This window comes from Halodesulfovibrio spirochaetisodalis, assembly GCF_001672295.1.
Lineage (GTDB): Bacteria > Desulfobacterota > Desulfovibrionia > Desulfovibrionales > Desulfovibrionaceae > Halodesulfovibrio > Halodesulfovibrio spirochaetisodalis.
The window spans coordinates 228,409-272,370 of sequence record NZ_JXMS01000001.1; the positions used below are offsets into that span (position 1 = coordinate 228,409).

Sequence of the window (43,962 nt, forward strand, 5' to 3'; positions counted from 1 at the left end):
GCAGGGTTACTGGTTCCCGACGTTATACAGTAATATCTACATGTAAGTGTAGAAGCCGTTATACATCTGCTTTTGACTGGCGGCTTGTACCTGCTGGGAAGCGGGCTACTTTTTATAAGTAAAAGAAAGGGTGGAGTTACGTAACTCCACCCTTTTTTATGCTTTATAGCGAGGTGTTGCGTTTTGTGGTCGGCCTGTATGCTGCAACTAGCATTGATTCGTGAAAGACATGACAGTCAGGCTAAAAGCCGTTGTGCAGGTCTGTTACCGTAAGATGAAAAAGATCAACAGGCCGATATTTATTAGGTTTTGCAGGTGCTATGCGTCCTGCTCAAATTGTGCTGAGAGTGTGCGGTATTTCTTATATAACCGTACACCCAGAGCGGAAGAAAGAATAAACAATACGGCACTTACACTTGTGCGGAGTACTGGCTCTACTGTTACGCCGCTCCCCAACAGGGAAAATATGAGCGTTTGCGGCATGTAGCCCAATGAAGAACCGGCTACAAACGGTAGTGGGCGAATGCTGCTTACTCCCGCAACAACATTGGTAGCGAGGTTACTGCCTACCGGAAGCAGGCGGACAATAATAGCTGTCTGGAACGGGGCGTTTTGTAAAAAGCTGTTGATACCGTTCAGATGGTGTGGAAATCTTCGGTTAATTGTCTCCCGCCCGAGAAATCGTGCAATCCAGAAGCAACAGATGCAGCCGAGTGTAACAGCAGTAATGGCGGCTAAAAAGCCGTGTACGGCACCAAAGGCGTAGCCTGCACAAAACGCAGAAAGTTGCCTTGGGATTCCCATTCCTGTGAGCATAGCTGCAAGCCCGATGAATAACAGTACGCCCTGAATTCCGGTATTTCGGATATGTGTATCGACCCACTCAGGTTCAAGAACCTCAGCAATGCCGAGCTTACGCAGTGTAAGTACAATAGCAACCAGCAGCCCGATGAGCGCAAGGTTGATAAAAAGTTTTTTTTGATTTGAAGGCATAGTTTTCCCTGCATTGATGAAGCCAATCATCAAGCAGTTGGTCTTGGAATATATCGTTTAAGCGCAACCTTAAGTGACTGCGCGTGAATACATACGTTATACGTTACGGTCTTTAATAGAGTAGCGGAAATGACGGCTCTGCATCCAGCGGATTGCAAGCAGGTCGAGGATAGTCGCTTTAGCTCTGTCGAGAATGCCGTACTTGGACTCACCATGCTGGCGATGTCTGTGGTTTACCGGTACTTCAGATACAGTAGCGCCCTGCATTTTCATGAGAGTAGGGAGAAAGCGGTGCATACCGGTGAGCATTGGGATTTGCTGAACCATTTCTGTATTCATGACTTTCAGCGAGCAACCAGTATCTTTTACGGTTTCGCGGCTCAATTTGTTACGAATTGCGTTTCCGATTTTGGATGCAACTTTTTTCTGCAATGTGTCCTGACGCTTATGACGCCAGCCGATAACCATTGTGTATCCCTGCTCGTACTCACGAAGAAGTGCCGGAATGTCGGCCGGATCATTTTGCAGGTCAGCATCAATGGTGATGACTACGTCTGTTTCAGCAGCATCAAAGCCTGCTTTGAAGGCTGCGGACTGTCCGCAGTTGTGTTCAAAAGCAAGGTATTTTGCTTCAGGGTGTTCTTCGCATAATGTGTGAATTACCTTAAGGCTGTTGTCAGAACTTCCGTCATCAACAAAAATTACTTGCCATTCTTTGTCGATCGGAGAGAGCGCTTTTTTTATTTCACCGAAGAGTAACGGGATGTTATCTTCTTCGTTGAACACTGGTACAACTATAGATAAGGAATTAATATTTGTCATGGGCATGGTATAAGGCCATTGGTGCTGCTTGTAAATACGCAGATAACATATTCCGCATGGCAGTTTGATGGTATTGTTTAATTGCGTAAAAAATAAAATTAATTGCAAACGCAGGTTGACAGTGGGAGCGAATAGGCATAGAAGCTCTCTCACGATGACGCGGGGTGGAGCAGCTCGGTAGCTCGTCGGGCTCATAACCCGAAGGCCGCAGGTTCAAATCCTGTCCCCGCTACCAATAAAATCGATACAGGGGTATAGTTCCAACGGCTAGAACGCCGGTCTCCAAAACCGGATGTTGGGAGTTCGAATCTCTCTACCCCTGCCATTTCTTTTTTCAGTATAGACTCTTTATTTTGTACCATACTGAGGCTGGTGTAAATGGCACACTGAAATATATAGATTCAGGTAGGTTCTGAATCTTTTTTTATGGCTTCAAAATATGACTGCTCGCCAGAACAGACATATCAGAAGAACATAAACGATGACGCGGGGTGGAGCAGCTCGGTAGCTCGTCGGGCTCATAACCCGAAGGTCGCAGGTTCAAATCCTGTCCCCGCTACCAATATTATCGATGCAGGGGTATAGTTCCAACGGCTAGAACGCCGGTCTCCAAAACCGGATGTTGGGAGTTCGAATCTCTCTACCCCTGCCATTATCCTACCGTGCAACATTGTTTGCTGATGGTGGATAACCAGAACATATACGATACGTCTTTAGTGTATTCTGGAGAGTATCTTGGTATAGACCAGTCCCCGAGACTGGCAGATATCTACGATGGCGCGGGGTGGAGCAGCTCGGTAGCTCGTCGGGCTCATAACCCGAAGGCCGCAGGTTCAAATCCTGTCCCCGCTACCAAGAAAGTTCGAGGTTCAGTAGTAATTCTGAGCCTCTTTTTTTGTATCGTATGAAAAGGTAAAAATAATTTTTATTCTTGTTGACGGATGTCCAAGAAGGGCATAGATACTTTCTCACGATGACGCGGGGTGGAGCAGCTCGGTAGCTCGTCGGGCTCATAACCCGAAGGCCGCAGGTTCAAATCCTGTCCCCGCTACCAAGACGATTAAAAGGTTCAGAAGTAATTCTGAACCTTTTTTTGTGTCTAATGAAAATGACTAGGTATTGTTTGACTGCTCAACATCCTTAATTTGCTGAATAAAATCTATACGTGTTGACAGTAGAAAAGGATGGGCGTATCACCACTATTAACAAGTTTGTAAAACTATAGAGAGCAATATGTACAACGCAACTTCGACAATTTCTGTAATCGTGGCTGGCAGCGCACTGCTAGTCTCTATTATTATTGTCGTCGTCAACGTCGTGAGAAACGTCGTAGCGTTGTAACGGGTTTTACATACTTACTGAAAAGACTCCGCTAGCGCTTCGGCCCGGCGGATTTTTTTATGATCCAGAACTATCCGCCGGTAATGTAACTATGGATCAGAGCAGGCAAAAAAATGCAAAAAATGACCGGCGCTGAATGTACCGTTCGTCTTTTGGAACGGCAGGGGATTACCACAATAGCAGGTATTCCGGGTGGAACAAACCTGCCGTTGTATGATGCGTTATCTCGTAGTGAAACCATAACGCATATCCTTGCACGGCATGAGCAAGGGGCAGGCTTTATTGCGCAAGGTATGGCGCGAACTACCGGAAAGCCTGCCGTGTGTCTGGCGACATCAGGCCCCGGTGCTACCAATCTGGTAACAGCAATTGCAGATGCAAAGCTGGACTCTGTACCACTGGTATGTATTACAGGGCAGGTGCCGACTCCACTTATCGGTACAGACGCTTTTCAGGAAGTAGACACCTACGGTATGTCTATCCCCATTACAAAGCATAACTTTCTTGTCCGCTCCGCACAGGATTTACTTACGGTAATTCCTGAAGCGTTCAGGATTGCCATGTCTTGCAGACCGGGGCCGGTGCTCGTAGACATTCCACGGGATGTACAGGTTGAAGAAATTGCAGTTGACGCGTTTCCGTTACCTGCAAGTGCTGATGCACCTCCGGTTGTGGCGCAAAGTGACATAGAAAAAGCTGCACAGATGATCAACAGCGCATCCCGCCCTGTTCTGTGGGTCGGTGGCGGTGTTGTAGCTGCACAGGCAGATGCACTTTGTAAAGAAATGGCAGAAACTGCTTCTATGCCTGTAACCATGACGTTAATGGGATTGAGTGTTATTCCCCGTGATCATGAGTTGAATATCGGTATGCTGGGTATGCATGCTGAGCGCTACACAAACATGGCAATGGAAGGTTGTGATTTGATTGTTGCTGCCGGAGTTCGGTTCGATGATCGGGCAACCGGAAAAGTGAATGAGTTTTGTCCTAATGCAAAAGTCATCCATATCGATATTGATCATTGCGAATTGGACAAGTTGCGTTCTGCAAGTCTTGGTATTCTGGGAGATATTAAGGACGTTTTTTCAAAATTGCTTCCAAAAATTGATTCTAAGCCACGAAAAGAGTGGAATGAATATCTTGGCGCGCTTAAAGCGGCTTTTCCTCAACATGCCCCTATGGAGAGCGGTTTTGAGTCTCCGCAAAAATTCATCCGTCTTGTGGGTGAGATTGCAGATGACTCAGCAATCGTAACAACTGATGTTGGAAAGCATCAGATGTGGACAGCGCAGAGCTACCCGTTTACAGGCGGCCGCCAGTGGCTGACTTCAGGCGGATTAGGCACAATGGGGTTTGGTTTACCTGTTGCCATCGGGGCAGCACTTGCTGCACCGGATAAAAAGGTGCTGTGTTTTAGCGGTGACGGTAGTTTGCTTATGAATATTCAAGAGCTTGCAACAGCCGTTGAGCATAATGTGAACATTACTGTTATCCTGTTCAATAACCAGTGCCTTGGGCTTGTGCACCAGCAGCAGGAACTGTTCTTCGAAGGTAATATCTTCTCCTGTGAATATCCAGTTGCATTGGATTACGTTACAATACTTCGCGGGTTCGGCTGGCACGTGTGTGACCTTGCTGAAGACTGCAGCGAAGAGATTGTACGGCAGGCGCTGGCAACAGAAGGCCCTTGTCTTATCCATATGCCGGTAAGCAGAGACGAAAAGGTTTTGCCTATGGTTCCTCCGGGAGCAGCAAACCGCGTAATGATTGGAGGAGACAGCAATGGCTAAGCGTACTGTGCTGGATATTCTGGTAAAAAACCATGCAGGCGTGATGGCTCATATTACAGGGTTGTTTTCACGCCGTGCGTTTAACGTTGAAGCAATCTTATGTCTTCCTGTGGCAGACGGCGCTACAAGCCGTATTTGGCTGCTGGTAAACGAAGACGGACGATTGGAGCAAATGATGCGTCAGATGCGTAAGCTTCAGGATGTGTACGAAGTGGCTGCATGCTCTGAATACACGAGTGTCTTTTCAGATTTGACTTCTGTTATGAATACAGAAATGGAAACCGTAGAATAAATGTAACAAGATAATAGTCTTATTGTTCGAATGCTGCACCCAAAAGCATGCGAGCATTAAAATCCCGTGTATGAGAACCATCATATGCGGGATTTTGTGTTGAGAAGCCTGAAATCCTCTGGAACCTTCTATTTGCCGAAGTTAGAGAACTTGGGTACAAATCTCTCGATGCATTTTTATCTTCGGAGTTTTTTATGCGAATAGGTTTTAAGCTTGTTACCGGCTATGTATTTTTATTAGGCTTCATGGGAGCCCTTGTTTTTTTTGCCATAGACGGTGAACAGCGACTATCCAGACACTATGATGCGCTTGTCCGGCTCTCACGACTGGAAAGCAGCATTGCAATGATACATAAAACTGCACTCTCCGGTGCAGATCATAATGTTCTGCTTTCTCTGAGCACAGAACTTTCCAAAGAGCTTGGAAAGATCAGACCTGCAAAGGGAACAAACGAAGCAGCCGTAATTCGTCGCGCCCAGCTTGCCACCGTGGCATATAAAGAAAAAATGGAAGCAATGAATACGTTGCAATCTGGAATTGATCGTTATCTTGAACTCTCAAAAGAGAACGTGGATAATATTGCATCGGATATTGAGCGGATAGCTGCAATTTTGTCAGACCAACCATCAGCGCTGCTGAGTGCATCGGCACAGACTGCTCATGAAAAACGTGCTGAACGTCTTAAGGCTATGCAGCAAAACGTGCAGAATTTACAGGTGGCGTTGCGCTTGATGGAGGCCACCAGTCATAAAGATGATTACGACACTGCAAAGGAAAATGCCGGGCGTCTTCTGAGGAATGGAGGCGCATTGCGCAAAGGTCTGAGCACTGCGGATAAACCTGTGTTGGATCGGGTTATTGTTGCTGCAAAGAATTTGAATGCCGACTTTATCCAGTTGGGGCAGCTGTATAACAGGGGACGCGAACTTACTGCTGATACTTCATCTGGGCTCAGTAATGTAAACGTTGCGATCAGGCAGCTTTCAGAGGCACAGAGTGAGTCGCTGGCATTTGTTCGTGAATCGTCCATTCTTCCCGGAGTGGTCATCATTGCGGGTGCTGTGATTGTGGCATTGTTATTTTACGTGCTCATTCTGCGTTCAGCAGGTGGTTTTGTTTCTCGAATTAGTCAGATTGTTTCAGGCTTAGCAGCCGGTGAGGAACCACCGTCGTCAGATAATTTGCGGGGTGCATCTCAAATAGAGCTTACGTTGCACGAAGTCTGGAGCAGAGAATTTGAGCAGCGAAAAGCGCTTAAGCAAATTGCCGAAGGCAAAATGGTCGATGACTCTCAAAACCGTCTTGGGCTGGCGGCTTTGAGTCGCGCAGTTAATGAAGCTGAAATTACTCGCAGCAAGATGGAACAAACTCTCAGGGAGAGTCTGCAGGCAGTTAATCTTCCTGCCACAGGAACTGCCTCGGATATGCTGCAGGCATTAAAGACTGGCGTGTATGATGCGTCAACCTCTCTTGCGTCTGTTGCAGAGAAAGTGATGTTGCTTTCGCAATCTGGCAGCAAACTGGAAAACGGATTGTCACAGGCTGCATCACAAAGTGAACAGGCTTTTGCAGGGCTTCATGGCAGTAATACTTTTAACGAAATGGCAACAGCTGTATCTTCCATGCTGAACGGCAACGCACGATCCGGCAGTTCTTTTGAAGAGATACGAGCAAGTTTTGCTGAAATAGAACGTGCCTCCAAGATCATGGGCTGGCAGGTACGCAGCTATGAAGATGTAGCCCGCCATCTCGAGACGCTGGCCATTAATGTCAATGTGGAAGCCGCAAGAGTTGGGGCAGACACAACTGCCATGGGAACCATCGTAGAGGAAATACGGAGTCTTTCTGCTAAGTGTCGCACAGCTGCGGAAGCGAGTGATAACGGGAAGACTCTCAGCTCCAGAGCATTGGATAAGGTTTTCAATGCACTTAATATTCTTGAAACCCAGAGTGATTCTTCTGTTGCCACAGCGGACAAAGATACTGTAAAGCGTGCAGCACAGGTATTGAGCCAGTTGGAAAATATTGAATTGGCGCTTACTTCCATTTTTACCAAAGCAGGCACAGCGTGTTCTGAGTTTGTTACAGAGGTAGAAACTCTCGTCGCAGCTGTGGAGAATGCCTCTGCAACCTCTGCAAAGCTGTCTGAAGAGTTTTCAGAAGAGAGTATGCCTGAAGATACAACTGACGTAACTCAGGCACCGATTGATTTGACTGATCAAGTTATTGAGTTTGATGAAGACGTGGTAACGTTACCTAAACTTGATTTATAATATAGCGTTATCGGAACGCGTTCCGGTAAAGATATTTTATCCAGAGTATATATATGATTGTACCGAATAATTGGTTGGTCATGAGGTTGAGTGCACTTGGCGATGTAGTGCTCACAACCGGAGTGTTGAGCTATCTGCATAAAAAGTATGGATGGCGATTCACGTTTCTTACCTTGGAGCCGTGGGCACCTGTACTGGAGGGACATCCAGCCATTGACCGTATCATATCCATACGGAAAGAAGCGTTGCGTTCCAGTAATGAATATACTTTTTTCAAGCAACTTGCTGAAGAGCATGAAGGAATGGGTCTGCTGGATTTGCATGGTACCATGCGTTCAAGATTTCTTGCATTGTGCTGGAAAGGGGCAGTTCGCAGGTACCCTAAGTTTTCGTTGCAGCGAAGACTGTTCCTTCAGACAGAGGGTAAACTCGGAGGCGAAAAGCTTCTTCGATACAATGTGCCGCAGCGTTATGCGCTTGCAGTAGAAGAAGAGGCACCTTCACGGCTTGAATTGTTGCCGCAAATATTCCTGACTCAGGAAGAGCTTCAGCAGGGGAGATCTGTTTGTGAACGGGTTGCAGCAGACAAACCAGTCGTTGCACTGCATCCGTTTTCAACACACCCTAATAAGGCGTGGGTCAATGACTATTGGCAAGTGCTTGCAGACAAGCTGGTTGAAGCTGGATTACATGTTGCCATTATCGGTGTTGGGGATTCCCCAGTCCCTGAAGGGGACGGGGTAACTGATTTGACCGGAAAAACAACTATCCGCGAAACCTGTGCAGTGCTTCATGCCTCGCGTGCGCTTGTAACAGGTGACTCTGGGCCTATGCACCTTGCAGGTGGCGTGCAGACACCAGTTGTTGCGTTATTCGGACCTACCCACAGGGCTTGGGGGTTTTATCCTGAAGGGTTGTCCGATATTGTGCTTGAAGCAGATGAAGAATGCAGACCTTGCTCTCTTCACGGTAAAAAAGTATGTGATAAAGAACAGATATGCATGCGTTCCATTGATCCTGACAGAGTGCTGCAAAGCGTGCTGTCGCTGTTTTCTTGATTTTGTAAAAAGCTTATTGAGCAATGTATGCGATGTGCATTGCAAAATAGTAATGCTATGCATAGTTAGGCCGATGAGGTCTGTACAGCTCATAACTGAGCTGTTTTTTTCGTAGTCGTTTCAATCGGCTGCTGGGTGGGGGTGCTTTTGTGAGAGTAATGAATAATGGGGAATGTTTCATGGCAGTCACAGGCAGTACAAAAAAAAGTCTTTTGATTCTTGAGCATGATACAGAGGCTGTGCTGGGCAGCATGCAGTATCTCGCCAAAGAAGAATATCAAATTGTTTCGTGTGGGGCATCAGAAGAAGAGTTGCGGTTGGCGTGTAAGGAAAATCCGCACTCTGTTTTTGTTGTAAATGCAGATAATGCCGACACGGTTACCTTTTTATCCAAAATTTTGCATGGGACAGTGCCATTAACTGTTCCAGTCATTTGTTGTGCAGCTAAGCTTGATGATATCGTCTGTGCTCACTTTGAGTCTGCAAAAATTTTTGCATGGATTTCTTTTTCTAGTTCTTCAAAGGTGTTTGAGTGCTCAGTGAATTCTGCACTGGAGTTTAGTTCCGTGCAGGCAAAGCACACCTGTGCCATTGAGAAGTATAAGCTCATTGCTCAGAATATTCCTGAGAGCGTTGTTATGCTTAATGAGGAATGGTGTATTGACTTTGCGAATGAGCACTTGGGTCAGTTGGCAGGAGCTGCGGATCCCTTAGAGGGCAGGCATATTAAGACGTTGCTTGATTCCGAGACATTGATGCGCCTGCAAGCAGTAAGTAGTAGACTGGACGTCAGTGAAAAGCAGAATTTTCAAGGATATGTCGTTACAGTTCATGAAGAGATGGTCCCTGTCTGGTTTTCTGTGAGCAGGATTGCCGAAGGGAATAATCTGCTGTGTGTAATGACGAATCTGGAGGAAAATTTGCAGGCTGAGGCAGCATTGCGTGAAGCTGAAGCAAAATATCGTGCGCTGTATCTCAATGCTGCAGAAGGCATGTTCCGCATTGAAGAGTCCGGACGGATTATTGAGGCAAATCCAGCGTTTAATAGAATTTTCGGATTTGAGGTGCTGGATTGGTCGGCATCGTCACTTTCAAATAATTTTTTAGACCGTTTTGTAAGCGTTGCCGATTTTAGAAACCTCATGGGTGAGGTTCAGACTGTGGGGCGTCAATCCAAGTTTACAGCGCAGTTGTTGCGCAGAGATGGAACACCTATCTGGGGTGAAATTTCTGCCCATTGGAGCGTTGATCCTAAGAATCAGGTTCCGTACGTGGAGGGGATTCTGTCTGATGTGACAGAACGCAGAAGGGCTGAATTAGATTTACAGCACAAGGCTACCCGGGATTGTTTAACCGGTGTGTACAGCCGTGGCTATTTTTATGAAAAGCTGAATTCTATTCTTGCTTGTGCCCGTTATGAAGGAACTAACTTTGCGGTGTTGTATCTGGACTTTAATGACTTTAAGAATGTGAACGATACACATGGACACCATTGCGGTGATATTGTCATTAAAGAGCTCGTTAAGCGGATAGGCACCCATATTCGGGAGCGGGATGTGTTCGGCCGTATTGGCGGTGATGAATTTTGTATTGTTCTCGAGAACGTTCGATCAGTCTCAGATGTGGGAGTGGTTGTAGAGAAGATACATGCCGCAGCAGATGCTCCGATTCAAATTAGTCCGCAGCACGCTGTTAGTGTGGGCTTGAGTGTTGGAGTGGCGTTGTATCCGGAAGACGGGGATACTCCGGATGTTTTATTGCAACGTGCAGATCAGGCAATGTATCTGGAAAAACGCAGCTAATTGCCTGATCCGTTTACTGCCTCTGTTATGAACAGATTCTCTTTTCTCCCCAGCATTCAGTAATGATATCTGCATAGTCGTGCATGATCTTATGGACACTGTCCGGCACAAGATAGGAAATGTCCCGATCTTGCATCCAGCGTTCCCGTATCAGTGTTGCTGATACGTCAATGCGTGGTTGCGGCAGGAAGTATATAGAATTGCTTCCCATAGAGTAGGCTGCTGTAACATTTTCAGCTGGCGGCAACAGTTCCAGTTCCGGCCAGTACTGTGGGCATAATGTATTAAATTCCTCTACATCTGCATCTGAACGGGCAAGGACAATAATATTTGTGTGCTCGATAAGCTCCAGACCTTTGTGCCAGTCTGGAAGGGTCGGCAGATCAATCGAACCCATAATAAAGAAGAGCTCACACTCTCCCTCGTTTTTTTTGTAATGCTGCAGGGTATCGTATGTGTATGACGGCCCTGAGCGTTCTGCTTCAAGCTCATTTACCGAAAAATTCGGGTATCGATTGATTGCTGCGCGAATCATACGGTTGCGCAATTCAAAAGACAAAAGACCCGCTTCCGTTTTGTGCGGTGGTGTCGCACACGGAACAAAATCTACACGATCAAGATTGAAGGTTTCTTCTACCTCAACCGCAGGCCGAATATGCATGATGTGGGTGGGGTTAAACGTACCACCGAGAATTCCAATGCGTTTCATAATCAGCTTGTTTTGTTAGAAGTTGTTTGGAATGTGTTACCAGTTGTCTGCTGTATACCACGCTATAACATAGCGCGCCAAAGAAAAAAAATGCAAATTCACAGTAGTTGCAAATAGTTGGTGAGTATTTGCATGACAGTGTGGTAGTGGATGTTGCTGGTCGATTATACATCATATAACGTATTGTTTCGGAATATCAAAAAAAATATTTCTAAAACTGTTCAGTATGAGTCTGTAGTGCGTCAGGGCGACTCGACAGTACATTGCTACAAGGAGTTGTAGGCACACTGATATTGTAAACACGGTGAGATGTACTGTTTTGTTTGCAACATGATGCTACCTAAGCATTTCATTATGAAATAGTAAAAAAGCCAAACTCGCGCATATTGATAACCATGCTCCGAGTTTGGCTTTTGTGTTTTGTATACTGAGTTTGTCTCAGGTTGCCTACTGGCGAACTTGTCCCTGACCAAAGATAACAAATTTGGTGGTGGTCAGTTCTTTTACGCCCATAGGGCCATAGGAATGCAGTTTAGAAGTACTGATACCGATTTCTGCGCCCAGTCCAAGTTGCCCACCGTCATTGAAGCGGGTGGATGCATTAACTGCGACGCAAGACGCATCAACTTCACGCATAAATGCAAGTGCACGGTTGTAGTCCTGAGTACAAATGATTTCAGTATGGTTGGAACCATATGCGGCAATGTAGTCTTGTGCTTCCTGCATGGAATCAACAATCTTAACCAGCAGGATCAAGTCGTGGTACTCGGTACCAGGATCTGAGTCGGTCATTGCAACAGCATGTTTTCCCAGTAAAGGGAAAGAGGTTGGGCATGCCCGAAACTCAACCTGACGCTTTTCTCCGAGTTCTGCTGTGACCATCGGTAAAAATTCTTCTGCGACGTCTTTATGGACAAGCAAGCCTTCCAGCGCATTACACACACCTGGACGCTGTGTTTTTGCGTTAGCAACGATATCCAACGCTTCAGCAAGATTTGCACTTTTGTCGATAAATGCATGACAGACACCTTCATAGTGCTTGAGCACTGGCATTGTTGCCATTTCAACAACTTTACGGATGAGAGTTTCACCACCGCGCGGAATAATTACATCAATATGTTGTTCAAGTTTGCACATGGCGGCAATTGCTTCGCGGTCTGTTGTTGGTACAACCTGTACACTTTCTTTTGGCAGACCAGCATGCACAAGTGCTTCATGAAGTAATTTCGCAAGCGCAAGGTTGGAATTAATTGCCTCTGAGCCACCGCGCAGGATAATTGCGTTACCGGCTTTCAGGCAAAGAATGCCGGAATCAATGGTAACGTTAGGGCGGGATTCGTAGATCATGGCAATCACGCCAAGAGGAATGCGCATTTTTCCTACAAGCAATCCATTTGGACGCTGCCACTGTGTTTCGATGGCACCAACGGGGTCATCCATCTGGGCAATAAATTTACAAGCTTCAGCCATCTCGGCAATGGTTTGCGGAGTGAGGCGTAACCGGTTGAGACGGGGGGCATCAAGGCCTTTTTCTTCTGCCTTTGCAATATCGATAGCATTGGCAGCCTCAATGTCGGCCTGCTTTTCGAGAATAAGTTCAGAAAGACGCATGAGTGCGTTTGCTTTCATTTCCGGACTTGCTGCTGTGAGCTTTCTGGCAGCTGCAGAAGCTTTTTGTCCCATGTCTTCCAACAGTTGATACGTATCCATATGTCCTCCGGCTGAATATCGGGAAAAGCCTGTTTAACGGGGCCTACCGAGTGGTATGTGATTTCTGTACTGCGGGAGTACAGGGATTGTCAGAATCTGGTCATCCTATGCTTATGTAAGCATACTATATTGTACAATTGCTACAAATACCTCTTTGATACGCAAACTGCAAGGTACTCAACGCTGACAGGCAAAGCGCATAATATCGCAGAAAATAATGAACAACATACATTGAGAAGTTATAGCATAGAATTGGTTTTGACAATTTCGTCATATGGGATTACAAAATAGGCGTTTTTTCAAATAGATACTGAGAACAGTTCAGGAGTGAATATGGTTAAGCAAAATGACTCGCATTCCCCGTTACTGGTAGACTCTCTGCAGCAGAATATTTCAAAGGAAGCTGCACCGTTACTTAATTTTGTTCTTAGGCATAGCAAAGCTATTGCCCTTGGACTGGTTGTTTTGGTTGGAGCCATGGCAGGTTTCGGTATCTATAATTATATGCATGAACAGAAAATTGCTCATGCGCAGGAACGGTTGGGTGAGCTGGCAGTAAGTGCATCTACAGAGTCCCAGTTGAAGGCATTGAAGACGTTTGTTGCAACTGTACCTGCACAGGTTCAACCTGCAGGTTTGCTGGCATTGGCCAAAGCCTCTTTGCGTGTCAAAGACTATGCTTCAGCTGTTGATGCATGGGGTAAGCTGCAGTCTTTGAATGTGGAAGGAATGCATGATCTGGCAGGACTGGGTAAGGCTGACGCGTATGCCCGCATGGGCGATTACAAGAAGGCACAAGAAGTGCTCACGGCAATGCTTCCAGATGCCTCAGAAGCCTATGTGCTTCCTGCCAAACATCAACTAGCACTTATGGCAGAGCAAAGCGGAGATATGAAAACGTCTTTAATGTTATACAAGGAGCTTGAGGAAGCTGTTCCTGAAGCTAATAAAGCCTTTTATACTCGAAAAGTTGCTTTGTTGACTGGCAAGTTGAAAGATTAGCAATAATTGCCAGTGGTAAGTGAACTAAAAGAGTATTACTAGCATACGTTAGTGTTTTGAACTGGTTGCTATAATAGCAGATGGTGTTCACAAATATATTTTTGTTTTTACGGAAACATTGGTGTTGTTGGTGTCAGCCATCGAAGCGGGGTTGACCTTGTGTTGGCTGCTGAGTAAGAGATGCAAACGCTTATGATGTAGTTGCCTGCTTTGGGCGTGAGTAAATGTTTATTACAGGCTTGCGGTTAAAGTGTGGCATGTCAGCCAAGCGATACATGATACAAAATTTTCGGCAGCATTCCTTGGGGCTGACATAACTATGAGTACATCATTTTTACGTGTAAAAAATACCGTGTCTTCTTTCTTTCAATTGATATGATAGACTTGCGGTGTAGCGAATATGTAAAACTGACATACAGTAGTTAGGTCTTGTCCCGGGAGTGTACCGGTAACTATATGCGCGAACGAAGCATGCCACCATGCATGTTTTGTATGAAGCAGATATAACCTTTGTCTGCCTAGCTATATGATAATTGTTGAACCCGTTCCGGAGTGCTGTTCTACACACGACAGCTGGGCATAACCGGAACTTAGGAATCAAATTACATGAGTGTTACTACGTTACAGGACGACAAACTGCAGCCTTATATGGGAACCCTACAGAGCATTGTTTCTGAGCTTGGTTCTCAAAAGCCATTTCAGTCAACGCTGAAATCTCTATTGCAGACTTTGTCTGAAAACCACAATTTCAGAAGACCACATATCGTGATCTTCGATCCGGAAACCCGCACCCTTAAGCTGACTCTTGCACATGGTCTTGAGTCCGAAGATTCTATTGAATACGAGCCGGGGGTAGGTGTAACCGGACAGGTATTTACTACCGGTACTCCGGTGATTGTTCCTCGCATGAAGGAACATCCTGCATTCTTGAACAAAGCATTCGGGCGTACTGATGAAGAGCTGGCTGAGCTGGCATTTATTTGTGTACCTATCGCCATTCCGGGCAGGGAAGGTGATGCTGGCGAAGTTATCGGTACATTAAGTGTTGATTTGCCAAGTGACACCGCTGAAAGCCTTGAAGGGCAGACTCGTTTTCTTGAAGTTGTTGCAGGTATGGTTGCAAACCATGCCACATACTTGCAGGAAGAAATTGCACGTCAAAACCACATGATGGCTCAAGGCATCAATGGTGGGGAACTTTCAGATGCGGATGCAGCATCTGCCAATATTATTGTAGCGTCCAAGTCTATGAAGCTTGTGCTGAATCAGGTTTCACAGGTCGGACCAAGCCGTGCTACTGCATTGCTCCGTGGTGAATCAGGTACCGGTAAGGAACTCCTTGCAGAGGCTATTCATCAGGCAAGTCCTCGTCGTGATAATCCGCTTATTAAACTGAATTGTGCTGCGTTGCCGTCTGAACTCGTTGAAAGCGAATTGTTTGGTTACCAGAAAGGCGCATTTACAGGCGCTGTTCAGGATAAGAAAGGTCTGTTTGAGCTTGCAAATAACGGAACACTTTTCCTTGATGAAGTAGGCGAGTTAAGCCCAACTGCGCAGGCAAAAGTTCTGCGCGCTATTCAGGAACAGGAAATTCAGCGGTTGGGCAGTGAAAAAACACTGTCTGTAGACGTACGACTTATCTGCGCAACGCATCGTCCGCTAGAAGAGCTTGTAGAAAAAGGCGAGTTTCGCGAAGACCTTTACTACCGTATTAATGTTTTCCCTGTATTTATTCCGCCGCTTCGCGAGCGCCGTGAAGATATTCTGCCGTTGTCTGAACATTTCTTGTCAACATATGCAGAAGAGTATGAACGAAACATTAAGCGTATTTCTACTCCGGCTATCGATCTGTTGATGCAGTACCACTGGCCGGGAAACATCCGTGAATTGAAAAACTGCATTGAACGTGCAGTTCTGGTGTGTGATGAGCAGGTTATCCGTACCTATCATCTCCCACCTTCTTTGCAGACTGCTGAAAGTACTGCCACTGACTCTAACCTTTCTTTTTGTGAAGCTGTGGCAAAGTTTGAACAGGAACTTCTGGTTGATGCTCTTAAGAAAGCCAGAGGTAATATGCTGCAGGCCGCACGAGACCTACGTGTTAGTTACCGTATTGTTAACTATAAAGTTAAGAAGTATGGGATTGATGCAAAGAAATTTGCTGTAGCACGTGGTCGTACACGTTAGTAGCTACACAAAAATAGTAAGAAGAGAAAAAGAGCCGTAGGAATACGGCTCTTTTTTTGTGCCTAACGTATTGTTTTTGAAATGTTTTAAGAAAAAGGGTTTCTTTGTAAAGCCTTCTTTAGATAACTTTAGATATCATTAATGGATAAAAGGTGACCCTCCCCCCGTACCAATAGGTGAACATGCCAAGAAGAAAGGAGTGTTTGGAAATGAAACCGAAAAAATCTTCAACATGGCTTGAATTGGTCTACGGCGGGAACATTGAAGAAGGGTTATCCACAAGCAAGGAAGCTTGTCCCGGACACAATGATGTCGCCGCTTATCTCGACAAGAAGCTTCCCATAGCGCGAAGAAAGGAAGTGGAAGGACACATGGCATCATGCCGTGAATGTCGTTCCGAAGTTCTCGAGCTCAGAAGAATCCTGTCATCCTGTTAACCGCACGTCACTAATCTCAAGGAGGAGAAAACACATGCCAGTATCTACTACACAATATCTTAACTCAACGTACTCTCGGGACATGGAAGCCAGAAAGCCTAAAAGTAATCTTGGTAAAGATGATTTTATGAAGCTGTTAACAACGCAGATGGCAAACCAGAACCCGTTGAAACCGACAGATGATGCTCAGATGCTGGGACAGTTGGCTCAATTCTCCTCTCTTGAACAGCTTACTACATTGAATAGCACTGCCAAGACATCCAATACCGCTCTTGGCGCTATCAATGTAACAAGCTCTGTAAACTACATCGGAAAATCTGTGGTTGCCGGTGGTGACAAAATCCATAAAGGCAGCGCAGGTTGCAGCCCTGTGTACTACAAACTCTCTGAAAATGTCGCCAGTGTTAAGGCGCATATTTACGACGCTTCTAAACGTATTGTTGATACCGCTGTTCTTTCTGGTACCGGCGAAGGTGAACATACTTTCACATGGGATGGCGTGAATGCAAAAGGCTCATTACCGGAAGGGCAGTACTCTGTCGGCTTCGAAGCTCGCGATAAAAATGGCAAACTGATCAAAGTTGGCGCGAAAGTTGCTGGTAAGGTGACAGGTGTTACCTCCAAGGAAGGAAAGACCGTTCTGGAGCTTGAAGGTGGCCGATCTGTGAATCTCGTTGATATCCAGCGTGTAGAGGCCTCTAAAGAGGTTGATGAGCCGGAAGAAGGCGAAAGCGCAGAGAGTTAATACTCAATAATACTAGATGATAATGTTAAGGCGGCTGCATTTTTTTCCCCTGTCGCCTTAATAAAAAAAACAAAATTATAGGCAAAAATTACCTACAAAAAATTTACTGCTTCCAGGGAGGCAATCATGAGCGTTATGGGATCTATGTACACAGGCATTTCCGGACTTGATACACACTCTCAGCGTATGTCTGTTCTCGGCAACAACATTGCAAACGTGAGCACCGTCGGCTTTAAGAGCGGTACAGTTCAGTTTGAAGACCTTTTTTACTCAAGTCGTTCTCTCGGTGCTTCCGTAGGTCAGGTTGGTCACGGTTCTCGTGTTTCTTCAATTTATCAGGATTTCAAACAGGGTGCGTATGAAAGTTCAGGCTCTGTAACTGACGTCGCTGTAGGTGGCCGCGGTTTCTTGCTGGTGAACGATCCTGCAAATGGCTCTAAGTATTTCACCCGTGCTGGTAACTTCAAATTTGATAAAGAGGGCTTTCTCGTTAACCCTCAGGGGCTTCGTGTGCAAGGTTGGGCTGCTGGAGACAGCGATGTTTCCCTTACAAAGGGCGCAATTGGCGATCTTAAATTAGACTCTTTTCAGTCTGAGCCTAAAGAAACGACTAAGATGTCCATGTCACTCAACTTGTCAAAGAATGCTGTAAACAAAGCAACTCCAGCAACAGCAGGTACGCCTACAAACGGTACAGACTATTTCGCACTGTTTTCTTCATGGAATGGCCAAAATACAACGCCGTTGGGTGATGACAAGTATTCTTACCAGAAGACAATGAATGTTTTTGATAAAACAGGCTCTGCTCACGAAGTTACAGTATATTTCGATAAAGCTAAGACTGTTAGCGGAAAAGATACTTGGGAATATATTGTAACTTGTGATCCAAGTGAAGATGGTCGTCCTGCTGTTGCAACAGGTAAAAAAGCAAAAGGGCTTTTAATGGCTGGCACCATTAGCTTTAGCTCCACTGGCGCAATGGAAAATATGTCGGCGTACACATACGATGATGGTGGTGCAGGGGCGACTGTTGGTACAGATGATCCAGACGCGAAGGCAAGCTGGAAGGCTGCTCCACTCAGTGCAGATGGCTTTCCTATGTTCACAGCTAACTTTGCCAAATTGACTGGTATGAACGATACGAACGATACCAACGCAGCGGGTGAACTCCCTGAGCATATTGCTCTTGACTTTGGTTTTGGATCCAAAAAAGCCACTCGTGTATTTGAAAATGCTACTCATACTATGGCAGCGGTTGAAACCACAGGTGCTAACCTCGCAAATATTGCTACAACCGATATTAACAAAACCAAAAAAGCTGCAACCTCATACGATCTTGCATCTACAACTCACAGTATGGAGCAGGATGGTTACGCTGCAGGCTTCCTGCAGGATGTTAATATTGATAGAAATGGCGTACTTTCTGGCCGCTACTCAAATGGTCGTAAAGAAAAACTTTTTGTTCTCGGCATGGCAGACTTTGCTAACCAGCAGGGGTTAACCATGCAGGGTGGCAACTTGTTCACTCAAAGCTCCACATCCGGTCAGGCTATTATTGGTACAGCTAACTCAGGCCGTTTAGGCAAAATCTCTTCAAGCACTTTGGAACTGTCCAACGTAGATTTAGCTCGCCAGATGGTTCGATTGATTACAACTCAACGTGGTTATCAGTCTAACTCCAAGGTGATTACAACTTCTGACGAGATGCTTCAGGAAGCGATTAAGCTTAAGCGATAGTTGGTGACTTGATGTGCCGCTGCTGAGACGCAGTAGCGGCTTTAGGAATGTAGCGGCACACCCGGCCTGTTAAGAGGAGCACACAGAATGTCTATTTATGATCTTATGTCTATCGGTAACAATGCAATGATGAATGCCAAGCTTGGCATCAATGTTACCAGTAACAATATCGCTAACGCTGACACCAAAGGATACTCGCGTACACGAGTTAATTACGCAACGCAGTCCCCGATTATGCGTAACAACTTGCAGTTTGGAACTGGCGCAACCGCTGTAGATATTAAACGGTTTTATAACTATTTTATTGAACAGCAATACTTGTCTTCAAACGGACAGCAGCAGTTCTGGAATGCGAAAGCAGAAACTTTGTATAGTGTTGAGTCTCTTTTTAAGCAAGGTGATAAGAATTATGGACTTTCTGCTGCGCTTGATAAGTACTTCACTAGCTGGAATGCGTTGACTCAGGATGCAGATAGTTCTGCATACCGCATGGAGTTAAAAGAGTATTCAAATACTCTGACGACTATGTTGCATAACATGGAAGCATCACTAGTTCAGGAGCAGCATGCGACAGACACCGCTATCGAACTTGGTGTTGCTGATGCGAATAAGTTGATGAAAGATGTTGCTGAGTTAAATAAAAGTATCATGGCTCAGCCGGAAAACTTGGTGCTCAAAGATCAGCGCGACCAGAAAGTACGTAAACTTGGTGAGCTTCTTCCTATTAAATCTTTGCATCAGACTGACGGCTCTTTTTCTATTGTGACTCAGGCTGGACAGACCTTGGTAGATGGGACAGAAGCCTTTGAGCTTGTCCAGAAAGGCCCGGAGGCAACTGCTGAACTTACTACTAGTTCAGGTTTTAAGGGAGGCATTGCATTTGAAGGCCAAGGCTCAAAAGAACTTAAGGTTGAAATGACAGCCGCTGGTGCTATTGGTACCGCAACCTTTAGAGTATCCACCGATGGTGGTAAGACATGGTTAGCCGATGAAAACGGTGTTGAGCGTTCGTTTACAGCGGGTGATGTTGATAATAAAGTTAAGATAGACGGTGTTTCTATTTGGTTTACTGGTTCCGCTCCGGCTACAAACTTATCAAATGGTGACGGCTTTAATATTGTTCCTAAGAATGGATTGTACTGGAAGAAAACTACAGCGCACCTTGTAAATATCACGCCTTTAGGTGGGTATGGTAACGAAGAAGGTCGCTTGAGTGGTGGACGTCTTGGTGGCTTGCTCGCAGCACGTGACAGCGGGATTGCAACCTATAGAGAGCGGATGAATGCTTTTACAAAAGAGCTTATCTGGCAGACAAACTACCAGCATTCACAAGGTGCCGGCCTTGAGCACTACGAAGAAACTACCAGCACAAATATAGTTACAGATCCTGCGGTAGCATTGAATAAAACAACATTACCATATGCTGACAAGATTAAAGCTGGAACGCTGCGTTTTCAGGCATATACCCCGCAGGGTGCACCGGATGGAGCTAAATTTGAGGTCGCAGTAACCCCTGGCATGACGTTAACTCAGCTTGTTACAGCTATTAATGGTGCTCCTACAGGGCCAACAGCGAAGCTTACGGCATCAATTGAAGGTGGTCACCTAAAAATTAAATCAAAAGCAGCAGATACAAGTTTTGAATTTGCTGGAGATACATCAGGTGTTCTTGCAGCGCTCGGAGTCAATACTTTCTTTAGCGGCTCAAATAACGCAGACATTGCTCTTGATGCAAGAATAGCAAGTGACCCTAATCGTATTAACGGAGCTGTGGTTAACGGGCTCGGCCTTGTAAACCAAGGTGACAATACTAACGCTTTGGCAATGCATGCTATTATGAACAAATCTGTCCGGTTGGATACAATTCATACGAATACATCCAGAACGTTTTCCGGCCATCTCAGTTCAATGACTGCATTAGTTGGTGCAGACATGGACGGCGCTTCCCGCAATAAGGTTTATAACCAGACTGTCACAAAAGACCTTGAAAAACGTCAGCAGTCAGAAGCTGGTGTCAACATGGATGAAGAGCTTACCAACCTCTCAAAGTATAAAAGCAACTTTGATGCGGCTTCAAAATTAATTACCACTGCAAATCAGATGATGGATATTATTCTTAAGCTCAAAGCTTAGTGAATGAAGGAGAATTACAATGCGTATCGCACGTAGCATGATATACACACAGTCCCTGAATGGTTCCAATAGCGCAATGAGCGATATCCTTCGCTTAAATGAGCAGGCAGGCAGCCAGAAGAAGATTAACCGTCCATCTGATGACCCAAGTGGTGCAGCAATGGTTTTGAGTCTTCAATCTCATATTAACTCTCTGGCACAGTATGATGAAAACATTAACAGTGCTAAAGGCTGGCTTGATACTGCTAACGAACAGCTTGGAACAATCAGTAAGACTATTACGAAAATTCAAGAATTAGCAAACCAGGGTTCAACTGGTACTGTAACTGACAAGCAACGAGCTCTCATTGCAACAGAGCTTCGTGAACTTCAAGTTCAGCTGATTGGTCTTACTAACGGTGATTATGCAGGGAACTCTTTGTTTGCTGGTGCTTCAATTGATAAACCGGCGTACAAAGTAGGTTTAGGGGCGACGGTTAAGAACGCTGAGCAGTCTCTTATCCATAGCATCAATGGAGATGCAAAAAAGAGTATTGCGGTTAAATTTGATACTCTTACAGCTACACAAACCGTTGGTGCTGCGGCTATTCCGTTGAAATACTCAGAAGATGGCGGAAACACATGGAAAGATGCTACCATTCCTGCTGGTGCTGGGCCGGAAATTTCTGTTCAGCTTGGCGGTGCTGAAGTTAACTTTACTGTTGGTAAAGATATTAATCAGGACACAAGCACGGTTATAAGACCAGCTGCTGTTTATACCGGTTCAATTGATGGTGAAGCTAAAGCTCGTTATTATGGTGCCAACACAGGTTTGAATCCAGTACCGGTCGGTGTATTTACAAGTCCAGTTGCGGTTCGGATTGAGCAAGATGTTTCAATCGCAGGAACAACCCCTGCCCCGACTCCTCCCACACCAGCTATTGGTAATGTTGAGTTTTCATATAGTCTTGACAATGGTGAAACATGGATTCGTGGCGATGCTTCAAGCGACGCGTTTTTGAATATCCCAGGTGGACAGCTTAATCTGGGCGGAACAGGCACTTTAAGGGCTGGAGAGCAGTTCTTGGTAAACCCGATTGATTCAGCAATCCGAGTTGAAATCAGTAAAGGAACCAAAGTTCAGGTAAACAGCATTGGAGCTAATTTCTTCGGTGGGATTTACCGAGATAAGGTTACTGGTGCCACAGGTCCAGTTGATGGTGTGCCTGCAGAAAAAAATATTTTTGAAGTTGTTGGAAACCTTATAGCTTCTTTAGAAATGGACGATCAGGAAGGTGTAAAGAAGTGTCTAGGAGACATTAAGAAGGCTAATGAGCACATTACTACCGAAACCGGTGTGCTTGGCGGACGTCAAAATCGTCTGAAATTTGCTTCTGAAGCTCACTCGAATAGTAAAATGTCAACTACGACACGAATTTCAACCATTCAGGACGTGGATGTGACCGCGTTGTCAACCCAATCAGAACGAGCTCAATATATTTATAAAACAGTGCTGGCAACAAGCGCTAAGGTTATGAATATGAGTTTGCTTGATTACATGAAGTAGAGGTGACACATGTCTGATTACTGGTCTGGACAAAAAGTGTATGCAGGTTTCGCAACGAAGACTGATTTTAACTCAATTATTGATGCTACTGTAAAGCAGGAAAAGTATCGTTACAATCAGCTTTCGAAGCAAAAAGAAGAAATTAATTTTAAAAAGGAACAGTTGACTGGTCTGAATCGCACTCTTTTGACATACAAAACAGAGCTTGCGAAAATGGACACAGTTGATGAATTCCTTGTGAAAAAAGCAACTTCGTCAAAGACTGACGTGGTAGGCACAAAGGTTTCTGCTGGTGCTGCTGATGGAGTACACAGGCTTGATGTAAAAGAGCTTGCAACTGTGGCTAGTACAACCTCCAATGAGCTTAATGAGGTTGTTCATACAGGTGCTGATACAGATATGACCTTTGACTATGACGGTACCACGTATACTGTAAACGTCAAACAGGACATGACTGCAAAGGAATTAGCTAGCGCTATTACAGCAGCATCTGGTGGAAAGATTAAAGCCTCTATGATTGACCTTGGCCATGATTCAAAGTTCAAGGTGCAGTTACGAGGAATGGATCTTGGTGCAGGGCACAACATTACGTTGTCAACAGAGTTAGAAACAGTCTTGAAAGGAACGGAGCCAGCCGTTGCGCTTTCTTCTGAAGCGTCTAAAAATTCAAGATTTATTCTTGATGGTATAGAACTTCAGCGAAGCACAAACACTATCAGTGATGCAACTGATGGGATTACCTACAGCCTGAATAGCATAGAAGATGGCGTAGTTGTAACTGTTGAAACAGACTTTGATGCGATTGTTGCAAATGTTGAGAAGTTTGTTAAGCTGACAAATGAGCTGCGTAGTGGAATTGCGCTTGTACAGAACTATAAGAATGAAGAGCTCGACAAGAAAAATGTTAACTATAGCTTGAAGTCGAGCACACAGATCAGAAGTGTTAAAAGTGAGCTGTCGAATATTCTGGTGACTGAAGCAGCAGGGTTAGAAAATAGTTCATATGCTTCGCTTTCTCAAATTGGTATCCGTACTAATTTCTTGTCTGGCTCAAAAGATATGGGTAAGTTGCAGTTTGATAAAAATGAGCCCATATTGAAGTTAACAATAAAATTACAATCAGGGGTCAAACTTCCTACTACAACATTTATGGATGTTCTTAAGGCTGACCCGGAAGGCGTAGCAAAGTTATTTACAGCTTCTGGTGAAGGAACGAGTAGTGACAGTTCTGTCCTTGATTATCAGAGTAGTTTGTATAGCTTTGGAATCACAAAACCCGGAACATACAAGATCGAATATGATAGTGCAGATCTGCCTACTACTGGCCCTGAGAGCATAGTATCGATGCAGGTTAATGGAACCACTCGTTCTGTTAAGTATAACCCTGCAACAGGTGACGCGACTATTGATGAGGGGCAGGGGGACGGACAGGGTCTTGCTTTTAAAGTGAGGGATACTTCTGCTGGTACCCATTCTGCTACAATTTCTATTCAAGAAGGGCTAATCCAAACGACTAAGAAGGCCTTGGATAGAATTACGGCGGACAAAACAGGTACATTTGAGGTTGTGATAGATAGGTATACTGAGCAGCTTACTGACCCTGTATATGGTCTGGATAAAAAGATGGCAGATGAGCTTGCTCGAGTGAAAGCGCTTGAGAAAAGGCTAATTGCTAAATATGCGAAGACAGAAAAGACGCTGTCAACGTATCAGAATATCCAAAAGATGCTGGACTTTCAGCTTAAGAGTCAGGTTGCTGAAAAGAAATAGAAATGACTCGTTTTCTAAGGTGGTACTATGTACCACCTTTTTTTATGCCCTAAAAACAAGGAGTCATTGGAGGCAATAAGCGAGGCAGTTGTTTATTGATTGTGAGTGACATATTCTTATTAATTAGCATACAAGAGATGGATTGAGTGTTTTGTTCTGCCCGTGCTGCTTAATGAGGAGAAGTTTTTTCTGTGCTTTAGGATTGGCGAGTTTATTTATCTGGTAATAAGCTTACTTTCTTTCGAAAAGTTGTAGCTGACCTTATAGTAACACTATAGATGAAGAACATTGTTTTTGTGCAGTTGTTAGATGTAGCGTCTACGAAGTGATGGAAAATAGTGTTGTGCTAATTGCGGTGTGGGTAAAACGTTTTCCCTTAGCAAGCTGGTGGGCGGGGAGTAGGTATTGAGTGAGAGAGTGGGAAGACTGAATTGCAAACGGTGCTTAAGATCCTTAGGCAGATTTTGTATCGTGCTCTATGTTTTATGCAAAGTAATTCGAACGGTGGGGCTCAATACAAAAATCCCCTGCCTCTTTCGAGACAGGGGATAATTGTATTATGGCTTGTGTTCTTACTAGCCGAGGAGTTTCTGAGCCATTTTTGGCAGGTTGTTTGCCTGAGCAAGCATAGAAACTGCAGCGTTAGCAAGGATCTGCTGTTTGTTGAATTCAGTCATTTCTGTCGCAACGTTTACGTCAGAGATACGAGATTCAGCAGACTTAAGGTTTTCTTTCTGAATAGAGATGTTCTCGATTGTTGCAGAGAGGCGGTTCTGAGTAGAACCGATCTGAGCACGAATCGCATCTTTTTTGCTGATAGCGATAGTCAGGTTCTCAAGAGCTTTTTTAGCATTTTCCTGAGTCAAGATGTTATCGCCAGCTTCCTGACCAACACCAAGGGACTTAGCAGTCGCCATGTTGATTTCAGTGTCGTAACCGTCAGTTTTGCTGCTGCTTGAGCCAAAGTGTACGTTTACTACAACCAGATCTTCGGATTCAACTTTCAGCTGAGTAGAAGATTTCTGTGCGTTAACACCAGTCATCATGTCAATGCTGAGGCCGTGATCTGTTTTAGTTATTGTGAAACGACCACCGGAGTTCTCAGAGATGGTATCACGAACTTTTTTGCCATCACCGTATTCAGCAGTAATACGGAATTTTTTAGCGTCGTCGAGGATGTTAACAGTGTCGCCTGTGTTAGCGCCAAGTGCTACTTCCTGCCAAGTGTTGCTGGCTTCATCGTAAGTTTCGATTTTGAAGTCGCTAACTGGTGTTTTTTCAGTGCCGTAGGAGTTTTTCAAAGTGGACTCAACAGCTTTGAGGTCATCACCTGAGATTTCGCCAGTTCTAGCGTTGTGAGAGAGCTCTGCTTTTGCACCAGCAAGTGTTGCAGAGTTGTCTTCGTAGTAAGTAACTGCATCTGTAGTAACAGTAATACCAGATTTTGCAGTGTGTTCAAATGTTTTTGAAGCTGCAACTTCAGATTTGATCTGGATTGCTGCAGTGGAGTCAACTGTACCATCACCAACGGTAACAGTGGTGCCAGCAGCGTTAATAGACAACTGGAAGTTACTGGTGTGCTCAGAGAAAGTTTCACGGAGTACACTACCATCTGCCTGCTCTACACTAATTCGAACGCTGCCACCAAAGTTTGCTGCAGTAGTAGTAAGGCTAGCTGTAACATCATCCCATTTGTTGGTACCAGCGTTCCACTGTTCCGCAACAACTTTACCTTTTTCAGTACCTGTGTAGGCGACGTCAGCCATTGTGGAGGTAGTAAGTGCAGTGCCAGTAAGGTTTTTCACTTCACCAGTTTTGGTGTCGATTTCGCCAGTACCAGCTACGTTGTCAAAGGTGTTAACTACAGTAGCCAATCCAGAGCGGGATACGTAAGTAGCAGTACCTGCAGCAGCAGTTTTACCGAACTTTACAACACCTTCTGCGTCCATTGCGCCGTTTTGAGTTGCAGCGCCACCAAATGCAGCTGATTCGCCACGTACTTCCTGGTTTCTCCAAGTTTCCTGATGGCCAACTGTGTCAACTTTAACAGCTTCTTCAGAACGTGCCGCATCGTCCTGTGCAACACTCTGCTCAACTTTAACGTCCTGGCCAGTACCAGCGAGAAGCTTTTTGCTGTTGAAATCTGTATCAGAAGCGATACGAGTGATTTCGTCAGCCATGAGCTGGTATTCCTGGTTGATCATTTTACGCTGAGCATCGGTGTAAGTACCGGTTGATGCCTGTTCAGCGAGCTCTTTCATGCGGATAAGCTTAGCGTCGATTACGCCGAGAGCGCCGTCAGCAGTCTGAATCATGGAGATACCGTCGTTTGCGTTACGAGCACCCTGATTAAGAGCTGCGATGTCTGCACGCATGAGTTCGCGAATCGCGAGGCCAGCTGCGTCATCGGAAGCGGAGCTAACACGAAGGCCGGAAGAAAGACGCTGGGTGGATTTGCCCAGTTTACCGTAGTGGGATGTAAGGTTACGGTTAACGTTTTCGGCCATCAAGTTGTTGTTGATTGTCATGGACATAATAACTTCCTCCGTGAAGATATTGAATAATGATTTTGTATTTGGCTCTCATCCATGAGCGCCGTGTTACATATCTAATCGTCGACGGTGGAAAAAGGTTTACAAAAAAAATAGTTTTTTTTGCTTTTCTTTGTTTTTTTTAAATAAGTCCTTTATAAACAGGTTGTTACGGTTTGGCCTGAAATAGATAAAAGCTCCCGTTTTGCTAAACGGGAGCTTAAAATAGCTACGTAATGTTTTTGCGCACTTTAATTTTCTTAATGGAACATGCTTGCGCGGAGCTTCTGAAGGGCAGTGTGGTGAATGCTTCTGACGGTCTGTGGATGGATGTCGAGCTTTTTGGCAGCTTCTATAGCTGTAAGGTCTTCACCGTAGAGGCACTGGAGCACGCTTTTTTGTCTTGTAGAAAGAACATGCATAGGCAGTTCCGGTAAGTCGAGTAGGTTTGTCATCTCAGCTTGAAGTTCTTCGTGCTCTTCAATTGCATCATATAAATAGGTACGGTCTGTACGCATAAAATCAATTGCTGCACTTCGGGAAACAACAGCGAGCCATGTTTTAAGAGAACCGCGGGTGCTGTCCCAGTTGTCCAGAAGCTTGTACTCGGACTTAACGAGTCTGAAAAAGATATCCTGAATGATATCTTCAGCTGAACTGGCAGATGCGCCATGATGCTTCAGAGTCCAGCAAACGGCATGGCGGATAACTGTGCTGTATTCGGCTACAAAGCGGTTCCATGCTTTTGCATTCCCTTCAAGGCACAGAGCAACAAGGTGCTCATCACTCGCATGTGTGCTTGCAGGAGCAGGGCATTGAGCCGGGACATGAGCGCGTTCTGTAAGAGTAGTAGTTTCCATATAAACCTCCAAGTGTGTGCTTTTCCAGAAGGCGGCGGAAAAAGTTGCCACACGGAGAGGTGATTTTTCGATTTGTAATAAGTAAAGCATAGAGCATGCCAACTAGGCTAAACCTTATGCTTTCTTCTTTGAGAATATTTCTTTAGAACTCCTGAACAACATTTATGGTGCGTTAATGCCTATATATAATGTTGCACGACCAGCATGCCTTTGGGTTGGCATTGTATTTGTATTAATACTAGGCAGAAGGCGGGTGTCGGAAAAAAATGCCCACAAGGACTAAATATGTACTCTTTGTTGTTAGTTGATCCAGATAATGAAACGTGTAGCACCTATGCTCAGGTGCTGAGAGATGAACGTTTTACATGCACAGTATGTAAGAGCGCTGCAGAAGTTGCCGCGTTGGAAATGACCGGTGCGTACGATCTGCTGATAATGGAGATGGATTTGCCGGATGCGAATGGGTTTGACTTTATTGCTTCTTTGCGTAGCCAGTCTCAGATTCCCATCGTCGTGTTGTCATCACGGTCAGATATTATTGATAAGATTGTTGCGCTTGAGATGGGTGCAGACGATTTTATGCTTAAGCCTATTGTAGAGAGGGAATTACTTGCCCGTATCCGCAGCTTGTTGCGCCGGAGCCGGACAAAATATGTGGGCTCTGTTTCTCGCAGCCGCATGTTTGTGTTTGATGGTGTCGAGATTGATACAAGTGCTCGTCTGGTGCGCCGGAACGGCGAAAGCCTTGGTCTGACGCAGGTTGAATACGTTATTTTAGAGATGCTTATCGACGCTGCAGGCCAGACTGTTTCGCGCGATTTAATTTCGCTGAAGGCTCTGGGGAAAGAACTTGCTCCGTATGATCGCAGTATCGATGTGCATATTAGTAAGCTGCGCAAAAAACTTGGAGCTGTCAGCGACAGGGCAGAGCGTATTGTTACTGTGCGGGGAGTGGGATATTTTTACAGTATGCCGAAGGATGAAAAGGCCGTCGGAATGGCATAACGATGCCTGATGATTTTTTCCAATGTGCTTCTATATATAATGTTAGAATAATGTTTGTAAGCTGAAGATGCTGATCTTCAGCTTTTTTGTTTTTTATGGGGATAATGATTGAAAAATCAAACACTAAAAACGAAAAGTTTGATTGTATAACAATATATTATTACTGACAAAATGGGCGGAATTGTCTTGCAGTGAATGAAAGCAGCATGTAACAGCCTAAGTAAGTATTTTGCAAAATTTGCTGAATATGTTTTCTGAACTTCAGGTTCCTCCTTGTCTACTTTGATTGACAGGGAGCTTGGTTTCACCGGTGGCAACGCCACCACAATTTACAGGTGTCCGGTGCGGCAATGCCAAAGAAGAATAAAGGCCAAACTCTTGTATGTGTGTACCCGGATTGGTGTAAAGGATGCGGACTGTGCGTCGCATTTTGTCCGGGAAAGGTTCTTCAACTTAATGCACTAGGTAAGGCGGAGGTGGTTCAGCCGGAAGAGTGTATTAACTGTGGTTTTTGTGAACTTCACTGTCCCGATTTTGCGATTGCGGTCAGACCGAAAGTTACTGGAAACGGTGTGCATTGTAGAACTAGTTGTGAGCCGGGTGAAACTGGCGGAGCTGGAAAAACAAGCGAACCTTGCGAATCAGAGAAAACTCCTCAAAAAGCAGCTGCAGAGGGTTAGGTATGGCTCACAGAAGGCGTAGAAAAAGAAAGGAAATTTTTGCTCAAGGCAACGAGGCTGTTGCTCAAGGAGCATTACTGGCTGGGTGCACATTTTATGCGGGATACCCTATTACACCGTCTACAGAGATAATGGAGATAATGGCGCAACGCCTTCCAAGGACTGAAGACGGTGTTTTTTTACAGATGGAAGATGAAATTGCCAGCATGGGCGCAGCCATTGGTGCATCCCTGACTGGCCGGAAGGCTATGACAGCCACATCCGGACCGGGCTTTTCTCTTAAGCAGGAGCTTATTGGTTATGCCTGCATGGTAGAAGCTCCAATGGTTATAGTTAACGTTATGCGAGGGGGGCCTAGTACTGGTCTGCCGACATCTCCAGCGCAGGGCGATGTTCAGATGGCCCGCTGGGGAACACACGGTGATCACCCGATCATCGTTCTCTCTGCTTCGACCGTGCCGGAATGTCTGGAAATGACTGTTGTGGCGTTTAACATGGCAGAGAAGTACCGCACACCGGTGATTCTTCTCATCGATGAAGTAACAGCACACACACGGGAAAAAATTTCCATACCGTTTGAGGATGAGCTGGAAGTATTGTCCCGCATGCAGCCGGCTGTTCCACCAGAATGGTTCAAGCCGTATGCTGAAGCTGCACGCGGAGTGCCTGCCATGGCAGCAATAGGTCAGGGGTACCGGTGCCATGTGACCGGACTCACACATGACCAGATGGGATATCCTACTTCCCGTCCTGATGAAGTGAATGAATTTATGACGCGGTTGTTCCGTAAAATCGACAATTATTACCATGACGTACTCATTGTGGATGAGTATCAGCTTGAAGACGCAGAATATGCTGTTGTTGCGTATGGGTGCGTTGCACGTTCTGCACACCATGCTGTTGATCAGGCAAGAGCCCGCGGGCATAAAGTGGGACTGTTAACCTTGAAAACGTTGTTCCCGTTTGCCCGTCCTGCTGTTGAAAAACTCTGCATGCAGTGTGAACATATTCTGGTTCCGGAAATGAATATGGGGCAGATATCTCGTGAGGTTAAGCGCGTAAATAACGGGCGCACACGCATCCGCACGTTAAATCGTGTGGACGGCCAGATCATTACTCCATCTGAAATTCTTAAAGCAATATTGTAGGTGTGACATGTCTGACGTTACAAAACTTATCCACGAATATTTGCGGCATAATAAGAAGTTTCCGCATGTGTTCTGCGCCGGATGCGGGCATGGTATTGTTCTTGGCTCTCTAGTGCGTAGTGTGCATGCGTTGCAGCTTCAAAAGGATAACGTGGTCATTGTCGCCGGTATTGGCTGTTCCGGTCGTATGGCAGCGTATGTAGATTTTAATACCGTTCATACAGCGCATGGACGAGCATTGACTTTTGCTACCGGTATCAAAATGGCAAATCCTGAATTGAATGTTATCTGTGTGATGGGAGACGGCGACGCTCTTTCAATTGGCGGAAACCACCTTATTCATGCAGCACGTAGAAATATAGGCGTAACCGCGCTGGTTCTCAATAACCAGATTTACGGGATGACAGGCGGGCAGTGTTCTCCGGCAACGCCACAGGGTGATATGTCCATGACATCTCCATTCGGCTCTCTTGAGCAGCCTTTTGATACTGTGGAGCTTGCTAAAGCAGCAGGCGCAAACTTTGTAGCACGCAGCACTTCTTTCCATGCAAATCAGCTTGATAAGCTTATGCAGCAGGCGATTGTTCATCCCGGGTTTTCGGTGCTTGAAGCGTTGTCGCCATGCCCGACACAATACGGACGTAAAAATAAATTCCGTAATGTGGTCGATATGTATAACTGGCTCAAGAAAAACACTGTTAAAGTGGAAAAACAAAAAGAGGGTGACACCCGTATTCCTACAGGTGTTTTTCAGAATTTGGACAGACCGGGGCTTGAAGAGAGGTATGTTGAGCTGCGCCAGTCCCTGCAGGCAGAGGAGTAACGCACATGAAAGAGCTACAGCATATTGAGCGTTTTGAAATCCGTCTGTCCGGCACTGGTGGACAAGGGTTAATTACACTTGGACGTGTGTTAGGGCACTCGCTTGCTCTTGGGCATGGGTATAATGTGACACAGACTCAGAGTTACGGGCCGGAAGCGCGTGGCGGCTCCAGTCGGGCTGATGTGGTAATCAGCAGTTCAGCAATCAGTTTTCCAAAAACAGAGAATCTGGATTTGCTGATAGCGCTGTCCCAACCTGCATGTAATGCCTACTATCGTTTCTTAAAACGGGGTGGTGTGTTATTAGTTGATTCAGAGCTAGTACAGCATGCACCGACAAACCAGTTTATCGGATTGCCGTTTACTAAACTTGCTAAAGATAAAATTGGTAATGAACTGACATTAAATACAATTGTTCTTGGTGCAGTGACGCATCTGCTTTCTTTTGCAGAGCCTCGTATCATGCGAAAGTCATTGGAAGAGATTTTGCCGCCTAAAATTCAGGCGCTGAATATCAAAGCATTTAACCTTGGTCTGCGTGAAGCGAAACGGCATCTCGGAGATGCTCCTATGATATGGCAGACAGCTGCGGAAAACGGGGTTGAAGAAGAGATGGAAGGATTTGAAGATTAGCCTCTTCTATTTTCTTGCACCAAAGTCGATAGCGTAGTACCCAAGCTCAATATTTCTAGATCACGAGGAGTAGCATGAGCAGTACAATTGAAGAACTCACTATTAACTATGAAGAGGGTGGTCACCTTGTTGTAAAAGAACTTGATAAAGAAGTTCTGACAAAAGGTGCATGGACTACCATCATTTTCCGTTACCAGCAGTGGGATAATAAAAAAGATGACTACGGGCCGGAGAAGTACATGATTAAGCGTTACCGCAAGATGAATGGCGAGTACCGTGCTCAGTCTAAATTTAATATCTCCAGTCCGGATCAGGCTAGAAAGATCATTGCTACACTTACCAAGTGGCTCGATGATACTGAATAGTCTTTGATCTTGATCCGTATCTACTTGCTCCCGCAGATTTTTTCTGCGGGAGTTTTTTATTTGCATTGAATTTATTCAAAATTTATGGAAAAACGCAGTATCTAAATAATGAATCAATATTCATAGAGTGAATGAGGAATATATGAGCGCAAATTCTAGCCCCCTTTCCCGTAAAGAACGCGAGAAAGAGCAGCATAGAAAGGATATAATGGATGCCGCTATGCGGTTGTTTGCAGAGCAAGGTTTTCACGCTGTTTCCATGCAGGAAATTGCGGCGGAAGCAGAGTTCGCCACTGGAACATTATATAAATTTTTTCCAGGGAAACGCGAGTTGTTTCGGGCTATTATGCTGGATGTTATCGCAGATATAACAAGCGAACTTCGTCCTGTGTGGGATAGCGCAGAAGATCCGCTTGAGATTATTTTTAAGTTTCTACATGCGAGACGGACGGCGTTTAGAAAACGGTATGAATATATCCGCCTGTATAACATGGTGGGCAATGGTTTTGGCTCATCGGGGGATGAGATTGTTGACGGGTTGATTGCGGAACGTCGGCAGGAAGTAGAGAAAAATTTAAAAAAACAGTTCACACGGGGCGTTGAACAGGGGCTTTTTAAGCCTGTAAATGTGGATGTTCTTGCCCGTCTGTTTGAAGATTTTTGTCAGACTATTATTCGAAGTGAAGCCAGCCGTGGTGAGTTTGATGATGAGACTGTTTCGTCCATAAAGGATCTGTTTCTTAATGGAATACTAGCATAGCAGGGTGTACGTATGTTTCGAAAAGCAGGGATAATTACACTGTGTCTTGTCGCGTTGCTGACAGGGTGCAAGGAAGAGGAAGTGGTGGAAGTTGTGCGGCCGGTAAAGGCAATGAAAATAGAGCCGGCAGCACAGGTTGCAACGAGAATTTTTCCGGGAAAAGTTGAAGCAACATCAGAGGTTGCTTTGGCTTTTCGCGTGAGTGGTCAGCTTACACACTATCCGGTGACAATGGGGCAGTATGTTGAAACGGGCAGCTTAATAGCTGAGCTGGATACCACAGACTATAAAATTCAGGTTCGGGGACTAGAAGCACAGTTGTTTGGCGCAGAGGCTGCACTTAAAGAAGCTTATTTAAGCTATACCCGCTACAGTAAACTCTTCGCAGAAAATAATGCTGCAAAAGCGTCATACGATCAGGCCGAGGCTACCTATAAAACAACCGAAGCTAAAGTAAAATCACTCACTGAGCAGTTGAATAAAGCTAAGACTGACCTAGCTTATACATCACTCAGAGCACCGTTTAGCGGATATATTTCAGCTAAGTATATGGACAACTACCAGACCATTCAGTCAGGGCAGCCTGTTGTAAAACTTCAGGATATCGACATGCTGGAGGTTACTGTCGGGCTTCCGGATAATCTTGTGATTCGTCAGAACGACTTACAGAATATTACTGTACAGCTTGAAGCATTCCCGGACAGACAGATCGAAGCGCAAGTTAAAGAATTGGCACTTGATGCAGAAGCTGAAACTCGTACGTATCCTTTAACTGTGCAGTTCAGACGCCCTGAGGATGTGAACTTCTTGCCGGGGATGGCAGCAAATGTGACCTTGCACTTTGCAGAGCGGGGAATGAGTGCGCATTATGTTCTGCCAGAAACAGCAGTTGTAGCCAATTCTGAAGGACTGTCGACTGTATGGGTGTATGATAAAGCTACCTCTTCTGTTGAACGCCGTCCAGTCTCGCTTGGGCAAGTTTTCTCCAGCGGTATTGAAGTGGTAGATGGTTTGAAGCAAGGGGAATGGGTTGTTACAGCGGGCGCACACTATCTTTCCTCCGGCCAGAAAGTTCGTCTGGCTGATTCCGGTAAGTAGGTTGCCCCATGAACTTAGCAGAATTATCCATTAAAAAGCGCGCGATAACCCAGTTTATTGTACTGCTTCTTTTTCTGGCGGGGGCGTATTCCTACTTTCAGATGGGTAAACTGGAGGACCCGGAATTTACCCTGAAAACTGCCATTGTTATCACGCAGTACCCGGGCGCCAGTACTATTCAGGTTGAAGAAGAAGTTACTGATGTGCTTGAAACTGCTATTCAGCAGATGGAAAGCTTAAAGCATGTGCGCTCCATGTCCCGTCCTGGATTATCGGTTGTGTGGGTCGATATTCAGGAGAGCAAGAGAGCGCGCGAGCTACCGCAAATCTGGGATGACTTACGTAAGAAAATTCGTGACGTTTCATCCACGTTGCCTCCTGGAGTAAAGCCGTCCATGGTCAGGGATGACTTTGGCGATGTGTACGGTGTGTTTCTTACCGTTACCAGTGATGGCTTTTCGTATGCTGAGTTGAAAGATCAGGTAGATGAGCTCCGCAAAGAATTGCTGCTGGTAAAAAACGTGGCAAAAGTCGAAATCTGGGGCGAGCAACGAGAGTGCATTTACGTGGATATGTCCAGCACCTCCCTTGCAGAACGAGGCATTCCGCCAGCGGCGGTGTTCAATGCGCTGGATAAACAGAACCTTGTTGTTGACTCCGGTAATATCAATCTAGGTCGCGAACGTGTCCGTCTTGCTGTAAACGGTGAGTTTAACAGCGTTGAGGCTGTGGGTAACTTGATTGTCAGCCGTGGTGCTTCGGACAAGATGGTTCTTCTGCGTGACATTGCCACCATTCGCAAAGGGTATATCGAGCCTGTAACAAAGCAGATGCGGTTCAATGGGCGGCCTTCGCTGGGGCTTGCTGCCTCTACCGTATCCGGTGGTAACGTGATCGAAATGGGTGAAGCTGTGAAGGCTCGTATTGCAGAGTTAAAACAGTTTTTACCTGTGGGTATGGAAATCTCCGTGGTCGCAATGCAGTCGGATCTTGTTCAGAAGTCTATTGACGAATTTATGATGAATCTCGGGGCGGCTCTGCTTATTGTAGTGGCTTTGCTCTTTCTCTTTATGGGTGTGCGGAGCGGTATGCTCATTGGATTGGGATTGTTGCTGACCATTGCAACAACCTTCCTTGTCATGCGTATGCTTCATGTTGACTTGCAGCGAATTTCACTTGGTGCACTCATTATTGCATTGGGGATGCTGGTAGATAATGCCATTGTTGTTACTGAGAGCATGCTGATTAAGCTCCAGCTTGGAAAAAGCAGGATGGATGCTGCAAAGGAAACGTATTCAGAAACCGCATGGCCGTTGCTTGGCGCAACAATCGTTGCCGCGCTGGCGTTTTTACCCGTGTACCTTGCAGACAACAATACTGGAGAATTTTGTGAATCACTCTTTGTTGTTGTAGGAGTCTCACTGTTGGTAAGCTGGCTGCTTGCTATGACAGTGTCTGCATTATGGTGCTATATCGGGTTGAAAGTTCCAGAGAATTTGCAAGGAAAAGACCCGTACGCGGGTATATTCTTTACTACTTATAAAAAGATGCTTGATTTCTGCATCCGCTTTCGCTGGGTAACACTTGCTGTGATGGGGGCGTTGCTGGTTACGGCGGTTGTAAACTTCAAATATGTTGATAAGACGTTTTTTCCAGAATCAAGACGTCCGCAGCTTATTGTAGACTACTGGTTGCCTGAGGGGACGAATGTTGATGTTGTTTCGGACGATTTGCGAAAGCTTGAGCGTACATTACTCAACTTTTCTGCAATCGAAGGGGTAGCTTCATTTGTAGGTGGAGGCGGAACGCGCTTTTATCTTTCCTTGGAACCGGAGTTTACGAATTCCTCATACGGACAGTTGATTCTGAATATTAATGATCCTGAACGACTGGATGAGACCATCCATTTTGTTCAGAAAGAGCTGGATGACAACTTCCTGTATGCAGAGCCAAGGGTTCGGAAATTCCCGTTGGGGGCTGCGTCGAAGTTTAAAGTTGAAGCTCGTTTCAGAGGGCCGGACAGAAAGGTTCTGCATGATCTTGCTGAAAAGGCAAAATTGATTATGCGCGCTGAGCCTACTGCAAAAGATGTCCGCGATGACTGGCGTCAGCCGGTAAAAGTTATCGAGGCGGAGTACTCTCAGGCGCGCGGACTTCGTGTAGGTGTTACACGTGAAGATGTGGCGCTGGCTATGAAGCGCGGGTATGATGGAGTACCTATGGGCGTATATCGTGAGGGTAACAAACTGCTTCCGATTATTATGCGTCCGCCTGCCAATGAGCGTCATCGGTTAGAAGATATGCGCATGCTTCAGGTGTATAATAAAAAATCACCGCAAGGTGTGCCGATGGGGCAGTTAGTTTCTGATGTGACCACCACATGGGAAGAATCTACAATCCGAAGACGTGATCATCAGCGCACAATCACAGTGCAATGTGACCCACGAGTTGGAACAGCTGAAACATTACGAAGGAAAGTTAAACCTGCAATTGAAGCGCTGGTGTTGCCAGCAGGGTACACGCTTGAATGGGGTGGAGACTGGGATAAATCCAATGAATCCCGTTCATATGTAGCCAAAGGGCTTCCTGTCACCTTCCTCGTCATGGCGCTTGTAGTTGTTATGTTGTTTAACGCCTATCGTCAGCCGTTGATAATTGCTTTGACGGTTCCGTTATCTATCATTGGTGTCACCAGTGGCCTGCTGATTACAGGTCAACCTTTCGGGTTCTTGGCGTTGTTAGGTTTCCTGTCATTGTCAGGGATGCTCATTAAGAACGCGGTAATTCTGATTGACCAAATAGATGCTGAAATTACAGGTGGTAAAGAGCCATATGCGGCTGTACTGGAGTCATCTGTCAGTCGTATTCGTCCTGTCCTGATGGCGGCAATGTCTACGGTGCTTGGTATGCTTCCACTTGTTATTGACCGGTTCTGGGCTTCAATGGCGGTGACTATTTGTTTCGGCCTTACCTTCGCAACTGTGCTCACACTAGTTGTTGTTCCGGTTTTGTATACGCTCTTCTTTAAGATCAAGCGAATGCCTCAATAAAAAAAGAAAAGGGCTGCTCACTAGCGTGAGCAGCCNGCAGCCCTTTTGCATTATGCGTGGGAGAAGTATGAGGGTTTAGCTGAGCATTTCGTGGATTGTCAGTTAAACTTGTTTAGCCCGCGCGATAATTTCTTCTGCGAGAATCTGTGCCGCATCTACTGATGGAAAGGTTAGATTAGTACTGATTATACCCAGTTCCGTGCAGGCAATAATAATAAGTTCAGCCCCTTGCTCCAGAACGTTTGCAACAATGGTTGCAAACAGAGCTTGAACTTCAGAATCGGTATCTCCTGCCTTGATGCGCTTGATTACTTCAAGCAGCTTTTCTTGAAATGAATCTTCTGGGTATAGTACGGTGACATTCATCTCAGCGAATTTTTTTTCGTATAACTGTGTTGAGATCACCGCTGTTGAACATAAAATGCCAACTCGCGTTAGATTAGGATTATTTTCCAAAACCCGTGCAACGGTCAGATCAATCAGATTTACTACCGGGATAGAAACAGCATTGTTTGCATAGTCATAATAGTAGTGGGCTGTATTGCAGGGGATGCACAAAAAGTCAGCTCCCCATTTTTCCAGTCTCTGCGCCATTTCTGCCATACATGGTCCGGGGTTTTCTCCTACTTTTTCAACCAGAGCCTTGATACGTGAGGGTACTTTGGGGTTGTTGTCTACAATACACCGCACATGATCGTTGTCGTCTGTTGCAGGTGTGAGTTGTATGATGCGGTTAAGCAGATCAACTGTAGCTTCGGGGCCCATGCCACCCAAAATACCAGCCACCTTTTCGGATGTTGTGTTTTTCATTTGGACACCATCTGTTTTCAGTTACATGGACAAGATATAGTGACTATCTTTTTGCTTTGCTGCCTTGAACCGCAGGAGGCTGCTACAGCACTCTGCGATTCAAGGCAGGATTGGCAGTTGCGGATTGTTCAGTGTGATTCGTTAGTAGCCCATGAGTTTTGGTAGCCATAAGACTATGGCAGGACAGTACGCCATGAGGAAGATCGTTCCCACTGTCACAGCACAAAATGGCAGCGCTTTGTAGGAAATCTCTTCAAGAGAAATGTCCGCAATGCCTGAAGCAATGAACATGTTTTCGCCCAGTGGCGGTGTTGAAAAGCCGACACCGCAGCAGCAGACAAGCACTACACCAAAGTGTATCGGGTCTACGCCAAGCGATGTCATGATAGGTAAAAGGACAGGAGTTACCAGCATGATAATCGCAAGTGTCTCCATGAACATTCCCATGAACAGCAGGAAGAGGATAACAAGTGCCCATATAAGATGCACATCGCTGGTAAGGCTCAGGAGTGCTTCTGCAATTAGTGCAGGAATATGATATTGGACGAGTAATCTGCCGAAAGCATAGGCCGTAAACATAATTACGAGTACGCGCCCTGTGAGCCACGAAGTTGTTTGCAGTGACTTCATAAGGCCTGATAATGTCATTTCTTTATAGACAAAAATACCGATGATGAGCGTGTAGAAAATAGAAACAATAGCAGCTTCTGTCGGCGTAAATAAACCTGAATAGATACCGCCGAGAATGACAACAGGAGCAAGTATTGCCCAGAATCCTTCACGAAAGGAGCGCTTCATATTTGCAAAAGACCACTGTTCCGCTCCAACTGTCAGGGATTTTCCGCGGCAGCGGATGTAGTGGAGTATGATAAGTCCTAACGAGATAAGGAGCCCCGGAACAACTCCCGCTACAAACATTTTAGTGATGGATTCTTGTGCGGTAACTCCGTAGATAACCATAGGTATGCTCGGCGGAATAATGATTCCGATGCCACCAGCCGTTGCCGTTGCAGCGGCAGCATACCCATGATCATACCCTCTTTTGAACATTGCAGGGATCATGAGCATGCCGACAGCAGCGGTTGTTGCAGGGCCGGAACCGGAGATAGCACCAAAAAAGACACAAGCCAGTGTGGTTGAAATAGCCAGCCCGCCATCAATAGAGCCCACCATGGATTCTGCTACTTTTACAAGACGGCGCGAAACACCCGCGCATTCCATAAGCGCACCAGCCAAAACAAATGCCGGCAAGGCCATAATAGGAAAAGAGTTTACCGAACTGAACGCAATTTGGACGAGTGTACTCAGGTCTTGCCCCACAACAATGAAGGCACTCATTGAGGCCACGCCTAATGCTACTGTGATGGGAGCGCCGATAAAAAGTAGAAAACCAAATGCGGAGAATAATACAAATGCAGCAGACAAGTTACACTCCCTGTTCTTTGGCGTCTGTCAATGAAGTGTGCTCATTGATGTCAACTTTATCTACATCTGCAATTTCTTCTTTTAAGATATATTTGATGTAGTTGACCTGTATGATTCGTATACTCATAAGGGTAAAGCTAATAGGAAAAATCCAGTAGACATATGCCATAGATATTCCTAACGCAGGCGAGTAATACGTAAATTTCGTAAGTTGCTGGATAACTTCGACACTTTTGACGACCATGACAATGTTAAAGCCTATCCAGATAATATCTGCGAACAGTGTCAGGACATTTTGTACGATAGGTGGAAACAGTTTGAATTGTATTAGTACTCTGTTGTGCGCATTTAAACGTGCTGCATATGCAGCTCCAAGAAAAACAAACCAGACAAAAGTAAAACGTGATACTTCTTCACTCCACGGAATAACGTAGTTAAAGCACATGCGAAGCATGATCTGTAAAAACAGGATAACTACAAAGAAACTTAAGATGCATTGGCATAGAATACTTTCCGCGTTGTCAGCAATGTGGAGAATTTTTTTCACATTCATAAGTGGTCCCCTCTTTTGCAAAGAGGGGGATGAAAACACCCCCCTCTTCAACACGGATTACGATTTACCCAAAGCCTTCAGCACGAGATCAAGGTTTTGCTTCCCGCCAATAAAGTCATAGAACTTAGGCCATACTGTTTCTACAGCCTTCTTTTTCCACTCTTCTTCATCAGTAAGATAGCTCACTTTAACACCGTTTTCCTGCATAGCTTTTTTTGCCTTCTCAGCTTCAAGTGTCTGGAAGAGTATACAGTACTGTTGTGCTTCAATACCCGCACGTTGAACCATGGCACGCTGTTCAGGGGAAAGCTTGTCAAAGGCTACAATACCCGTAACAAGCGGTTGCAAGGAATATTGGTAATGGATTTCAGTTAAGTAATCTTGCACTTCATGAAATTTAGAGGTGTAGTTAACAATGTAAGGGTTATCCTGTCCGTCCACCACACGTTGCTGCAATGCTGTGAATGTCTCAGACCATGCCATTGGAACCGGGTTAGCGTCCCATGACTTGAGAGTGGCCAGAATAATGTTGTTTTGCGGAATTCGAATCTTTAACCCTTTAATGTCCTTAAGAGACGTGACAGGGCGTGATGAGTTGGTAAGGTGACGGAAGTTGGAATATGTCCAGCCGAGAATACGGAATCCGCCTTTTTCAATGGACACAGTATTCCAGAAATCTCCCAGTTCACCAGTGGTTGCTTTAACTGCATCGTATGAGTTTTCAATAAGGTACGGCATGGTTAATGTACCAAGCTCTCTGACAAACGGAACAGCATTGCCAATGCCTATGATGGCAAAATCCAAAGTGCCTGTACGGGTGTTTTGCAGCATTTCTGTTTCGGTACCCAAAGCACCGTTAGGAAAAAGATCGACTTGAAGTTCTCCTTCTGAAAGTCCCTCAAGTATTTCCTTAAAACGAATAGCAAATGCACCTTGATCTGAATCAATAGGGTCACCCATACCGAGCTTGAGTACTTGTTTTGCAGAGGCATCTGCAAATCCAAAAAAAGTACACATACTGAGTAACAGTGCGAGAGTTAAAAGTTTTTTCATCGATTCTCCTCCGATTACATAGTTAGTTTAAACCTCTTAAAATCTAATACTTATCTTCTACAATGTTGCCTGTTGCTGTGTTGGTTGCACTGTGCATGGCAAGGTTAAATGAATAGAAAGATACTCAAGTACCAAAATGCATTACGTTAAAGTGTGAATAAACGGGGTCTGATTTCCTTAGCCGAAAATTTGGGTGTACACGTCACGAATAATTTCAGTGACTAGAGTGCAGTCATCAGTTGTAAAGGTGAGAGGAACGCGGATATCAAAGGTGGTTGCAAGAATCCGGTTCGTTTCGGGAAGATTCGGAAGTTCTCCGAAATAACGCCAGCTATGGTAGGCGCTTGTGAAGCCCACAGGCTCGACGCTTCCAAACCATTTGATATGCACCCCGCGCTGTTCGTTTTCTGAGAGAAACATGGATATCTGCTCATCAGAAGCAGAAGGAATACTGAACTGGATTGAGCTGCCTACGTAGTATTCACGTGGATCGCGAGAAGGGCAGTTAAGTCCGTCTATATTGGAGAGACCTGCTTCAAAGGTACGGTAGAGTGTGTTCCAGCGTTCACATTGAGCATCAAGTGTTTGGATTTGTGGACGCAGAATTGCCGCGCGCAGGTTATCCATTCTGGAACTGTAGTTAGGAACCATCATTTTAATGGATTCAAAGACATCCATTTCAGGACGTGCTGTATGTTTTTCGTACAGCATGTATGAGCCTGAATGGATAATTGCTCTGGCAATAAGTTCCTCGTCATCAGTAACGAGTAAACCACCTTCGCCGGAGTTTATGTGCTTGTATGTTTGCGAACTGTAACAGGATACATGCCCAAGAGAGCCGCTTTTAATGCCATCCCATTTAGCACCCATAGTATGTGCACAATCTTCAATAAGCGTGAGGTCATACTTGCGGCATATCTCCATGATTCTGTCCATATTGGCGATATGTCCGCGCATGTGCGACAGCATGAACCATTTTGATTTAGAATCTGCAGCCTTTCGTTCAAGATCATCTAAGTCGATAGTATAACCGTCTGTGATTTCAACAAGCTCGATTCGGGCGCCTGCATTTTCAATGGCACCGGGAACAGGCGCAAGGGTGTAAGCGTTACAGAGAACTTTATCGCCAGCTGAAACACCGAGCCCTTTTAATGCAAGATAGAGTGCCGCGCCGCAGGAAGAACAGGCAAGGCAATATTTTTTACCTATATATTGCGCAAATTCTTCCTCAAGAAGAGCAGCCTCGCCTTTTTCACCTTCCGATACATTGTAGCGATGAAGTTTTCCGCTACGCATTATTGCAACAGCTTTTTCTATGCTTTCTTCAGGAATAGGTTCCTGCAATGTAAAGTCTTTCGTAAATACTTTTTGCATTGATATTTCCTTACTTGAAGAAGTGAGAGGTTAGTCCAGCGTATGTTTGTAAACCTCAAAGTCCCAATCTTCATTAGGGAAATATTTTTCTAACCGCCAATCACAGGCTCTTGCGTGCCCTTCCATACCTTCTACACGGCAAAGGCGAGATGCAATTGCACCGAATGTTTTATTCGCTTCTTTACTAAGCTCTTGATAAGTAAATATTTTCAGAAATTTATGGACATTTAATCCACCGCTGAAATGAGCCGCTTTTTTGGTAGGCAGGATGTGGTTTGTGCCGGAGCATTTATCACCATGGGCAACTGTGCTGCCTTCACCCAGGAAAAGGGAGCCGTATGAACCTAAGTTGGCTAACCACCAGTCAAGGTCTTCGGCAATAACCTGCACATGCTCTGCTGCATATTCATCGTTAACTTTACAAAGTTCTTCGCGGTCTTTGCAGAGAATAATTTCACCATAGTCTCGCCATGAAGAGCCGGAAACTTCAGGGTCAGGATGCTGAGCGATGATCTTTGGCATTAATTCAAGAACTTGCTCCGCAATTTTTCTGCTGTCTGTGTAAAGCCATACTGGTGAGTCATATCCGTGTTCTGCCTGTGAAACTAAGTCAATGGCGAGTGTTACCGGATCTGCAGTTTTGTCTGCGATAATGGCAGACTCGGTCGGACCTGCGAAAACATCGATGCCGCACTTCCCTGAACCGGCAAGCATTGCTTTTGCTTCTGCAACGAATCCGTTTCCTGGGCCGACCAGAATGTTGGCAGGGCGGTTGGTGAAAAGACCATTTGCCATAGTAGCAATAGCTTGTACTCCACCCATTTCTAAAATGATGTCAGCACCGGAAATGTCCATCGCATAGGCTACAGCAGGAGCAATGCTTTCTCCTCGTGGTGGCGAACAGGCAATTACAAACGGTACGCCGGCTGCTTTTGCAGTCGCAACACTCATGACTGCAGAGCAGGCATGAGCAAATCGACCACCCGGAACATAGCATCCGGCAACATCCATAGGGACTATCCGTTGTCCAAGACGAACGCCGGGAGTTGATTCTATTTCAAACTCTTTGAGGCTTTCACGTTGCGCTCTGGCAAATGTAGAAACTTGTTCGTGCGCAAAGCGAATATCGTCTTTTTCACGTTGTGAAAGTGTGCTGATAAGGCGCTCTTTCTTTTCATCGCTAAGAATAAAATCCCCTTCCCATCCATCAAATTTCTTTGCTAATTCACGAACAGCGTCTTCACCACGCGCGTCAATGTCCTGTAAGATGTTTTTTACAATATCACGTGTTTTTTCACTGTTTGATTCAGCAGTCTTCTGAGCTTTTTTGATAAATTCCATACGAACTCCAAAAAATAAATGCAGGTTTAAAAATTGCAAAAATGCAATCTCTTGAAAAGAACAGTATGTAGACTTTTCTTTCTCGTCAAGATTTTATGAAAGATTTC

Annotated in this window: 35 protein-coding genes, 6 tRNA genes and 1 pseudogene (1 of these 42 only partly in view); 29 read left to right on the plus strand and 13 right to left on the minus strand. The window is 45.3% G+C overall.

Annotation, left to right across the window (positions count from 1 at the left end):
• A protein-coding gene (locus SP90_RS01075) for a glycoside hydrolase family 3 protein (protein WP_066851688.1) crosses the window boundary here: on the plus strand, positions 1-33 show its 3' end. It extends 1,098 nt beyond the left edge of the window; only the last 33 of its 1,131 coding nucleotides appear in the window; the start codon falls outside the window, past its left edge; the stop codon is at positions 31-33.
• 285 nt (positions 34-318) lie between these two features.
• On the opposite strand, the gene SP90_RS01080 is transcribed toward SP90_RS01075, so the two are convergent.
• Positions 319-993: a TVP38/TMEM64 family protein gene (locus tag SP90_RS01080; protein WP_066851690.1), complete on the minus strand. Its 675-nt coding sequence runs from the start codon at positions 991-993 to the stop codon at positions 319-321.
• Between the two features lie 96 nt (positions 994-1,089).
• Entirely contained in the window at positions 1,090-1,815 is a 726-nt protein-coding gene (locus SP90_RS01085; protein ID WP_066851692.1) for a glycosyltransferase family 2 protein, read from the minus strand.
• 158 nt (positions 1,816-1,973) lie between these two features.
• Between SP90_RS01085 and SP90_RS01090 the strand changes: the two genes are divergently transcribed.
• The 11 genes from SP90_RS01090 (at position 1,974) to SP90_RS01140 (ending at position 10,371) form a co-directional block, all read left to right on the plus strand.
• Positions 1,974-2,050: transfer RNA gene (locus SP90_RS01090), tRNA-Met, on the plus strand.
• Positions 2,051-2,063: 13 nt separating this feature from the next.
• Positions 2,064-2,140 (plus strand) — tRNA-Trp (locus SP90_RS01095).
• 160 nt (positions 2,141-2,300) lie between these two features.
• Positions 2,301-2,377: transfer RNA gene (locus tag SP90_RS01100), tRNA-Met, on the plus strand.
• A gap of 13 nt (positions 2,378-2,390) precedes the next feature.
• Positions 2,391-2,467: transfer RNA gene (locus tag SP90_RS01105), tRNA-Trp, on the plus strand.
• Between the two features lie 126 nt (positions 2,468-2,593).
• A tRNA-Met gene (locus tag SP90_RS01110) sits at positions 2,594-2,670 on the plus strand.
• Between the two features lie 122 nt (positions 2,671-2,792).
• Positions 2,793-2,869: transfer RNA gene (locus SP90_RS01115), tRNA-Met, on the plus strand.
• Positions 2,870-3,269: 400 nt separating this feature from the next.
• Positions 3,270-4,946: an acetolactate synthase large subunit gene (gene ilvB, locus SP90_RS01120; protein ID WP_066851694.1), complete on the plus strand. Its 1,677-nt coding sequence runs from the start codon at positions 3,270-3,272 to the stop codon at positions 4,944-4,946.
• Entirely contained in the window at positions 4,939-5,238 is a 300-nt protein-coding gene (gene ilvN / locus SP90_RS01125) for an acetolactate synthase small subunit (protein ID WP_066851701.1), read from the plus strand. The genes ilvB and ilvN overlap by 8 nt, the downstream gene beginning before the upstream one ends.
• A 194-nt stretch (positions 5,239-5,432) precedes the next feature.
• A complete protein-coding gene (locus tag SP90_RS01130; RefSeq protein WP_066851702.1) occupies positions 5,433-7,511 on the plus strand; it encodes a hypothetical protein in 2,079 nt (692 codons plus the stop codon).
• A gap of 53 nt (positions 7,512-7,564) precedes the next feature.
• A complete protein-coding gene (locus SP90_RS01135; protein ID WP_066851703.1) occupies positions 7,565-8,569 on the plus strand; it encodes a glycosyltransferase family 9 protein in 1,005 nt (334 codons plus the stop codon).
• 179 nt (positions 8,570-8,748) lie between these two features.
• Positions 8,749-10,371, plus strand: coding sequence for a sensor domain-containing diguanylate cyclase (locus SP90_RS01140; protein WP_066851704.1), 1,623 nt, complete (start codon positions 8,749-8,751; stop codon positions 10,369-10,371).
• A 25-nt stretch (positions 10,372-10,396) separates the two neighbouring features.
• Here the strand turns inward: SP90_RS01140 and nadD are convergent, their stop codons facing one another.
• Together nadD and SP90_RS01150 are read right to left on the minus strand one after the other, a co-directional pair.
• Positions 10,397-11,080, minus strand: a complete 684-nt coding sequence (nadD, locus tag SP90_RS01145) for a nicotinate-nucleotide adenylyltransferase (RefSeq protein WP_066851709.1) — start codon at positions 11,078-11,080, stop codon at positions 10,397-10,399.
• A gap of 447 nt (positions 11,081-11,527) precedes the next feature.
• Complete coding sequence (locus SP90_RS01150) at positions 11,528-12,790, minus strand: glutamate-5-semialdehyde dehydrogenase (protein ID WP_066851711.1); 1,263 nt, start codon at positions 12,788-12,790, stop codon at positions 11,528-11,530.
• A 333-nt stretch (positions 12,791-13,123) separates the two neighbouring features.
• Here SP90_RS01150 and SP90_RS01155 point away from each other — a divergent pair, with 333 nt between their 5' ends.
• The 8 genes from SP90_RS01155 (at position 13,124) to fliD (ending at position 24,347) form a co-directional block, all read left to right on the plus strand.
• Positions 13,124-13,792, plus strand: coding sequence for a tetratricopeptide repeat protein (locus SP90_RS01155; protein ID WP_066851713.1), 669 nt, complete (start codon positions 13,124-13,126; stop codon positions 13,790-13,792).
• A gap of 606 nt (positions 13,793-14,398) precedes the next feature.
• Entirely contained in the window at positions 14,399-15,979 is a 1,581-nt protein-coding gene (locus tag SP90_RS01160; RefSeq protein ID WP_066851715.1) for a sigma-54-dependent Fis family transcriptional regulator, read from the plus strand.
• Positions 15,980-16,188: 209 nt separating this feature from the next.
• Positions 16,189-16,416, plus strand: a complete 228-nt coding sequence (locus SP90_RS01165) for an anti-sigma factor family protein (protein WP_066851717.1) — start codon at positions 16,189-16,191, stop codon at positions 16,414-16,416.
• Between the two features lie 34 nt (positions 16,417-16,450).
• The gene (locus SP90_RS01170; RefSeq protein ID WP_082936232.1) at positions 16,451-17,161 is read left to right on the plus strand and encodes a flagellar hook assembly protein FlgD; all 711 of its coding nucleotides are present in this window, start codon (positions 16,451-16,453) and stop codon (positions 17,159-17,161) included.
• 126 nt (positions 17,162-17,287) lie between these two features.
• On the plus strand, positions 17,288-18,898 hold the full coding sequence (locus SP90_RS01175) for a flagellar hook protein FlgE (protein WP_066851719.1): 1,611 nt from the start codon (positions 17,288-17,290) through the stop codon (positions 18,896-18,898).
• Positions 18,899-18,985: 87 nt separating this feature from the next.
• Positions 18,986-21,031, plus strand: coding sequence for a flagellar hook-associated protein FlgK (gene flgK / locus SP90_RS01180; RefSeq protein WP_066851721.1), 2,046 nt, complete (start codon positions 18,986-18,988; stop codon positions 21,029-21,031).
• Positions 21,032-21,050: 19 nt separating this feature from the next.
• The gene (locus tag SP90_RS01185) at positions 21,051-22,577 is read left to right on the plus strand and encodes a flagellin N-terminal helical domain-containing protein (RefSeq protein WP_066851723.1); all 1,527 of its coding nucleotides are present in this window, start codon (positions 21,051-21,053) and stop codon (positions 22,575-22,577) included.
• Between the two features lie 9 nt (positions 22,578-22,586).
• Positions 22,587-24,347: a flagellar filament capping protein FliD gene (gene fliD, locus SP90_RS01190; RefSeq protein WP_066851725.1), complete on the plus strand. Its 1,761-nt coding sequence runs from the start codon at positions 22,587-22,589 to the stop codon at positions 24,345-24,347.
• Positions 24,348-24,922: 575 nt separating this feature from the next.
• On the opposite strand, the gene SP90_RS16890 is transcribed toward fliD, so the two are convergent.
• From SP90_RS16890 to SP90_RS01200, 3 genes and pseudogenes are all read right to left on the minus strand, one after another.
• The gene (locus SP90_RS16890) at positions 24,923-26,296 is read right to left on the minus strand and encodes a flagellin (protein ID WP_331710481.1); all 1,374 of its coding nucleotides are present in this window, start codon (positions 26,294-26,296) and stop codon (positions 24,923-24,925) included.
• Between the two features lie 164 nt (positions 26,297-26,460).
• Positions 26,461-26,881, minus strand: a pseudogene (locus SP90_RS16765) (flagellin N-terminal helical domain-containing protein); the annotation flags it as partial.
• 257 nt (positions 26,882-27,138) lie between these two features.
• Positions 27,139-27,738 (minus strand): RNA polymerase sigma factor, encoded by a 600-nt coding sequence (locus SP90_RS01200; RefSeq protein WP_066851727.1) that lies wholly within the window; start codon positions 27,736-27,738, stop codon positions 27,139-27,141.
• A gap of 285 nt (positions 27,739-28,023) precedes the next feature.
• Between SP90_RS01200 and SP90_RS01205 the strand changes: the two genes are divergently transcribed.
• From SP90_RS01205 to SP90_RS01245, 9 genes are all read left to right on the plus strand, one after another.
• Entirely contained in the window at positions 28,024-28,743 is a 720-nt protein-coding gene (locus tag SP90_RS01205) for a response regulator transcription factor (protein ID WP_066851729.1), read from the plus strand.
• 350 nt (positions 28,744-29,093) lie between these two features.
• Complete coding sequence (locus SP90_RS01210) at positions 29,094-29,423, plus strand: 4Fe-4S dicluster domain-containing protein (RefSeq protein ID WP_066851731.1); 330 nt, start codon at positions 29,094-29,096, stop codon at positions 29,421-29,423.
• 2 nt (positions 29,424-29,425) lie between these two features.
• Complete coding sequence (locus SP90_RS01215; protein ID WP_066851733.1) at positions 29,426-30,571, plus strand: 2-oxoacid:acceptor oxidoreductase subunit alpha; 1,146 nt, start codon at positions 29,426-29,428, stop codon at positions 30,569-30,571.
• Between the two features lie 7 nt (positions 30,572-30,578).
• Positions 30,579-31,394 carry a 2-oxoacid:ferredoxin oxidoreductase subunit beta gene (locus SP90_RS01220; RefSeq protein ID WP_066851735.1) on the plus strand — a complete coding sequence of 272 codons (816 nt, stop codon included), beginning with the start codon at positions 30,579-30,581 and terminating at the stop codon, positions 31,392-31,394.
• Positions 31,395-31,399: 5 nt separating this feature from the next.
• Complete coding sequence (locus tag SP90_RS01225) at positions 31,400-32,026, plus strand: 2-oxoacid:acceptor oxidoreductase family protein (protein WP_066851737.1); 627 nt, start codon at positions 31,400-31,402, stop codon at positions 32,024-32,026.
• Between the two features lie 74 nt (positions 32,027-32,100).
• The gene (locus SP90_RS01230) at positions 32,101-32,391 is read left to right on the plus strand and encodes a hypothetical protein (RefSeq protein WP_066851738.1); all 291 of its coding nucleotides are present in this window, start codon (positions 32,101-32,103) and stop codon (positions 32,389-32,391) included.
• 142 nt (positions 32,392-32,533) lie between these two features.
• On the plus strand, positions 32,534-33,151 hold the full coding sequence (locus tag SP90_RS01235; protein ID WP_066851739.1) for a TetR/AcrR family transcriptional regulator: 618 nt from the start codon (positions 32,534-32,536) through the stop codon (positions 33,149-33,151).
• 12 nt (positions 33,152-33,163) lie between these two features.
• Entirely contained in the window at positions 33,164-34,249 is a 1,086-nt protein-coding gene (locus SP90_RS01240; protein ID WP_066851740.1) for an efflux RND transporter periplasmic adaptor subunit, read from the plus strand.
• Positions 34,250-34,257: 8 nt separating this feature from the next.
• On the plus strand, positions 34,258-37,299 hold the full coding sequence (locus SP90_RS01245) for an efflux RND transporter permease subunit (protein WP_066851741.1): 3,042 nt from the start codon (positions 34,258-34,260) through the stop codon (positions 37,297-37,299).
• 102 nt (positions 37,300-37,401) lie between these two features.
• Here SP90_RS01245 and cuyB read toward each other — a convergent pair whose 3' ends face one another.
• From cuyB to hisD, 6 genes are all read right to left on the minus strand, one after another.
• A complete protein-coding gene (gene cuyB, locus SP90_RS01250; protein ID WP_066851742.1) occupies positions 37,402-38,109 on the minus strand; it encodes a cysteate racemase in 708 nt (235 codons plus the stop codon).
• Positions 38,110-38,250: 141 nt separating this feature from the next.
• The gene (locus SP90_RS01255) at positions 38,251-39,534 is read right to left on the minus strand and encodes a TRAP transporter large permease (protein ID WP_066851743.1); all 1,284 of its coding nucleotides are present in this window, start codon (positions 39,532-39,534) and stop codon (positions 38,251-38,253) included.
• A 1-nt stretch (position 39,535) separates the two neighbouring features.
• Entirely contained in the window at positions 39,536-40,087 is a 552-nt protein-coding gene (locus SP90_RS01260; protein WP_066851744.1) for a TRAP transporter small permease, read from the minus strand.
• A gap of 57 nt (positions 40,088-40,144) precedes the next feature.
• The gene (locus tag SP90_RS01265) at positions 40,145-41,140 is read right to left on the minus strand and encodes a TRAP transporter substrate-binding protein (RefSeq protein WP_066851745.1); all 996 of its coding nucleotides are present in this window, start codon (positions 41,138-41,140) and stop codon (positions 40,145-40,147) included.
• Positions 41,141-41,317: 177 nt separating this feature from the next.
• Positions 41,318-42,514: a DegT/DnrJ/EryC1/StrS family aminotransferase gene (locus SP90_RS01270; RefSeq protein WP_066851746.1), complete on the minus strand. Its 1,197-nt coding sequence runs from the start codon at positions 42,512-42,514 to the stop codon at positions 41,318-41,320.
• Positions 42,515-42,544: 30 nt separating this feature from the next.
• Positions 42,545-43,855: a histidinol dehydrogenase gene (gene hisD, locus SP90_RS01275; protein WP_066851748.1), complete on the minus strand. Its 1,311-nt coding sequence runs from the start codon at positions 43,853-43,855 to the stop codon at positions 42,545-42,547.
• Positions 43,856-43,962: the final 107 nt, after the last annotated feature.

Excerpts from the sequence above, each read along its gene's own strand:
- SP90_RS01080 (WP_066851690.1), bottom strand. The coding sequence starts at position 993 with ATGCCTTCAAATCAAAAAAAACTTTTTATCAACCTTGCGCTCATCGGG.
- SP90_RS01085 (WP_066851692.1), bottom strand. The coding sequence starts at position 1,815 with ATGACAAATATTAATTCCTTATCTATAGTTGTACCAGTGTTCAACGAA.
- ilvB (WP_066851694.1), top strand. The coding sequence starts at position 3,270 with ATGCAAAAAATGACCGGCGCTGAATGTACCGTTCGTCTTTTGGAACGG.
- ilvN (WP_066851701.1), top strand. The coding sequence starts at position 4,939 with ATGGCTAAGCGTACTGTGCTGGATATTCTGGTAAAAAACCATGCAGGC.
- SP90_RS01130 (WP_066851702.1), top strand. The coding sequence starts at position 5,433 with ATGCGAATAGGTTTTAAGCTTGTTACCGGCTATGTATTTTTATTAGGC.
- SP90_RS01135 (WP_066851703.1), top strand. The coding sequence starts at position 7,565 with ATGATTGTACCGAATAATTGGTTGGTCATGAGGTTGAGTGCACTTGGC.
- SP90_RS01140 (WP_066851704.1), top strand. The coding sequence starts at position 8,749 with ATGGCAGTCACAGGCAGTACAAAAAAAAGTCTTTTGATTCTTGAGCAT.
- nadD (WP_066851709.1), bottom strand. The coding sequence starts at position 11,080 with ATGAAACGCATTGGAATTCTCGGTGGTACGTTTAACCCCACCCACATC.
- SP90_RS01150 (WP_066851711.1), bottom strand. The coding sequence starts at position 12,790 with ATGGATACGTATCAACTGTTGGAAGACATGGGACAAAAAGCTTCTGCA.
- SP90_RS01155 (WP_066851713.1), top strand. The coding sequence starts at position 13,124 with ATGGTTAAGCAAAATGACTCGCATTCCCCGTTACTGGTAGACTCTCTG.
- SP90_RS01160 (WP_066851715.1), top strand. The coding sequence starts at position 14,399 with ATGAGTGTTACTACGTTACAGGACGACAAACTGCAGCCTTATATGGGA.
- SP90_RS01165 (WP_066851717.1), top strand. The coding sequence starts at position 16,189 with ATGAAACCGAAAAAATCTTCAACATGGCTTGAATTGGTCTACGGCGGG.
- SP90_RS01170 (WP_082936232.1), top strand. The coding sequence starts at position 16,451 with ATGCCAGTATCTACTACACAATATCTTAACTCAACGTACTCTCGGGAC.
- SP90_RS01175 (WP_066851719.1), top strand. The coding sequence starts at position 17,288 with ATGAGCGTTATGGGATCTATGTACACAGGCATTTCCGGACTTGATACA.
- flgK (WP_066851721.1), top strand. The coding sequence starts at position 18,986 with ATGTCTATTTATGATCTTATGTCTATCGGTAACAATGCAATGATGAAT.
- SP90_RS01185 (WP_066851723.1), top strand. The coding sequence starts at position 21,051 with ATGCGTATCGCACGTAGCATGATATACACACAGTCCCTGAATGGTTCC.
- fliD (WP_066851725.1), top strand. The coding sequence starts at position 22,587 with ATGTCTGATTACTGGTCTGGACAAAAAGTGTATGCAGGTTTCGCAACG.
- SP90_RS16890 (WP_331710481.1), bottom strand. The coding sequence starts at position 26,296 with ATGGACGCAGAAGGTGTTGTAAAGTTCGGTAAAACTGCTGCTGCAGGT.
- SP90_RS01200 (WP_066851727.1), bottom strand. The coding sequence starts at position 27,738 with ATGGAAACTACTACTCTTACAGAACGCGCTCATGTCCCGGCTCAATGC.
- SP90_RS01205 (WP_066851729.1), top strand. The coding sequence starts at position 28,024 with ATGTACTCTTTGTTGTTAGTTGATCCAGATAATGAAACGTGTAGCACC.
- SP90_RS01210 (WP_066851731.1), top strand. The coding sequence starts at position 29,094 with ATGCCAAAGAAGAATAAAGGCCAAACTCTTGTATGTGTGTACCCGGAT.
- SP90_RS01215 (WP_066851733.1), top strand. The coding sequence starts at position 29,426 with ATGGCTCACAGAAGGCGTAGAAAAAGAAAGGAAATTTTTGCTCAAGGC.
- SP90_RS01220 (WP_066851735.1), top strand. The coding sequence starts at position 30,579 with ATGTCTGACGTTACAAAACTTATCCACGAATATTTGCGGCATAATAAG.
- SP90_RS01225 (WP_066851737.1), top strand. The coding sequence starts at position 31,400 with ATGAAAGAGCTACAGCATATTGAGCGTTTTGAAATCCGTCTGTCCGGC.
- SP90_RS01230 (WP_066851738.1), top strand. The coding sequence starts at position 32,101 with ATGAGCAGTACAATTGAAGAACTCACTATTAACTATGAAGAGGGTGGT.
- SP90_RS01235 (WP_066851739.1), top strand. The coding sequence starts at position 32,534 with ATGAGCGCAAATTCTAGCCCCCTTTCCCGTAAAGAACGCGAGAAAGAG.
- SP90_RS01240 (WP_066851740.1), top strand. The coding sequence starts at position 33,164 with ATGTTTCGAAAAGCAGGGATAATTACACTGTGTCTTGTCGCGTTGCTG.
- SP90_RS01245 (WP_066851741.1), top strand. The coding sequence starts at position 34,258 with ATGAACTTAGCAGAATTATCCATTAAAAAGCGCGCGATAACCCAGTTT.
- cuyB (WP_066851742.1), bottom strand. The coding sequence starts at position 38,109 with ATGAAAAACACAACATCCGAAAAGGTGGCTGGTATTTTGGGTGGCATG.
- SP90_RS01260 (WP_066851744.1), bottom strand. The coding sequence starts at position 40,087 with ATGAATGTGAAAAAAATTCTCCACATTGCTGACAACGCGGAAAGTATT.
- SP90_RS01265 (WP_066851745.1), bottom strand. The coding sequence starts at position 41,140 with ATGAAAAAACTTTTAACTCTCGCACTGTTACTCAGTATGTGTACTTTT.
- SP90_RS01270 (WP_066851746.1), bottom strand. The coding sequence starts at position 42,514 with ATGCAAAAAGTATTTACGAAAGACTTTACATTGCAGGAACCTATTCCT.
- hisD (WP_066851748.1), bottom strand. The coding sequence starts at position 43,855 with ATGGAATTTATCAAAAAAGCTCAGAAGACTGCTGAATCAAACAGTGAA.